The sequence below is a fragment of the Brevibacillus sp. BD137 genome (genome assembly GCF_041644655.1).
In the GTDB taxonomy this organism is placed as follows: domain Bacteria; phylum Bacillota; class Bacilli; order Brevibacillales; family Brevibacillaceae; genus Brevibacillus; species Brevibacillus brevis_D.
In genome coordinates, this window is the sequence record NZ_JAOTNO010000006.1 from 173,015 (window position 1) to 230,685 (window position 57,671).

The 57,671-nt window shown below is 47.9% G+C and carries 51 protein-coding genes (2 of these 51 running past the window's edge); 19 read left to right on the forward strand and 32 right to left on the reverse strand.

The annotated features are described in order from the left end of the window. The 3 genes from ODZ53_RS15695 to gmd form a co-directional block, all read right to left on the reverse strand. Positions 1–1,594, reverse strand: the 5' portion of a protein-coding gene (locus ODZ53_RS15695) for a peptide ABC transporter substrate-binding protein (protein ID WP_064200885.1). 77 nt of this gene lie to the left of the window's left edge; the window shows 1,594 of its 1,671 coding nt (coding positions 1–1,594); the start codon lies at positions 1,592–1,594; the stop codon falls past the left edge of the window. A gap of 79 nt (positions 1,595–1,673) precedes the next feature. Continuing rightward, positions 1,674–2,699 (reverse strand): asparaginase, encoded by a 1,026-nt coding sequence (locus tag ODZ53_RS15700; RefSeq protein ID WP_372678169.1) that lies wholly within the window; start codon positions 2,697–2,699, stop codon positions 1,674–1,676. Between the two features lie 279 nt (positions 2,700–2,978). Further along, positions 2,979–3,947 carry a GDP-mannose 4,6-dehydratase gene (gene gmd / locus ODZ53_RS15705; RefSeq protein ID WP_372678171.1) on the reverse strand — a complete coding sequence of 323 codons (969 nt, stop codon included), beginning with the start codon at positions 3,945–3,947 and terminating at the stop codon, positions 2,979–2,981. Between the two features lie 191 nt (positions 3,948–4,138). Here gmd and ODZ53_RS15710 point away from each other — a divergent pair, with 191 nt between their 5' ends. After that, the gene (locus ODZ53_RS15710; protein ID WP_372678173.1) at positions 4,139–4,933 is read left to right on the forward strand and encodes a glycosyltransferase family 2 protein; all 795 of its coding nucleotides are present in this window, start codon (positions 4,139–4,141) and stop codon (positions 4,931–4,933) included. Here the strand turns inward: ODZ53_RS15710 and glf are convergent, their stop codons facing one another. Continuing rightward, positions 4,934–6,055 carry a UDP-galactopyranose mutase gene (gene glf / locus ODZ53_RS15715; RefSeq protein WP_372678175.1) on the reverse strand — a complete coding sequence of 374 codons (1,122 nt, stop codon included), beginning with the start codon at positions 6,053–6,055 and terminating at the stop codon, positions 4,934–4,936. 106 nt (positions 6,056–6,161) lie between these two features. Here glf and ODZ53_RS15720 point away from each other — a divergent pair, with 106 nt between their 5' ends. After that, on the forward strand, positions 6,162–7,898 hold the full coding sequence (locus ODZ53_RS15720) for a phospho-sugar mutase (protein ID WP_372678177.1): 1,737 nt from the start codon (positions 6,162–6,164) through the stop codon (positions 7,896–7,898). A gap of 6 nt (positions 7,899–7,904) precedes the next feature. Here the strand turns inward: ODZ53_RS15720 and ODZ53_RS15725 are convergent, their stop codons facing one another. After that, on the reverse strand, positions 7,905–8,612 hold the full coding sequence (locus tag ODZ53_RS15725) for a hypothetical protein (RefSeq protein WP_372678179.1): 708 nt from the start codon (positions 8,610–8,612) through the stop codon (positions 7,905–7,907). A 200-nt stretch (positions 8,613–8,812) separates the two neighbouring features. On the opposite strand from ODZ53_RS15725, the gene ODZ53_RS15730 reads away from it, so the two are divergent. The 6 genes from ODZ53_RS15730 (at position 8,813) to ODZ53_RS15755 (ending at position 15,604) form a co-directional block, all read left to right on the forward strand. Beyond that, on the forward strand, positions 8,813–9,670 hold the full coding sequence (locus ODZ53_RS15730) for a hypothetical protein (RefSeq protein ID WP_372678181.1): 858 nt from the start codon (positions 8,813–8,815) through the stop codon (positions 9,668–9,670). 125 nt (positions 9,671–9,795) lie between these two features. Further along, positions 9,796–10,767, forward strand: a complete 972-nt coding sequence (locus tag ODZ53_RS15735; protein WP_199929074.1) for a GDP-mannose 4,6-dehydratase — start codon at positions 9,796–9,798, stop codon at positions 10,765–10,767. A gap of 44 nt (positions 10,768–10,811) precedes the next feature. Next, on the forward strand, positions 10,812–12,047 hold the full coding sequence (locus tag ODZ53_RS15740; protein ID WP_372678183.1) for a glycosyltransferase family 2 protein: 1,236 nt from the start codon (positions 10,812–10,814) through the stop codon (positions 12,045–12,047). Between the two features lie 30 nt (positions 12,048–12,077). Then, positions 12,078–13,034 carry a GDP-L-fucose synthase family protein gene (locus tag ODZ53_RS15745; RefSeq protein ID WP_199929076.1) on the forward strand — a complete coding sequence of 319 codons (957 nt, stop codon included), beginning with the start codon at positions 12,078–12,080 and terminating at the stop codon, positions 13,032–13,034. Continuing rightward, positions 13,031–14,137 carry a glycosyltransferase family 4 protein gene (locus ODZ53_RS15750; RefSeq protein ID WP_372678185.1) on the forward strand — a complete coding sequence of 369 codons (1,107 nt, stop codon included), beginning with the start codon at positions 13,031–13,033 and terminating at the stop codon, positions 14,135–14,137. Before ODZ53_RS15745 ends, ODZ53_RS15750 begins: the two co-directional genes overlap by 4 nt. A 27-nt stretch (positions 14,138–14,164) precedes the next feature. Further along, a complete protein-coding gene (locus tag ODZ53_RS15755) occupies positions 14,165–15,604 on the forward strand; it encodes an FkbM family methyltransferase (RefSeq protein WP_372678187.1) in 1,440 nt (479 codons plus the stop codon). Positions 15,605–15,655: 51 nt separating this feature from the next. Here the strand turns inward: ODZ53_RS15755 and ODZ53_RS15760 are convergent, their stop codons facing one another. The 6 genes from ODZ53_RS15760 to ODZ53_RS15785 all read right to left on the reverse strand — a co-directional run bounded on the left by ODZ53_RS15760 (position 15,656) and on the right by ODZ53_RS15785 (position 21,437). Further along, on the reverse strand, positions 15,656–16,543 hold the full coding sequence (locus ODZ53_RS15760) for an NAD-dependent epimerase/dehydratase family protein (protein WP_372678189.1): 888 nt from the start codon (positions 16,541–16,543) through the stop codon (positions 15,656–15,658). A 36-nt stretch (positions 16,544–16,579) separates the two neighbouring features. Further along, complete coding sequence (locus ODZ53_RS15765; protein ID WP_199929080.1) at positions 16,580–17,173, reverse strand: FkbM family methyltransferase; 594 nt, start codon at positions 17,171–17,173, stop codon at positions 16,580–16,582. Positions 17,174–17,186: 13 nt separating this feature from the next. Continuing rightward, complete coding sequence (gene rfbF / locus ODZ53_RS15770) at positions 17,187–17,966, reverse strand: glucose-1-phosphate cytidylyltransferase (protein ID WP_012685467.1); 780 nt, start codon at positions 17,964–17,966, stop codon at positions 17,187–17,189. 24 nt (positions 17,967–17,990) lie between these two features. Further along, positions 17,991–19,082 carry a CDP-glucose 4,6-dehydratase gene (gene rfbG / locus ODZ53_RS15775; protein WP_372678381.1) on the reverse strand — a complete coding sequence of 364 codons (1,092 nt, stop codon included), beginning with the start codon at positions 19,080–19,082 and terminating at the stop codon, positions 17,991–17,993. Continuing rightward, positions 19,075–20,478, reverse strand: coding sequence for a sugar phosphate nucleotidyltransferase (locus ODZ53_RS15780; protein WP_372678192.1), 1,404 nt, complete (start codon positions 20,476–20,478; stop codon positions 19,075–19,077). Before ODZ53_RS15780 ends, rfbG begins: the two co-directional genes overlap by 8 nt. Before the next feature lie 113 nt (positions 20,479–20,591). Continuing rightward, positions 20,592–21,437: a hypothetical protein gene (locus ODZ53_RS15785; RefSeq protein ID WP_372678194.1), complete on the reverse strand. Its 846-nt coding sequence runs from the start codon at positions 21,435–21,437 to the stop codon at positions 20,592–20,594. Positions 21,438–21,644: 207 nt separating this feature from the next. Between ODZ53_RS15785 and ODZ53_RS15790 the strand changes: the two genes are divergently transcribed. Continuing rightward, a complete protein-coding gene (locus ODZ53_RS15790) occupies positions 21,645–22,493 on the forward strand; it encodes a DUF1698 domain-containing protein (RefSeq protein WP_372678196.1) in 849 nt (282 codons plus the stop codon). A 123-nt stretch (positions 22,494–22,616) separates the two neighbouring features. Beyond that, positions 22,617–23,804, forward strand: coding sequence for a glycosyltransferase family 2 protein (locus tag ODZ53_RS15795; protein ID WP_372678198.1), 1,188 nt, complete (start codon positions 22,617–22,619; stop codon positions 23,802–23,804). Positions 23,805–23,808: 4 nt separating this feature from the next. Here the strand turns inward: ODZ53_RS15795 and ODZ53_RS15800 are convergent, their stop codons facing one another. After that, complete coding sequence (locus ODZ53_RS15800) at positions 23,809–24,156, reverse strand: DUF1360 domain-containing protein (RefSeq protein ID WP_172140705.1); 348 nt, start codon at positions 24,154–24,156, stop codon at positions 23,809–23,811. Positions 24,157–24,251: 95 nt separating this feature from the next. On the opposite strand from ODZ53_RS15800, the gene ODZ53_RS15805 reads away from it, so the two are divergent. After that, entirely contained in the window at positions 24,252–25,358 is a 1,107-nt protein-coding gene (locus tag ODZ53_RS15805) for a peptidoglycan-binding protein (protein ID WP_372678201.1), read from the forward strand. A 55-nt stretch (positions 25,359–25,413) separates the two neighbouring features. Here ODZ53_RS15805 and ODZ53_RS15810 read toward each other — a convergent pair whose 3' ends face one another. Further along, on the reverse strand, positions 25,414–26,775 hold the full coding sequence (locus tag ODZ53_RS15810) for a hypothetical protein (protein WP_372678203.1): 1,362 nt from the start codon (positions 26,773–26,775) through the stop codon (positions 25,414–25,416). Between the two features lie 136 nt (positions 26,776–26,911). Between ODZ53_RS15810 and ODZ53_RS15815 the strand changes: the two genes are divergently transcribed. From ODZ53_RS15815 to ODZ53_RS15835, 5 genes are all read left to right on the forward strand, one after another. Further along, the gene (locus tag ODZ53_RS15815) at positions 26,912–27,796 is read left to right on the forward strand and encodes a glycosyltransferase family 2 protein (protein ID WP_012685457.1); all 885 of its coding nucleotides are present in this window, start codon (positions 26,912–26,914) and stop codon (positions 27,794–27,796) included. Positions 27,797–27,904: 108 nt separating this feature from the next. Continuing rightward, the gene (locus tag ODZ53_RS15820) at positions 27,905–29,107 is read left to right on the forward strand and encodes a BMQ_0737 family morphogenetic spore coat protein (protein ID WP_087348741.1); all 1,203 of its coding nucleotides are present in this window, start codon (positions 27,905–27,907) and stop codon (positions 29,105–29,107) included. Positions 29,108–29,258: 151 nt separating this feature from the next. Continuing rightward, a complete protein-coding gene (locus ODZ53_RS15825) occupies positions 29,259–33,644 on the forward strand; it encodes a hypothetical protein (RefSeq protein ID WP_372678205.1) in 4,386 nt (1,461 codons plus the stop codon). A gap of 83 nt (positions 33,645–33,727) precedes the next feature. After that, positions 33,728–33,910, forward strand: coding sequence for a hypothetical protein (locus ODZ53_RS15830; protein ID WP_217364556.1), 183 nt, complete (start codon positions 33,728–33,730; stop codon positions 33,908–33,910). Positions 33,911–33,932: 22 nt separating this feature from the next. Continuing rightward, positions 33,933–34,322 (forward strand): M67 family metallopeptidase, encoded by a 390-nt coding sequence (locus tag ODZ53_RS15835; RefSeq protein ID WP_372678208.1) that lies wholly within the window; start codon positions 33,933–33,935, stop codon positions 34,320–34,322. Between the two features lie 36 nt (positions 34,323–34,358). Here ODZ53_RS15835 and ODZ53_RS15840 read toward each other — a convergent pair whose 3' ends face one another. The 6 genes from ODZ53_RS15840 to ODZ53_RS15865 all read right to left on the reverse strand — a co-directional run bounded on the left by ODZ53_RS15840 (position 34,359) and on the right by ODZ53_RS15865 (position 40,458). After that, a complete protein-coding gene (locus ODZ53_RS15840) occupies positions 34,359–34,547 on the reverse strand; it encodes a hypothetical protein (RefSeq protein WP_372678210.1) in 189 nt (62 codons plus the stop codon). A gap of 16 nt (positions 34,548–34,563) precedes the next feature. Next, positions 34,564–34,860: a ferredoxin family protein gene (locus ODZ53_RS15845; RefSeq protein ID WP_012685452.1), complete on the reverse strand. Its 297-nt coding sequence runs from the start codon at positions 34,858–34,860 to the stop codon at positions 34,564–34,566. Continuing rightward, positions 34,860–36,155, reverse strand: coding sequence for an FAD-dependent oxidoreductase (locus tag ODZ53_RS15850; RefSeq protein WP_012685451.1), 1,296 nt, complete (start codon positions 36,153–36,155; stop codon positions 34,860–34,862). Before ODZ53_RS15850 ends, ODZ53_RS15845 begins: the two co-directional genes overlap by 1 nt. After that, positions 36,148–37,170, reverse strand: a complete 1,023-nt coding sequence (locus ODZ53_RS15855; protein WP_372678212.1) for an electron transfer flavoprotein subunit alpha/FixB family protein — start codon at positions 37,168–37,170, stop codon at positions 36,148–36,150. Before ODZ53_RS15855 ends, ODZ53_RS15850 begins: the two co-directional genes overlap by 8 nt. Continuing rightward, positions 37,167–37,997, reverse strand: a complete 831-nt coding sequence (locus ODZ53_RS15860; protein WP_012685449.1) for an electron transfer flavoprotein subunit beta/FixA family protein — start codon at positions 37,995–37,997, stop codon at positions 37,167–37,169. The genes ODZ53_RS15855 and ODZ53_RS15860 overlap by 4 nt, the downstream gene beginning before the upstream one ends. Positions 37,998–38,196: 199 nt before the next feature. Next, on the reverse strand, positions 38,197–40,458 hold the full coding sequence (locus tag ODZ53_RS15865; protein WP_372678215.1) for an immune inhibitor A domain-containing protein: 2,262 nt from the start codon (positions 40,456–40,458) through the stop codon (positions 38,197–38,199). A gap of 396 nt (positions 40,459–40,854) precedes the next feature. Here ODZ53_RS15865 and ODZ53_RS15870 point away from each other — a divergent pair, with 396 nt between their 5' ends. Then, on the forward strand, positions 40,855–41,613 hold the full coding sequence (locus tag ODZ53_RS15870) for a TrmB family transcriptional regulator (protein WP_016739335.1): 759 nt from the start codon (positions 40,855–40,857) through the stop codon (positions 41,611–41,613). A gap of 123 nt (positions 41,614–41,736) precedes the next feature. Then, positions 41,737–42,924 (forward strand): MFS transporter, encoded by a 1,188-nt coding sequence (locus ODZ53_RS15875; protein WP_012685445.1) that lies wholly within the window; start codon positions 41,737–41,739, stop codon positions 42,922–42,924. Positions 42,925–43,000: 76 nt separating this feature from the next. Here ODZ53_RS15875 and ODZ53_RS15880 read toward each other — a convergent pair whose 3' ends face one another. Then, entirely contained in the window at positions 43,001–44,335 is a 1,335-nt protein-coding gene (locus tag ODZ53_RS15880) for a sensor histidine kinase (RefSeq protein ID WP_372678218.1), read from the reverse strand. 241 nt (positions 44,336–44,576) lie between these two features. On the opposite strand from ODZ53_RS15880, the gene ODZ53_RS15885 reads away from it, so the two are divergent. Next, positions 44,577–45,761, forward strand: coding sequence for an amidohydrolase (locus ODZ53_RS15885; RefSeq protein WP_012685443.1), 1,185 nt, complete (start codon positions 44,577–44,579; stop codon positions 45,759–45,761). A 58-nt stretch (positions 45,762–45,819) separates the two neighbouring features. On the opposite strand, the gene ODZ53_RS15890 is transcribed toward ODZ53_RS15885, so the two are convergent. The 12 genes from ODZ53_RS15890 to ODZ53_RS15945 form a co-directional block, all read right to left on the reverse strand. Next, a complete protein-coding gene (locus tag ODZ53_RS15890) occupies positions 45,820–46,983 on the reverse strand; it encodes an FAD-dependent monooxygenase (protein WP_372678220.1) in 1,164 nt (387 codons plus the stop codon). A gap of 15 nt (positions 46,984–46,998) precedes the next feature. After that, complete coding sequence (gene cysK, locus ODZ53_RS15895; protein ID WP_142495600.1) at positions 46,999–47,913, reverse strand: cysteine synthase A; 915 nt, start codon at positions 47,911–47,913, stop codon at positions 46,999–47,001. Positions 47,914–48,049: 136 nt separating this feature from the next. After that, positions 48,050–49,102 carry a hypothetical protein gene (locus tag ODZ53_RS15900; RefSeq protein ID WP_372678223.1) on the reverse strand — a complete coding sequence of 351 codons (1,053 nt, stop codon included), beginning with the start codon at positions 49,100–49,102 and terminating at the stop codon, positions 48,050–48,052. 124 nt (positions 49,103–49,226) lie between these two features. Further along, entirely contained in the window at positions 49,227–50,051 is an 825-nt protein-coding gene (locus ODZ53_RS15905) for a hypothetical protein (protein WP_372678225.1), read from the reverse strand. 163 nt (positions 50,052–50,214) lie between these two features. Further along, positions 50,215–51,201, reverse strand: a complete 987-nt coding sequence (locus ODZ53_RS15910) for an ROK family protein (RefSeq protein WP_372678227.1) — start codon at positions 51,199–51,201, stop codon at positions 50,215–50,217. Positions 51,202–51,228: 27 nt separating this feature from the next. Continuing rightward, a complete protein-coding gene (locus ODZ53_RS15915) occupies positions 51,229–52,053 on the reverse strand; it encodes a sugar phosphate isomerase/epimerase family protein (RefSeq protein WP_372678229.1) in 825 nt (274 codons plus the stop codon). A gap of 5 nt (positions 52,054–52,058) precedes the next feature. Then, positions 52,059–53,033, reverse strand: coding sequence for a Gfo/Idh/MocA family protein (locus tag ODZ53_RS15920; RefSeq protein ID WP_372678231.1), 975 nt, complete (start codon positions 53,031–53,033; stop codon positions 52,059–52,061). 15 nt (positions 53,034–53,048) lie between these two features. Then, positions 53,049–54,023 carry a Gfo/Idh/MocA family protein gene (locus ODZ53_RS15925; protein ID WP_372678233.1) on the reverse strand — a complete coding sequence of 325 codons (975 nt, stop codon included), beginning with the start codon at positions 54,021–54,023 and terminating at the stop codon, positions 53,049–53,051. Between the two features lie 13 nt (positions 54,024–54,036). Further along, positions 54,037–55,026, reverse strand: a complete 990-nt coding sequence (locus tag ODZ53_RS15930; RefSeq protein WP_173607165.1) for a Gfo/Idh/MocA family protein — start codon at positions 55,024–55,026, stop codon at positions 54,037–54,039. A 28-nt stretch (positions 55,027–55,054) separates the two neighbouring features. Continuing rightward, positions 55,055–55,897 (reverse strand): carbohydrate ABC transporter permease, encoded by an 843-nt coding sequence (locus ODZ53_RS15935; protein ID WP_016739348.1) that lies wholly within the window; start codon positions 55,895–55,897, stop codon positions 55,055–55,057. A gap of 30 nt (positions 55,898–55,927) precedes the next feature. Next, complete coding sequence (locus ODZ53_RS15940; protein WP_372678236.1) at positions 55,928–56,887, reverse strand: carbohydrate ABC transporter permease; 960 nt, start codon at positions 56,885–56,887, stop codon at positions 55,928–55,930. Between the two features lie 70 nt (positions 56,888–56,957). Next, a protein-coding gene (locus tag ODZ53_RS15945; RefSeq protein WP_372678238.1) for an ABC transporter substrate-binding protein crosses the window boundary here: on the reverse strand, positions 56,958–57,671 show its 3' portion. The gene runs 567 nt beyond the window's last position; only the last 714 of its 1,281 coding nucleotides appear in the window; its start codon lies beyond the right edge, outside the window; it ends in the stop codon at positions 56,958–56,960.

The window sequence follows — 57,671 nt, forward strand, 5'->3', positions numbered from 1 at the left end:
GCTCCATAAATACTTTTGTCCCGAAATAGATAGGTACGAGTGGCATATCATCCATGAAAATTTTCTCCGCGTCATGCATGAGCTTGAAGCGCTCGGGTTCGTCGGCGGTGTTGCGAATCTTCTCGACCAGTGCGTCATACTCTTTGTTGCTGTAATTGATACGATTCCCAGGATGGTCAGTCACGAACAGCTCTAGGTAATTGACCGGGTCTCCGTAGTCGGCAGGGATCGTCGAGCGGGAGAATTGAAGGGTGCGGGCACGCTGTTCTGCCAAGAATACTTTCCACTCTTTGTTTTCCAGCTTCACATCTACCCCAAGATTTTTCTTATACATTTCCTGCAAAACTTGCGCGATGGCCTTATGTGCATCACTGGTGTTATAGGTCATGGTGACAGGCGGCAGGGTTGTCCAGCCTTCTTCTTCCATCCCTTTTTTCAGCAATGCTTTTGCCTGCTCTGCATCGTTATCCTTGAAGAAATCTCCGCCCTTTGTGCGGAAATCCGCTCCGTCTGGCTCCGGGAAGCCCAATGGCACGTGGGCCATGGCAGGTGTTTGCTTCCCTTGCACGACATTGTCGATTAAGGTTTTGCGATCGATGGCCAGTGCAAATGCCTTCCGAATGTTGGCGTTCGTGAACGGAGGAATTGTGGTGTTCATTCGGTAGTAGTAGATGGACGCTTCCGTCTCCACTTTTGCTTCTCCGGAATCGATCAACTGTTTCTTCATATCATTGGGAACGGTCTGGATCATGTCGAGCTGACCTGTTTTGTACATTTGGAATTGTGTATTTTCATCGTTGACCATGACAAACTCGATTCCCGCATATTTGATCGAATCACGGTCCCAGTAGCCATCGTTTTTCACCAGCTTCACTGTCTGGTCATGAACCCAATCTTCCATTTTGAACGGTCCATTCGTCACGATGCTTGCAGCGCCTTCTGCCCATTTCGGATTGCTCTCCACGACTTTTTTATTCACTGGGAAGAAGGTCGGCTGCGTCAGGATGTGGAGGAAATAACCTGTTGGCGCCTTCAGCTTTACCTCAAACGTCTTCTCGTCTACGGCCTTTACTTGTACGCCATCTGCATTTCCTGTTCCTTTGTTGAACGCTTCTGCTCCATCGATGTAATAGGCGAGGAAAGCAGAAGGGAATGCATTGTTTGGATCGACAATGCGCTTAAACGCAAACTCGAAGTCCTGCGCTGTCACTGGTTCACCATTCGACCATTTGCTATCGCGCAGGGTAAAGGTATACGTTTTTCCATCCTCACTCACCGCCCATTTCTCGGCCATGGCTGCTTGCGGCTTGTGATCCTTGTCCAGTCGAACCAAGCCTTCCATTGTGGCGTTCAACACCTCGTTGGAAGTACTGTCAAAGCCCTTTGGAGGATCGAGGGAAGGTGGTTCGGTCTTCAAATTGAGCTTGAGTTTTGCTGCGACATTTGCTTGTCCACCTGAATCTGTGGACGCTTGACCTGCTGTCCCTCCCCCTCCTGGCTGTGTCGGCGTTGCCGACTGACTACAACCCGTAATGGCAAGAACAGTGACAAGTGCAGCAGTACTAAGCAGCTTCCATCCTTTTCGCATGTTCATTGCATGTGACCCCCTTTTCTTTTTAAACAACATGTAGCCTTTGATGCTTTATGAATAAACGGCACGCTGGGAATGCCATTTATACACGCAATGAAAAATCTGTCTTGGCGAGACGAAAGGAAGTCTCGATCCGTCCAACAACGTTCCCACTCATGTTTGTAATGGGCGGATTGGTATATTCCGCGAGCGCTTCCAATGGACCGTCCATGCCGATTCCCAATTGACGAAGCACTTCATTGACGACCGGGTTGATCGCTCGTGGTCCTCCATCCTCGATCTTGATGGCTATGCCCCATCCTGTTTCTCTATCGCCCAAGCAATACACGGACTCTGCGCCTGCCTTCCCTACGATACGACCGCTAAATGCTGACATGAGGTCTGTGCAATATCGATTCTCGCCCCCGACCATTTCGGGATGAGCGGTCATGGCACCCGTAATTCGCTGAACAGCTTTTCGTCGCTCCGGATTCTCAATCACCTCTGGTCTCGCCAGCTTAGCGAAGGCCCACGCGTAATGAGCGAGCGGCAATTGATGGACGGGAACCCCACATCCATCTGTCCCGAGGTTGATTTTTTCTTTGGGGTAGCCTGTTATGTCCTCGATTACTTCGAGAATTCGCTGTTGCACCGGATGGGTAGGCAAATGATAGGTAGTCACGTCCTCCCCCATATGTGTCGCAGTGGCAATCATGCCGGAATGCTTACCGGAGCAATTCGAGAATACGGGTGTGAGCGGCTTGCCCTCCCGGATTAGCTGTTTGTAGCTCTCCTCATGACGTGGCACATGTGTCCCGCATTGTAATGCCGCTTCTGGCTGACCTGCTCGCGCAAGCATCGAGAGCGCCCGTGTGCGATGGCGTGGCTCTCCACTGTGAGAAGCGCAACAGAGCGAGAGATCAGCTGGCTCAAAACCATACCGATCTGCCGTCCCCGTCTCGATAACCGGAATCGTCTGCAACGGTTTCATACTGGAGCGTGCATATGTGAGGCGATGGGGGTCCCCGTACGAATAGAGCAATCTCCCCTGCGAATCAACAACTGCGATATGTCCAAGATGTGAGCTCTCTACCTGTTCTCCCCGGTATACGTTGGCAACGACGTTCATAGCAAGTCTCCTTTGAGTGTGAATAGTAGAATGATTGTACTTTTCTACAGTAAGCAATTAGCGTGCCAACGCAAGGATGTGACAGTTAATATTGAATTTTCTGCTATTTTATTCGTGAGTAGCGGGACAAAAATAGCAATCCGCACGATGAATGAGTTACCCCATAACCATTAATAGGTTGTCCTTTTCGATAATCAGGCTACCTTCATGATCAAATAAAAGAAAAACACCCCTTTTTCTCCCGCAATCGGAAATAGGGTGTCCTAAATAGGCTTTCTCTTATGGTTTGGCAACCCGCTTCATATCCGCTTCGACCATCATGTGAATGAGCTCTTCCAGCTTCGTTCTCGGTGTCCAGTCGAGCTCTCTTTTCGCTTTTTCCGGATTGCCCAACAAAATGTCCACTTCTGCTGGCCGATACAATTCCGGGTCGATCACGACATAATCCAGGTAGTTCAACCCAACATAATCGAAGGCGATTTTGCACATTTCTTCCACCGTCGATGTTTTTCCTGTCGCGATGACATAATCATCCGGCTTATCCTGCTGGAGCATCAGCCACATCGCTTCTACGAAATCTCCAGCAAAGCCCCAATCCCGCTTCGCCTGAATATTCCCCAGCCGCAGCTCCTTTTGCTTGTTGGCGGCAATTCTTGCAACAGCATGTGTCACTTTCCTCGTAACGAATTCCAGTCCACGCAAAGGCGATTCATGATTGAATAAAATGCCGTTGGTGCTAAACATCTGAAAGCTTTCCCGATAGTTTTTGGTCATCCAGTAGCCAAACAGCTTGGAGACTGCATATGGGCTTCTTGGGTAAAAAGGCGTTTGCTCCGATTGCTGTGGCTCCTGGATTAATCCGTACAGCTCGCTTGACGAAGCCTGATACATTTTGATAGCAGGGTCCGTTTCCCGAATCGCCTCCAGAACATGCAGGACACCAATTCCCGTTACTTGCGCGGTCAAAATAGGTTGTTCCCACGACGAACCGACAAAGCTCTGTGCACCTAAATGATACACTTCCGCTGGTTTACATGCCTTCAGCGCACGCGTCAACGACGACACATCCAATAGATCGCCGTCCTTGTACTCTACCTGATCTGCGATGTTCAAATACTCCAGCCGCCACCTGTCCACTGTGCTCCGACGTGGAACCAGTCCCACCACATGGTATCCCTTCTCCAGCAGAAATTTTGCCAGGTAAGCCCCATCCTGACCTGTAATTCCTGTAAGGAAAGCTGTTTTCATCCGTTTCTACTCCCCTTCTTCAGGCTGTGCCGTAATGTTGATTCCGGTAAGTTCCCTTGAGCATCTCTTAAGCTTATGCCGGATCATGTTCATACGTTCAGTTGTCAGGGTGAGGGTCAAGAATAGAAGTCCGTAATAAACTAATGAAAGCAAGCCGTTGTCATAGATCAATAAGGAGGTAGGCAGGTAACATGTCGCTCATTACCGTCGTGATTCCAACCTATAATCGGGCGAAGTATCTCCCCACAGCCATCGAAAGTGTGTTGAACCAAACACACAAGGAATGGAAGCTCCTCATTGTAGATGACGCCTCTACTGATCATACACAAGCCATCGTCGAAAAGTACCTCGGTGATCCCCGCATTCACTATGTGCTACTCCCTGAAAATTCAGGGATTGGAAAAACAATGGCTGCTGCTCTGGAACGAATTGATACGCCCTACTTTGTCTCACTTGACTCGGATGACTGGTTCGACGGAAAAACCTTAGAAATTTTGTTGGATGAGATGGAACGCCAGCCGGAAACCACGAACGTCGTGTTCTCCAACACCGTTTTTTGGAGGGAAGTGGGTGACACGCGTGAACTATCCGAAATCATGCGGCCTCGGATCTATGAAAATAAGTATGATTACCTGGAAGCTCCAATGGTTTGGCCTCGTTTTTATCGGACACAAGCGGTTCGTGATGTCGGCGGATTTGAATATGACGATCCCATGCAGGGAAGGTTTTCTCATGACAAGTACATGTTATTAAAATTGATCGGAACAGGTGATATTCACTGGGTCGATGCGAACCTCTATCATTATTTGATTCACGAGAGCAACAATTCCCACACAAAAAACTGGCCGCAATGGACAAAAGCAAGAAAGTACATTCTAACGAAAATCTTGAAGCTGTGGGGAGACGAGTACGAGCCTGTTTTTGTGTACACACCCCAGGGCTGGATCTATGTGAGCAAGCTCATTCCAAAAGAGAAGCCTTCCTAACTATTCTGCGACAATCTGCTTAAACAAGGTCAATGCCCGCGCCACCGCTTGATCCATGTTGTAGTATTGATAGTCCGCGAGTCTGCCCGCAAAAAGCACCTGATCGCGTATTTGCTCCGCTTCTTGTTTATAGAGGCGGTACCGTTGACTGTTTTCCTTGCGGGGAATTGGATAATACGGCTCGTTTTCGCCAGGTGAATACGACTGTGGATATACGAAGGATATAGTTGTGTGAGGAACGACTTGACCTGTGAGGTGCTTTTGTTCGAGGATTCTGGTGAAATCATACTCATTGGGATAATTGACAGTCCCCACTTCTTGATACCATGCCTTTTGATGCGTTTCAAAATGAAAGCGCAGGCTTCGATAAGGCAATCGCCCATGCTTATAGCCAAAAAAGGAATCGATCGGGCCGGTGTAGATCATTCGTTTATACCTAATTTCATCCGCGATTTCTTGATAGTCCGTATTGAGGAGCACCTTTATATTCGGATGGTCGAGCATGCGATGAAACATAGCTGTAAAGCCATGCAACGGAATTCCCTGATACGTGTCCTGAAAAAAGCGATTGTCCCTGCTGACATACACAGGAACCCTTGCGGAAACAGACGGATCCAGCTCCTCCGGCTTCAAATCCCATTGCTTGATCGTATACCGATGAAATACTTTTTGATAAATGAACTCAGCCAAAAAGCCAAGCTCTGCATGAGCACTTTCCCGAAGCTTCAGAATCGGAATCTTCGCCCCGAATCCATATTGACGGATCAGCAAGCTCTCCAGTTTCTGAGCATATTGCGGAGAAAACAATGCGGACAATGCATTTAGATTGAAAGGCAACGGTATTTTTATGCCATCGACATAGGCACGCACCTCATGGAAGTACGGCCGCCACTGGGTAAAACGCGATAAATAGTCCCAGACCAGCTTGGAATTCGTATGAAAGGTGTGCGAACCGTATTTGTGAATCAGTACCCCCTGCTCGTCATAGCAATCATAGGCATTTCCTCCGATATGATTGCGCCCCTCTACTACCAACACTTTCTGATCGAGCTCATTGGCAATCCGCTCTGCGAGTGTAGCACCCGTGAATCCAGCTCCGACAATCAGCCAATCCACCTTCATGTTAGACTCACATCCTCCCGTCCTAATCACATCCACTCACTCACTTACCATTCCGTTAATACCCTAGTAAATGATGTCGTACTCTACACGTGGGAGTGAACTCTACATGAATGCAAACTGGCACACACACTACACACGCTGGAACGAGTGTGAATCCCTCGATCCAGAGCTTCGTCAGCAGTTAACCGCCATGCACGCTGATGAAAAGCAGCTTGCGGATTGCTTCTCTGCACCGATTGCATTTGGAACCGGAGGGATGCGCGGGGTCATGGAGCCGGGAATAAACCGCATCAACCTTTACACGATTCGCAAAGCAAGCGCAGGGCTGGCTCTTTATTTACTCGAAACATACCCGAATCTGGCCGTCAAAAAAGTCGTCATTGCCTATGATTCACGGAAACACTCACTGTTGTTTGCCAAAGAAACCGCCAAAGTTCTCGGACAGTACGGGATTACTACATGTATATTCAAACAGCTGACTCCTACCCCTCTGCTTTCCTTTGCCGTGCGCCACTATCGTGCGTGTGCTGGCATTGTCATTACAGCAAGCCATAATCCGCCCGAATACAACGGGTACAAAATTTATGGCGCAGACGGGGGACAAATTACACTCGCGACAGCCGAACGGCTGATGGACCATATCGTTGTAGCCGGAAATGAACTCGAAATCACTCCAGCAGATGAGCAAGAGCTGTACAAAAATGGGCTGCTCCACTACATTGACGATTCTCTCTTGCATGCGTATTTGGAAAAAGTAAAGCAGTTGCGCGTCCATCCAGACTTATCTCCTGCCATCCGGGAGCAAGTGAAGATTGTCTTTACCCCCCTGCACGGCACGACCCATGACTCGATCACGCGCGGATTGAAATTATTTGGGTATACACAAGTGCATGTCGTTGAAGAGCAAGCTATCCCCGATCCTAACTTTTCGACGGTAGACTCGCCTAATCCCGAAGAACCTGAAGCCTTTCAATTAGCGATTTCATACGCCAAACAGATGGATGCCGACATGATCATGGGGACGGACCCTGATGGAGATCGCCTTGGCGTGCTGGTCAAAAATCAGGCAGGAGACTACAACGTCCTGACAGGAAATCAGTTGGGAACCATGCTTCTTCATTACCTGCTGGAAACCAAACAAAAAAAGGGGGAGCTCCCCCCAAACGGCCTTGTCTTGAAAACAATCGTCACGTCCGAAATGGGTAGAGCCATCGCGGTAGACTTCGGTGTATCAACAGAAGACACCCTGACAGGCTTCAAATATATTGGCGAAAAAATCGAAGCCTATAAAAAAAGTGGAGCGTACGTCTTCCAGTTTGGATACGAAGAAAGCTACGGATACTTAATCGGTGATTTTGTCCGGGATAAGGATGCCGTACAAACTGCTTTGCTACTTGCTGACATGTGCGCGTATTACAAATCACAACACAAAAGCCTCGCTGACACACTGAATGACTTATTCGACCGTTACGGTCATTATGCAGAAGAGCTGATTTCTTTCACATGCAAAGGTGGAGAAGGCATGCAAAAAATATCGGCAACGATGTCTTCCCTGCGCAATCAGCCACCTTCCCAAATCGCCTCCCACCCCATCCTAGCCATCGAAGATTATGCCAGCGGAATCCGCACCGATTGTCAAACAGGTACAACCACACCGCTCACCTTGCCAGCCTCGGATACGATCAAATACTTTTTCCATGATCATGCGTGGTTTTGTGTCAGACCCTCAGGTACGGAGCCCAAAATCAAAATTTATTTCGGAGTGAAAGGAACGAGTAGTCAAGATAGCCAAGAAAGGCTCTTCTCCTTGAAGCAAGCTGTCTTGCAGCTGTTCGATTTTTAGTCAGGACTAGATTTCCAAATAGGGACCGGACTGAGGAGGATGTCCGCCCGCGACTGACCCGTAACGAGGAGGATGATAAGCCTGTTCTGGTGTTAATTCAGGGAAACCGGATTGAAGAAGTAAGTCGCGTCTTACAAAAAAAGCGTTGACGCCCTTTGAATCTGTCCCCACCAAGGCATATCCCAAGCTGGTTCCCAAAATGGCCAGGGAAGTCAAACTGGCACCATAGTAGGTATTCCCACCCCATTTAAAATCCGGTTGATACACGATCACCATTTTTTGTGGAGGCGGAAAAGCCGCATTGTACTCAATAACGACAAGTCTCGGGGTGTAGGCAGAAAGAGCTTGCCATACCCAGTAGTCATTGCCGTCAATGTCGATAGAGAGCAGATCAAATTCTTTTTGGACACCATTTTTTTCGAATAAACCAGCAATATTTTCTCTCGTGATTAACTCATTCTTGATGATGATCTGGGGATAGGCAGCATAATCCGCAGACATTTTATTGCAGCTGTTCAGGTCGGCTTCCATCGCCAATCCGCTCCATCCATGCTGCGTGACGAGATTTTTTATCAAGCATTCCGAGCCATCGCCAACCCCGAATTCTACACAATAGCGATTCGTAGTTCCGATTCGCGAAAATATTTCTTCAATGATGCCGTCCTCTCCATTTTGAGAGTACACTTGCCTTTCATATCGGTTTAACAGATCCATTCTCTCCATGCCTCCATTCACAACGTCCCTCTTTTCGTATCTTATTTATCTTTTTGCGGATACGATTGGTCATTCAATGAACAGGCCGCAAAACAGGCTATTTGCATGGTTTCAAGGCCCTCCTCGGGACAATATATTAGGATAAAGTTTATCAATAGGAGCCTAGCAGGCATTTTGCAAGACAGAGGAGATGTATAATTGTGAGTTTGCCCATCGTGTTTATTCACAGAACGGCTGAAGAGCATGTAGGATTATGCATGCAACAGGCGAAATACAGCAACCCTTCTTCTCGTGTCATTCTTATCGGGAGCCCAGAAAACAAGTATCTTTCTACAGGAAATACAGAGCACTTCCTGTTGAGTCATTTCTACCAAAGCGCCCAAGCTTTCTCTCATGTTTACAAGCACTCCACTTCCAACACCTACGAATACAATCTGTTTTGCTTCCAACGCTGGTTTATTTTGCGCGATTTTATGAGGAATCAAGGGATAGAACGTTGCTGTTACCTGGACTCGGACGTCATGCTATTCACCGATATCAGCAAGCGATACAACGAGGAGTTCGATGACTTTACATTTGAGTATACCTGGACGACTGTATGCGATCTGGAAAAACTCAATCAATTTTGCGATTACGCGACCAAATTTTTTCGCGACCCGCTTCACTACGAGACTCTGCTTCAATTTGCAAAAGAACTCGGAGATGTCCCCATTTCCGACATGGTGTTGTTTATCCTGTTTCACAATTACGCGCTTCGCCGTAAAGCTACGTATGGTATAGTCGCCAACGGCTTTTTCGATCATAATCTCAACTGTCCTTTTGCTCCATCCTGCCCGCAGGCTGACAGTCAAGATGGGAAAAAGCAGATTTATCAAAAGGCTGGTGCTCTTTTTTGCAAAATAACGGGCACGACTGACTACCTTCCTGCTCATTCCTTGCATTTTCAAGGACACGCAAAAGCATATATCCCCTTCTTTGGCTCACAGGCTATCCCGAACACAGATGATTTCATGTTTTTCGACTATGCGACCTGCAAATGGGTGCATGCCGAGCCCTGATCCCCATAAAATTCCCTCTGGAAACGAGCTGTATGCCGTGCCATTTTTCACGTTTTTCCATATTCATAATATGTTAAGCTGTTCATCCTTCGCTACGAGCATCATGGACAGGGGGGATTCGACTCATGAAGGCATTGATTACCGGAGTAACGGGATTTGCCGGCAGTCACTTGGCTGAGTATCTACTGTCGCGGGGAGATGTAGATGTTTACGGTACATTCCGGTCCCTTACCAAAAAGGAGCAGCTGGGGCACCTGATAGACCGCGTGCATATGGAAAACTGTGAATTAAAAGATCCCCAATCTGTAAATGAACTCATCCAGAGAATAAAGCCTGATCTCATTTTTCACCTGGCTGCCCAAAGCTTCGTCCCCACCTCGTTGTCATCTCCTGCGGATACGATGGTGAACAATATTGTCCCACAGTTACATTTGTTCGAGGCGGTACGCAACCATGCTGTTGCTTGCAAAATTCAAATCGCATGCTCCAGTGAGGAGTATGGTTTGGTTTATCCGGAGGAAATCCCCATTAAGGAGACCAACCCACTCCGTCCTCTTAATCCATACGCGGTCAGTAAAATCGCCCAGGATTATCTCGGATATCAATACCACCACAGTTACGGTCTGGCGATCATCCGTACACGTACGTTTCATCATACAGGTCCGCGAAGAGGCGAAAGCTATGTGACCTCCAATTTTGCCAAACAAATTGCCCAGATTGAGCTTGGTCTGCAAGAGCCAAAAGTGCATGTCGGCAATCTTGAGGCCATTCGAGACTTCACGGATGTGCGGGATATTGTCAAGGCGTATTGGCTGGCGATTACCCGAGGTGAACCAGGCGATGTCTACAATATATCCGCGGGTACTCGCTACACCATAGAGGACATGTTGAAGACACTACTGTCCTTGACTGATGTGCAGGTAGAAATACATGTAGACACCAATCGGTTGCGCCCCTCTGATGTGGACATTGTATTGGGAGACTCTTCGCTGTTCCGAGAAAAGACAGGATGGGAGCCCGAGATCTCCTTCCAGCAAACGATGGAAGATTTATTGAATTACTGGCGCTCTGTACTACGCCAACAGATCAGCCCTTAAAAACGCCGAGTGGATGAGTAGAAAAAATCAGGAGGGAACTTCTTATGTCCATGCAATCCCTTCCTCTCGTCAGTGTCATCACCCCTTCGTACAATCAGGCAAAATTTATCAAACGAACAATCGAAAGTGTACTGACACAGGACTATCCCCATATTGAGCATATTGTAGTCGATGGCGCCTCAACTGACGGTACACAGAATATTTTGCAGCAATACAGCCACCTGGCAGACCGCTTCCGCTACGTTTCCGAACCAGATCGCGGCCAATCCCATGCTATCAATAAAGGATTACAAATGGCACGTGGTGAGATTATCGGATGGCTCAATTCAGATGATACGTATTTTCCCGGTGCCATTCGAAAGGCTGTAGCTGCCTTACAGCAGCATCCCGAATGGGGCGTGGTATACGGTAAAGGGCTCCACATTGATGAGGATGACAAAGTAAAATATCCGTACATTTGGGTGGAGTTTGACAGAAAAAAATTGTTTCATTTCAACATCATCTGCCAACCCGCTGCTTTCCTGCGAAAGCATGCCTTTGAAGCAGTTGGTGGTGTAAATGAAGAACACGACTGGTGCATGGATTACGATTTGTGGAACCGGATTTCCCTGCATTATCCGATTGGAACGATACCGGAATTCTTGGCTAACTCACGCTTATATGACGCATGCAAAACGTTTGTCTATGAATTGGAGCCAGGGTTTTCCGAAATTTTGAAAACAAGCGTGAAGCATCATGGCACCATCTCAAATGAATGGCTCTATCACTATACGCAGAATCATTACAAGCAAGGAGCCTTTTGGTTTCTCAATAAACTAAAAGCGTATCATGCTTTCGGGCCCTCTCCCCAAATCATCGCATCCAACCGTTACTCGGACTCATGGGCTCCCCAAAACCTGCGGATGACCATCGAAGCCAGCCATGGACCGATGAACGCTTTGCTTATCAAAGGAAGCAACCACGATATCGCCCCCCTTCTTCATTTCCATGTCATGAGGAATGGAAAATTCGTATACAAATTCCAAGTTACCCAAGGGCGTTTTCAAGTCGTAATTCCCATAACCTCAGAGGGACAGCAATGCGAAGTGAGTATTTTTTGCAGCCAGCAGATTCTTCAGAACCACCCCAACAATCCTGAAGTCAAACGCTCTGTCAGCTACCACCTGGAAGAAGTCCTCCCGCTTTCCTATGAGGAGTACCAATTTTATCAGGAATTTACCAAAGGCAAGGCCCAGATCGAAAATTGGGTAAATCGCAGAGTCCCTTCGCCTCGAATTTGAATGCGGACGAGAAAGGCAGGTTGACAAGAATTGAATCTGGCGAAAAAACGGATTGTGGTTACGGGTGGATCAGGATTTCTAGGAAGCCACGTCGTTCATCAATTACGCAAGCTGGACTGTACGGACATCTTCATCCCTAGAAGCCATGAATACGATCTTCGCAAAGAACATGATGTGAACAAGATGTTGCAGGATTTCCGTCCTGATATCATTCTTCACTTGGCTGCCGTCGTTGGCGGAATCGGCGCGAATCAAAAAAATCCCGGGAAATACTTTTACGATAATTTGATCATGGGGACTCAGCTCATGGAGCACTCCCGTTTATTCGGTGTCGAAAAATTTGTAGCTATCGGAACCATTTGCTCCTACCCGAAATATGCTTCCGTACCGTTCCAGGAAGAAGATATATGGAATGGTTACCCTGAAGAAACCAATGCTCCGTATGGCTTAGCCAAGAAAATGATGCTGGTACAATCACAAGCCTATCGCGAGCAATACGGGTTCAATTCCATTTATTTGCTCCCTGTCAATTTGTACGGCCCGGGCGACAACTTCGATTTGGAAACCTCACACGTCATCCCTGCCATCATTCGAAAATGCGTAGATGCTATTCGCAATGACGAGAAGAAGATCGTCCTCTGGGGAACAGGCAGCGTCACGCGCGAGTTCATTTATGTCGAGGATGCGGCACAGGCGATTATTGCGGCAACCATGAACTATGATCAATCCGAACCGGTCAATATCGGTTCTGGTCAAGAAATCTCCATCAAAAGCTTAGCAGAAACGATCAAGCAGCTAAGCGGCTTCCAAGGAGAGATCGAATGGGATAAAACCAAGCCAGACGGACAGCCGCGCCGCCTTTTAGATGTGACCAAAGCAAAAGAGCATTTCGGCTTCGTGGCACAAACGTCCTTACTCGCTGGCTTGGAGAAAACGATCGCTTGGTACATGGCACATCCTCACGTGCAAGGGAGGATCCCTACATGAGAGTCGGAATAAACCTGATGTCAGTGATTCCTGGCAAAATCGGCGGGATGGAGCAGTATGTCAGGAACTTGCTGGCCTACTCGATGAATGCTGGGGATGGCCATCAGTGGTTTCTTTTTTTATCCTCACACAATTTCCATACCTTTGAGGTGCAAAAAAATGTGCGCAAATTCATGGTCCCTGACCACGGTAATGCACACGCGATGCTTCATTTCTGGATAAACTCCCTGCAGTTGAATTTGTGGTTTTGCCCGCTGCTTGTATTGAATCCAGCCGATGTCACAATCCCTTCTGTGATCAACATTCCTGATATCCAGCACGAGTATTACCCGGAGTTTTTCGATGCACATTCCTTGCGTTGGCGACTAGACAACTACAAATCGTCTGCAGAGCGTTGTAGTGCCGTGCTGACGCTGTCGGAGTTTTCCAAACAAACAATCCTCCAAAAATTCGGGCTTGCTCCGCATAAAGTACATGCGATCCACCTGGATGCCTCCCGGGAATTTTCCTTGCCGCATAATGAGGCACTCAACCAACAGGTCATACAAAAGTATAAGTTGCCCAGCGAATACGGCTTTTTCCCCGCGAATACATGGCATCACAAAAATCACCTGAATGTATTCAAAGCACTTGTCACTTTGCGGGATAAACACCAAATCCGAATTCCCATGGTTTTCACCGGTTTTGCTCAAGAGGCTCATCAAAACGTCATGAATTACATCACAAATAATCAGCTTTGGGACCAAGTCAAATGGCTTCATTACGTACCGCAGGAAGAGATGCCTTACTTGTACCGGAATGCCCAGTTCCTTTGCTTCCCTTCCCTCTTCGAAGGCTTTGGCATTCCGCTGGTAGAAGCCATGAAGTCCAACATTCCAATCGTTTGCTCCAATGCAGGGAGTATTCCTGAGGTGGTGGGTGACGCTGCTCTCACCTTCGACCCGAATATTTCCGATGATATCGCGGTGAAGCTCGCCCATCTTTATTTGACACCTGAGGCACGAGCAGACCTGGTTGCCAAAGGCATCCATCAAGCTAAGCATTTTTCGTGGGAGAAATGCGCGCGCGAAACTTTGGCTGTCTTTTCTTCTGTCGCACGCTAATGTCATTTGAAAGGAGGTCATCCTTGTATGTCACGCATGCAGCAAATTCGGGATACGTGGAGGAAGGAGCGCCGAATCCCGTTTCCGTTAACCGAACAAGAAACTTGGGATTTTTGGCTGTTGGAAGCACCGACAAACGATTTGAAAAAGTCGAAGATCAAGCATATCGCAAAAACGATGGGCATCCGCACCTTGATCGAGACAGGTACGTTTAAGGGCGACATGTTGCAAGCAATGAAACACCATTTCGACTTGCTTGTTTCCATCGAGCTGGATGAAGCATTGTTTATCGCGGCAAAAGAGAGATTCTCAGGCGACAGCCACATCCATATCCTCCACGGTGACAGTGGAAAAGTATTGAGCAACCTGATGCACTCTGTTACATCACCTTGCTTGTTTTGGCTGGACGGTCATTACATCCCGCGCTCAACGGAGGCAGCCAAGGGGGACCTGGACACCCCTATCTTGCATGAGCTGGCTGCCATTTTGCAGCATTCTGTTCATAATCACGTCATTTTGATTGATGATGCTCGTTGCTTTATTGGTCCCAATCCATTATTGAAAGATTATCCCACTATCCAAGAACTACGAGAATTCGTTCATTCTCTTCGTCCCGACCTCTTATTCGTCGTCGGAAATGACATCATCATGATCTACAATCCACTTGAAGGAGCAACAAATTCGATGAAGAAAGTTGACTTTCACCTGCCGTTTGACAATCAAACCTTTACCGTCTATGGGGACGACTCTGATCAAAGCGTCCTGTACTTTATGGAGTATTACAAAGGGTACTATGAAGACTACGTTATCCATCCTCTGAAAAAAATCGTACAACCTGACCATGTTTGCCTAGACATCGGAGCGAACATCGGTGCGATCTCGCTCGCCCTGAGCTATCTCACGCCTCAAGGCAAGGTGTACGCATTCGAACCCTCCGACGCCAATTATCCTTATCTCCTGCGAAACCTGTCCGAGAATCACATTACCAATGTCGAGCCACTCCAGCTGGGAATAGCGGACCGGAACGGGAACATTCATTTTCATGACGACCCGCGTGGGGGCGGATGGTCTTATATCCCGCATGAGCCTGAGGCAGTGGAGAAATCCACCCAATTCATATCATGTGTCAGGCTGGATGACTGGGTAGAGCAAAATATGATCTCGCGCATCGACCTGATTAAAATTGACGTGGAAGGCTCTGAGGTCATCGTCTTGGAAAGTGCCATGCGAACGCTTAAGCAGTGGGACCCGGATGTGATCATTGAATTCAACCCTGAGAGCATCACGGAAAACTTCGGCAGACATCCACTCGTGCTCTACACACTGTTGGAGAAATTGTTTACCCATCTGTATATGTTTAAACGGGACAATACAGTGGTAAAGGTGAAGAACTACAACCACTTACTAGACGAAATGAAACCTTTTCACGCTGATCTGTTTTGCACAAACAAGACGTTCCTCGATTAAGCGCACATGAAAAAACATGGCTGTAGGCTCGCCATGTTTTTTGTTGCGTTGCTATTTGAAAGTGGCCATTACCTTTCTCAATCCATCCTCCAGCTTCACTCGATGATTCCACCCTAGTGCTTGCAGCGGTCGAGTATCTGCATGTGAATACATGATTTCCCTATCTGTATACGCAATCGATCCGAACTTCAAAACCGTGCTTGATTGCGTCATCTGATGAACCATTTCTACAAACTCTCGTATCGAAGTAGCCGTACCTGTCCCTACCTGGTATTCCGTAAAGCCCGCGGGTAAACGAGCAGCATGCGCCAACAACACGCGAAAGGCAGCAACAACATCCTCCACATAAATAAAGTCTCTTGCTTGATTCCCTTCTGTAAGCCTTAGTTCAGGTTGATTTTCGAGACAGCTTTTGATGACAGAGGTCACAAATTTATTCGTATTGTCATAAGGACCATACACATGCTCCAGCCTGACGTTGATGAATTGTAGGGAAGAGGTATCTGCTAGGCATTTTCCCCATTCTCGAAAATGACGCTTCGTCAAATTGTATGGTTTCAGATGTTTGGATAATCGGGTGGGCGCACTGGAAAACGTATCTGTATTTAGAAAAACAGGGGTACCAAAGCGCATAGCCATATCCAGCAGCTTCAGTGGAAAGGTCACATTGGCATCTACCATCGTGGTAATGCTCTCGGTGTTTCGTCCATAACAGGTTGCCGTATGGATGATTGCGTCGATTCTCCCCTGCTCGAAAAAAGGAGCTTCCCATTGACCGTGATCCGCATCATACGTAATCAAATCAGGCAATATGTCCTGGATACGCGAGCAATCAGAAGTACTCCTTTTCAAGATGATGACAGTATGTCCGTCCAATCGCAGCGCTTTTACGAGCTGGCTTCCGAGAAAGCCTGTCGCGCCGGTCACTAGTATCTTCATTCGGGATCGCTCCCCTTCACCTGCTCTACAATCTTCTTATATCCAGTTCAAGTCGATGTTGTGAATTTGTTTTTCTTGCATGACACCCCGAAAGTGATCGGCTTTCGTTTTCAAGCCTTCAATCAGCCATTCATGATTTTCCACGACGATTTTTTCGATTTGCAGGTGTAAATTTTGCTCTACGATTTTTTCCAACAGTTCAAATTCTGCCCCCTCGATATCTATTTTGATTAATTTGATCGGCCGATTGAGCATCTGGATGAACTGTGTCAAATCAATGACTTCTACTTCTACATACTTATGGGGATTCGTAACAGGATGATTGTTCAAAAGGGAAGAGGCGTAAGCAGACCCTGCCGGATCCGTATGGTAATGTTCGTGCAAATGCAAACGTAGCTTATCGTTTTTATGCCAAACGGCTTTGTTGATACATATAACATTGGGATAGGCTCCTACCCTTTTTTTCAATTCCTCAAATACGTATGGATTCGGCTCAAACGCAAAGACGAGAGCGCCTTTATCCGCCATTTTTTGAGAAATGACCCCATAATTTGCCCCACAATCGATCGTTATGTCCCCGTATCCGATCGGAGAAAAAACTTCTTCACTGTTCTCGTTTAATCCGCCCACTCCTGCTTCCTCCTTATGTTCGGCTGGTTGCCCATGCTGCCTTTCCGGATTTCCACAGTTCTTCCAAGTAGTTTTTATCCCGGAGCGTATCCATTGGCTGCCAAAAACCGGTATGCTTGAAGGCCATTAGTTGATTCGCCTTGGCCAAGCCCTCCAACGGCTCTTTTTCCAATACCGTCTCATCACCCGCCATATAATCAAATACGCCCGGCTCCATGACAAAAAAACCAGCATTGATCCATCCGCCGTCCCCTTTTGGCTTCTCCTGGAATCCTGTTACGGTGTTCCCATTGGCAATATCCAATGCTCCGAATCTGCCTGGCGGTTGAGTCGTGGTGATCGTTGCGAGTTTTTTATGCGTGCGATGAAATTTTACCAGCTGTTCAATATTAATGTCGGATAGGCCATCTCCATACGTCAGCATGAATGTATCTTCTCCCACATACTTCTGTATCCGCTTCACCCTTCCACCTGTCCCTGTGTCTTTCCCCGTATCAATCAATGTGACTCGCCACGGAGCAGCATTGTGATTGTGAAAAGTGACCTGATTGTCGTTACGAAAATCAAACGTCACATCAGAATGGTGAAGGAAGTAGTGCGCAAAGTACTCCTTGATCATGTAGCCTTTGTACCCCAGACAGATGATGAAATCATGGAAACCGTACTTGGAATAAATGGACATGATATGACAAATGATGGGCCAATCACCGATCTCAATGAGCGGCTTCGGACGAAGATGCGTTTCTTCTCCAATGCGCGTGCCATACCCTCCTGCTAGGATGACGACTTTCATTAGCTGCCCTCCTTCCTCTGTTATTCACTTGGCCTCATTGGTATACGCCGCGATTTGGGCCAAACAAATTTCTCTTACGTCTTGTTTTTTCTGATAAGCCTTCTGCCAAGAAATGATACTGTCCAAGGTCTGTTCGAGCGACCAGTTGGGCTTCCAGCCTATTACGCCTTTGGCTTTGGAACAGTCCAGCTTTAAATATTTGGCTTCGTGCCATTGTGGCTCGGTTCGCTCTGCTTCAAAACGAGCACCAGCCCCCCAAAGCTCACACAATTGCCGGACGATCCACTCTACCGATCTGGCATCTTCCTCATTCGGACCAAAATTCCAGCTCTCGGAGTAATCCTTGCCATTCGCCCACATTTTTTCAGCGAGCATCAAGTACCCCTTCAAGGGCTCCAGGACGTGCTGCCACGGTCGAATTGCTTTTGGATTTCGGATGACGATGGTCTCTCCCTTTATCAAGGCACTTAGGCAATCCGGTATCAAACGATCCATCGCCCAATCACCACCGCCGATCACATTGCCTGCTCGCGCTGTAGCAACGGCGACGCCATGCTGATGATACTGGTCGGGGTGGAAAAAAGCATTGCGATAGGAAGCAGTCACTTGCTCCGAACATGCTTTACTGTTGGAATACGGATCATAGCCGCCCAGCACATCCTGCTCACGGTATCCCCACACCCACTCCCGATTTTCATAAACCTTATCCGTCGTAACATTGATAATTGCTTTGATTTTCAATCCGTCTTGCACAGCCACTCTCGCCGCCTCGAGTACATTCACCGTGCCCATAACATTGATTTCGAAGGTTTCCGCTGGATATTGATACGATAAACGCACCAGCGGCTGAGCGGCCATGTGAATGATGATATCCGGGTTTGCTTGGTTGATTGCTTTTTGAACACTTTCCTTCGATCTGACATCATCAATGATTGAATCAACCAATGAGCTGATTTGGGCGCACTCAAAAATACTCGGATTTGTCGGCGGCGACAGCGCATACCCTGTAACCTTCGCCCCCAAGTCATGCAGCCATAAGCACAGCCATGCGCCTTTGAAGCCTGTATGACCTGTGATCAACACTTTTTTGTCTCGCCAGAACGCAGGATCAATCATTGTGATCACCGTGCTTCCTAATCTGCTCCAGAATCGCTGACCACGTCATCCCCAGTCGAACGATATCTTCTTCTACCAGCTGACTGCCCATCTGTACCTCGATGAATGCTAGCTCGGTCGTAGCTTTGATTGCATGCTTGGCTCCTACCGGGATTTGCAATACGTCACCTGGTCCAACCTGGCTCAGCTGATCATCCAAAATGAACTCTCCGCTGCCCTCTACGATGATCCATACTTCGCTACGGTGGTGATGGTACTGATAGCTCAAATTTTTCCCAGCGTATACATGGATTTGTTTCGTTAATACTTCCACGTCGTCTTCATTCTTCTGAAAATGCATAACCTGATACCATCCCCAGCGCCGCTCTTCATACATTGGGCGCTTTGTCCAATCCAAAGACAAATTTTTGACCATATGACTTTGTTCCTTGGAAGAAACGAGGATGCCATCCGGACTCGCCGCCACGATCATATCCGATAGACCGATGGACACGATAGGGATGTCCAATTCGTTGATAACGTGCGTATTGGTGCAGCTCTCATCCAGCAAAACCTTACCCATTGTATTCCTGCTCATTTCTTCCGTGAGCGTATTCCACGTCCCTAGGTCCTTCCAGGCTCCCTCATACGGGAGAACGACTACTTTCTCTGCCTTTTCTACAATCTCATAGTCAAAGCTGATGGCAGGCATTTGGCTATATTGCTCAAGCATGCGGTTGTATTCAGTAGGCAATCCTTTTTGCTCCAATTCGCGAATCAGATAGCCCAATCGAAAAGCAAAAATCCCACAATTCCACAGGGCCTTCTTTTCTACTAAATCCTGCGCTTGCTCAAGGGACGGCTTTTCTTTGAAGCTTTTTACTTTTTGATAGGCATGAGGCCTTTTACCCTGATCCGATTGTGATTCTAGCTGTGGAACAATGTAGCCGTACTTCGTAGATGGATACGTAGGTTTCACTCCGATTAATGCGAGATTCGCGCCAGATTTGAGGATGACGTTCTCCAGTTCCTTGATTCTGTCCATGAAGCAGTCCTCAACAAATGGATCTACTGGCATGATGGCAATGACTTCATCCGGGTCCATTGTCAAAGCAGAGTACAAATAGGTTACCGCTAAAGCAATGGCAGGGAAGGTATCCCTTTTTTCCGGCTCCACGATCAAAGGAACATCTTCACCTAGTTGGCTTTGAAGCAAATCAACATGTGAGCGGCCTGTTGAAATATAAACAGGCTCCGACCAATTGCGGGAGGCCAGCTGCCGCCACACTCGTTGAACCATCGCCTCTGGTTGGGCATGTGCATTGCCTATCAACTTCAAGAACTGTTTGGACCTGACATCATTGGAGAGCGGCCACAGCCTTTTCCCTGAACCACCCGATAGTAATATCAGTTTCACTCAGGCCACCTCGATCCGTTTATCGTGTTGTATGCACCATCTTATGCGTCTGTCGCAGTCGATGCTCTATCGTCCAATGAAAATGGTCAACTAACACGAGGAATGATAGAAGCCTATAGAAACTGAATCCAACGGTTAGAAATATAATCGAAAATGTAAGAACCGGCTTGCGGGAGATAGGGAGTCGTGAAAAACTTCATATGGTGCTTCGTATATCCTTGAAAATGAAGAGAAAACACTGGAAGATATCGCCCCGTTGCCTTATCCTTGCAGCACAGGACACCATTTATCGAGTAGATTTTCTTATAGCCGTACAAATTTTCCATTGATGTCGCCTGCTGAATATTCCCGTCAATTATGCCATCCTGAAACAAGCCATTCGTGATTTGGTAACCCTTGAACCGCTCAAGAAAGAGCAAGGCCAGCACCATATCCGTTATGAGAGGTTGATTGAATCGTACGTGTTCCTTTCTCCGCATGGTGTATTGAACGACTTGCGCGAATGCAATCGGATTGGCAAAATGAGACTTCATGAACTCACAATATAGTTCCAACTTCTGCCTATCTACGAAATTTGTCCATACGAATTCCATCGTAAAGTTTTCAAAGCGCGGATGGTTCACGTCGGTAAACAGCATGACATCCGTATCGATATAGCAGCATTTCGGAATCTGATGCCTTTCCATAAACGCCAACAAAATAAACCATCTTTGAAAACAAAACAGATTGTACTCGTAGGGCATAAAATGAATATGTTTATAGACTCTCGTCATTTCACTTGCAGCAGGCATGTAATCGTCTATCATCTCATGAATGATGCCGTTCACGGCATACCTTCTGTTTCCCCCGTTCCCTATCAGATAGACAGGCGAATGGGGATTACTTCTTTTCGCTTGCTGCAAGCTGTATGTGAGATAATCATCGTCCCCCCGATGGATGATCACGATGGGCAAGGCCATACTCTTTCCGCCTCCTTTTTCTCCCCATACTTTATGTATGTGACAGACAACGAGAAACGGGCATATGCCTTTTTTCCAAAAACCTCCTTGTTGCCAAGCAACTTTAGACGTGAATAGGACGAAATTAATGCATTTATATCATTTCCCCCAGCACGGTCCGAACATATCGTATAGGGCAAGCACTCTGCAGTAGAGGGGGACTAGTCGATGGGAAGATTTTGGACAGATCAGGAAATCCTCGATGAGATCAACAAACGACGATGGTACCATAAAATCGCGCTGCGACCCGGTATTGTCACTCCCGGGATTACGCTTCTGGAAAATATATGGAATATGACGAGACAATCCAGAGAATACATCCCATATTCGGGGAAACGCGTTCTTGATCTGGCTAGCTTTGACGGTATGTGGGCTTTTGAAGCGGAGCAGCGAGGGGCAAGTCTTGTCGTGGCTACGGATTGTATGCAGCCGCTCTATTTGAATTTTGAGTTTTGCAAGAACATCCTGCAAAGCAAAGTTTTGCCGCTGTACAATACCAGCCCTTACAAACTATGGGAAGGGTTGCAAGTTTTGCTGATGGACGATTTTATAGAACCACTGCCATTTCCTCAACAAATACGGCACAATCAATTTGATGTCGTCCAGCATCTTGGACTGCTCTATCATCTGCGCGATCCGATGTGGACATTGTCGCAATGCCGAAGCGTGATTAAACCAGGTGGGCACCTCTTGTTGGAAACTGCCTGTATTTTGGATACGAATCAGTCCATCATGGTCTACAACGGAGCTCCTGGACAAATGAATCGGATTTATAAGGACGATACGACTTGGTGGTTGCCATCCGTACTTTGCATTGAGGAGATGCTAAAGAGCACGTTGTTTGAAGTTATTCCTGAATCGGTTAGGACCATTCCCTCTGGCAAAATAAACAATTACGATGCGGGTCGCATCAGCCTCGTGGCAAGAGCCATTCCTGGTAGCGCGATCGACCAGAACTGTCACGCGGAGTTACTCCGTATATTCCGCAATCCGGGGATCATTCCGGACTACCTGTAATATCCGGGGAATTTGAAATCGGGTGCACAAGATTGACGATGCTTGTGTACCCGATTTTCCATTCTTTCATAGTCTGATGGTAGTGCATGCATTTTTTATGATGGAAAGATGGGAGTGAATCTCGTGTCCCACTCACAGCAACCATTAGTGAGTATCATTACCCCCTCTTTTAACCAAGGCCGGTTTATTCGTGAGACGATAAATAGCATATTGACCCAGGACTATGCAAACCTTGAGCATATCGTGGTAGATGGAGGCTCGACTGACGATACGCTCTCCATCTTGCAAGAATATGCACAAAAAGATCCGCGCTTCCGTTATATTTCCGAACCGGATCGCGGACAGTCTCATGCGCTTAACAAAGGTCTGGCAATGGCAAGAGGGGAAATCATTGGCTGGCTGAATTCAGACGATACCTATGTACCCGGCGCCATCATGATGGCTGTTCACGCTTTTGCGAGCAACCCGAGCTGGGGAATGCTTCACGGCAATTGCCAAGTGATGAACGAGTACGGTCAAGTATCTAGCACCTACCCGTCCGAACAGGCTGATTCCAAGAAGCTGTATCAGAGCTGCGTGATTTGCCAGCCATCCGCTTTCATTAGGACCCACGTTTTCAGGCATATGGGGGGCGTGGATGAAAAATTGCAATTTTGCATGGATTACGACCTGTGGATGCGCATCGCCAAATTTTACCCCATCGGTTATGTGCCTCACTACTTAGGAAACGCTCGAATCCACACGACCTGCAAATCAGCTACACAATGGCATTCTGTCGGCGTACCTGAAGTATTACGATCATTAGCAAAAAATTATTCGTCCATCCCCAGCCATTGGATATCGTACGTCCCACACTACAAAGGCATGGGTGTACTCGACCTGTTGCGGATCTATAAGTCCGCTCCATCCAATACAACCAGAATTACGAGCATGAATAGGGGGATGGACTTGTGGGCGCCTCCTGTCCTGCGTGCGATTGTCGAATCAGATCCATCTGCACCGGCTCAAATGTTGTTAGTGAAGGGCAAAGTCCCTGGCTCCCCTGCAAAATTGCCAAAGCCCATTGTTTTGACTGCGCTCGTGAATGGCGTAAACGTAAAAAGCTACACCGTTGATAAACCCACCTTTGCCCTCGAAATCCCACTCGATCCGAATGCCACGACACACCGTGTGGACATCGCTTCTTCTAGTGTCGGTGTACCGAACACCCCGCAAGTCCAGCAAAGAATCGTGGGGGGATACATGGCCGAAGAGATTATTCCTCTTTCGTATGACGAAGTGATCGTGTACAGAATTTTTTCAAGGAGTTAACCATTCAACTCGTATATAGCTTCGTTTCAATGACAGCCGCCGCTCCGGCTATGGCAAGCAGGAGCAGCAACGGATAGGCGGCTGGCACATACATATACACCCCCACGATCAAGGCCCCCACCCAAATTCCCACGCACCAATGGCAGCTCAACAATCTGCCTATCCATTGGCGCACCCTTCCGCCTTTAAATTGAAAGTCCCGAACCATTTGCCCCGACTCGTCGGGTACATAGAACACCTGGTAAAATGGGTTTCGCAAAAAAGACGTGATCTCATCAAAAACAATCAAATGCGTGAGACGAAAGCTTGCCAGCACGAGAATGATTAGGTCGATCCAAGAGAGGTCAAACATTCCACCTCCACCTCTTTCCAATATTTTGTGCTTTTCTCATTTGTTCCACATTTAGTACCATTGTGATGCGACAAAACAGAGAAAGGCGTGATGAGATGAATCGCAACATAAAGAAAATGGCAACCATCCTTTCCCTGTCCGTCCTCGTTACCATGATCGGACAACCTGCATTTGCGAAAACAAGCTTTACCTCTTTGAAAAAAGGGATGAAGAACTCGCGCGTGCTTGAAGTGGAAAAGATGCTCGATGCACTCCATTACGACTACAAGCTGGTAGTGGACAAGACATACAATAGCTACACAGTTTATAACGTCAAAGCTTTTCAGAAAAAATACAAGCTGCCGCAAACCGGAATTGTAAACAAAACCACCTACGATAAACTGACGAGCATGTACCAAGCTCGCAAGCAAGTGCAGCCAACACAACCAGCACAGCCAAGCACACCGTCCAAGCCTGGCAATCCTGCTGAGTCCAATGATTACGCTACGCTAAAATTGGGTGCTAGCGGTGAACGCGTGAAGGAATTGCAAACGATGCTCGCTGGCCTCGGTTACAAAGTAACCGCATCGGGACAATTCGATGAATCTACACGTTTTGCCGTCATGCTGTTCCAGTCGCGCAATAAACAAACCTTGACTGGTGAAGCCGATGCCAAAACTTATACAGCCATTCAAACGCAATACAAGAACAATCCCGTGCAGCCCAAACCAGATACGAAGCCAACCACTCCAACAAATCCAACGACTCCCGTAACACCTAGCAAGCCTGAGCAGCCGCAAAACCCTGGTGCTGACGCGCAAGTTCCTCTACCAGCTGGTTTGACGGCTGAGGAAAAGGAAATGGTTCAGCTCGTGAATCAAGAGCGCACCAGTCGCGGACTCGCACCCTATCAAGTGGACATGCAGTTGGAGAACGTTGCACGTGTAAAAGCTCAAGAGATGGTAAACAAAGGCTACTTTAGCCACACCTCTCCCACTTACGGCTCACCGTTTCAAATGATGGACACTTTTGGTATTCGCTATTTGGCTGCTGCTGAAAATATTGCCCAAAACTATTCTGTAAGCAGCGCTCATCAAATGTTCATGAATTCCTCTGGGCACAAAGCTAATATCATGAGTCCAACATACGACTACGTTGCCATTGCTGTGGTAAATGGCGGTCCGTACGGGAAAACGTTCGTACAAATGTTCTTGAAAAAATAAAGGCACGGAACGGAAAAGCCATCATTTCTACTGAAATGGTGGCTTTTCTTCTCGATTAGAAAGACACGGCGATCCGGTTATTGGCGGAAAAGTGTACGGTCTGATCGTTGCACAGCACGACACCCTCGACAACGATTCCTTTCCCCGCTTCTTGTTTCAAAAATGAAATCTGGAAATTCTGGAAGGATTCCGTCGATTCCGGTGCAATGGTTACAGGCTGGATCGGCGCTATCCAATATTCCCCTCTCTCCATCGCTTGGGCAAACCAATCGTCTTCCAAGTATCTCCATCCTTTTAAGCCCGATGTACCTTGCACGGCCATCGTCTCCACGAGCGTCGGCGGCAATACCTGGCCTCCCATTTTGATCGAATCGACAGGTGAGACACGCAGGCAAACGATTGGATTTTTCAGTTCAACGTTCCCCGTATTTTTCACCTGAAGCGTCCCAATCAACAGGTACGGCTTCTCAACTGATTCAGAGTGAATCAACGTGTAATCAAAATACACTTCTGCAGCTGTACGCGTTTCAACCTGTTCTGGCACTTCTTCGACCGGGTGAATGGTCACTACTTGATCCAGGAGTTCTTCTTCTGCCAAGATCATCAGCTCTTCTCGTTCACTGTCTGATTCACTGTTTCCTTCTATATTTGATTCACTGTCCTCAGCACTCGACCCGTTACTTTCCTGAATCGTGCTTTGTTCCTCTGCCCATGGCTTTTCATCTGCTCCCTGCTGAATTTCCTTGTCAGAGGTAGAGAGCATGGTGGAATAAAACAGCTTTAAAATAGTGGGTGGTAAAAACGCCATTGGTTGAATGTGCAATCCATTTTGGAAGTACTCCAAAACCCCTGACGCTAAGTGTAGCGCAATTTTTTCGGCATAGAGTTTACGCTTGCTCACTTCCGTAAAGAGCGGCAACTGCAACTGGATATGAACGATCGATGGTTGCTTTTGGTTTTTGGTTACTTTGTAGTGACACGGGATTCCTGAATGCTGCAATTCTGCGCGCAAACACTTGACCAGATCTTGCCGCTTTTCATCCTCCGACTGAAAGAAAATCAGTCTTGGCTTTTCCAGAACTCTCATTTCTTTCAAGCTGAAACGTATAGCGACATCCGTATTTTTCGCCAGAGACGGATTGTTTTGGCTTATGACAACTTCCATCCCGCTATCAGAAAGAAATTTTTGTACGTTCCCCAATACCTCCCACTCATAGGCAGTTCCTCCTCCTGTAGATATGCCTGTAAAGAGAACGCAAACTTTTCCTTTCAACCCCGAATCCAGGTCAACTCTTTTATTCGTCGAATCCCACTTCAATTGAAAGCCATTTTGCTTGCAAAATAAACGAAACGCTGGCAGAGCCGCGTACGGCATGGTTCCGCCACGTTGACCACTGTAATATACCTCAACATCCATTCCCATCTCTCCTCACGAAACTTTCCGTCAGTCCGCGATATTGTATGAATGCCCAGTGTCCAAAGTGAACATTTTTGGCGATGACTGTTCCGAAGAAACGCTTTGCGCATACGATGCTACAGAAAGGAGTGGTCATATGCCCACCTCACAAATGCCCCTAATCTCCATTATCATTCCTGTCAAAAATGAGGGGGACAATGTGCGTTCTACCATCACTTCCCTTTTGAATACAAGAACCACGTTTCCGTATGAAGTGATCGTAGTCGATGATGCCTCAACTGATAACGGTTGTCACTTTTTACAAGGCCAAGGGCAAAATGAAAAAATAAAATTAATCACGACAGAAGGCATTGGTGCTGCTGCAGCACGAAACTTGGGCGTGAATCATGCCCGTGGCAACTACTTTATTTTTTGCGATGCCCATCTGTCTTTTGAAAACTTTTGGATCGATCGCATGATGGAGCTCATTCTGACAAAGAAAGCAGATGGCGTTGCTCCCGGAATCGCTTCCATGACAGAGCCACATAAAATCGGATATGGGCAAAATCTGAATCAGAAGCTCGAAATCACCTGGTATCCAAAGCCAACGGGCCCTTCACCGGTTGCGATATTGCCAGGGGGTTGCTTTCTGGTCACCCGTGAAGCTTTTATGAAGGTCGGGGGTTTTGACCGTGGTTTTCGCATTTGGGGATTTGAAGATATCGAATTTTCCATTAAGATGTGGCTCTTTGGATATACGTGTATGGTCCAGCCATCCGTAAAAATCTTGCATTTGTTTAGGCAAGTTCACCCTTACACAGTTGCACATGAGCACATTTATTACAATATGCTTCGAATGGCGTACAGCCATTTTAACGAGCGGCGGATTGAGGCTGCGAAAAAACTTGTGCTCTACGCAAATGCGAGTGAAATTGCGGATGATGTGCTGACTTGCGGAGCTGCTGCTCAGCGTGTTCGATACACTTCCCAAAGAAAATTCGACGACAATTGGTTCTTCCAAAAATTCCAAATTCCTTTCTGACAAGATAGTGACCTAAAAAATAGGCGCATGCTCAACATGCCAAACTCCCGTTGCCCACATAGTATGTAACTGCAAAGCAAACTCCCTAGGAAAGGAAGGATTCTTACGGTGAAACATCACGTGAAGCCCATTATGGGTCGCCAGCTCCCTACACCGACGCCTACAGCAACTCCTCCTATATCGAACAACCTGCAGGAAGAGTGCATTCGCGTCAATAAGGTGTATGACTGGGTAGTATTAGCGAACAGCTACCGAAACAAGATTGCCCTTCCCGACGATTGTCAAGCTCTGGTAGACGCTGCCATTCGTGCTGGGCAAGATATCACGCTCTCCTGCGTTGAGCCAGTTTCTCCTGGTCCTACTTGCAGAGTCGTCAGTATTCGCCGCGAGAACATTACAGTCAATGGGACCACTGTTCGGGTCGGAGTCGTTCGCTTTGTGTTCGGAGCCACTGTGCTCGTTCGCGTTTTCGCAGACGGAACACCTCTCTGCGAATTCACAACGACAGTGCAATTCGATCAGGAAGTCGTTCTCTGCTTGCCTGAACCGCTTGACGAGGACAATATCTTGTGCCGAATCAGTGCTTTCGAGTGCTCACCGACCGGTACTGTTCTCCTCGGAGGCATGGTTCAACTCGACGTCATTGTCTGCGTCGAAATCCAAGTAGAAGCAGAAGTCAAACTGGAAGTATTGGCGAAATTCTGCTCTCCACGTCCAAACAGCATTCCAATTCCATCGCCAACGCCATCTTTCCGTTGCCCGCCGATTACATTCCCGCCACAATGCCCACCAATCTTCCCAGTACGCAACTGCGATTGCCAGGCGTCCGTCAACGCGTTGGTACCGAATGTTTCCATTTCTATTGGTATCCCACTCGCCGTTGCCGTCGGTACGATCCAGCTCATCGCAGATATCTGCCCAAGCTGCGATCCATCCAGCAGCTCGTTTACCTTTAACTTCTTTGATGCTCTCCTGCCTGATGTCCTTGGCGATCAAAGCTTCAGCTTCTCTCCAACGACTATCAGCTCTCCGACATGCATTACCGTACTGCCTATCCTGCCAATTGTGACAGGTCTGGTCGTAACAGGTACTGGTGTACGGACTTTCACAGCAACAGGCGCACAAGAAACCCTAACCTACTCTCTGACACTCGCCGAAACAGGACTCGGCCTGCCAGACGTTATCATTCTCACACTCACCGACTCTGCAGGTGTTCTCGTCTTCAGCGCCACCATTACAGTCGTTCCGGACGAACAATTACTGGTTGCCGATTGCATCACGTTTGGGGATATTGTCATTACCACTCCATAAGAAAAAAATATTCGTTTCCAATCAGGCGGGAGAAGACCACCACTTCTCCCGTTTTTTCTATAGAGGAACCGTCACTACAATACAGGCACCAATTCCCACCCCGTACATATGTCTATATGGGTAAGCCAGACGGTAAAAGGAGGACAACACTGTGTACAAAAGGAGAATCTCCAATACGAACAAGTCGAAAGAGAGAGAAAATGAGAAGCTCCTCCTGCTAAAAAAACAAGCACACTACTACGAAGAAAAAACAAAACAACTCATGCAAGAAGTGTGGCACCTACAAAAGCTGATCGAGGAAACATCCCAAAAAAACGAAGCATATAGAGAGCAGCTTGAACATCTGAACCAGAACCTCCACGATTTGGACAGCAAAGGGGCCGAATGGAAGCAGCGCTTGAACGATTCACAAGACATGCTTCAAGAAATGAAGGGCAAGCTCGACTACTACGAACATCTCTTGAAACAACGCGAAAATGCCATAACCGACCACCAGGAAACAGAGGCAAAACTAAAGCGTTCAATCGAGAGCTTGCAAACCGAGATCAGAGAACAACGAAAAAAAGGTCCACAGCTTGAAGAAATCACGTCCAAACATCAAGCCCAGGAAGCACACTTGCGCGAGCACATTGAATTGCTCCAGCGGCAAGTACAAAGCTACGAACAAAAAGAGGCACACTGGGAAAAGGCGTTACACGAGCAAGATCAGCAGCAGCTGAGTCAAATCGAGGAGATCCTGCATGAACGCCAGCAGCATTTAGACATGATCGCGCATCTGGAGCAGCAACAACTTACATGGAAACAAGCTTTGGATCATGCAAATGAAGAGTTTGAGAGTGCGCAGATAAGACAGCACGAGCAACTATCCAAAATTGAATCATTGAATCAGCAGTTGGAGGATGCACGGGCACGGGAAGAGCAAACACTCTCTGACCTACAGCAGCTTACAGCAGCAAGCGGAAATTGGGAGCAGCGGGAGCAGGAGCTACAGATGCGAGAACAAGAACTACAGGTGCGCGAGCAAAACCTCCACGCATTTGAGCATGGTCTCCAGGCTCACGAGCAGGAGCTTCACGATCTTGAACAAGAGCTGCGGGGGCAAGGGCAGGAACTGCAATCCCTATCGAGTAGCCTTGAGACGAAAGAGCAGGATCTACACTCTCAGTCGCAACACTTACAAAAACGGGAGCAGAAACTGCTCGGTCTTGAACAAGAATTGCACGGGCAAAACCAAGAACTGCAATCTTTAAAACATAACCTGCAGACCAAAGAACAAGAGCTGCTTGTAACTGAGCAAAAGCTCGAGGCTAAGGAGCTAGAGCTGCATTCTCAGACACAAGAGCTTCAAGCACGGCAGCAGGAACTTCACAATCTTGAACAAGCGTTACAAGCGCAAGGACTAGAAATGCACGCTCAGGCACAAGACCTCAATTCACGAGAGCAGGAACTTCACGTTCTCAAACAAGAGCTTCAGACACAAGACCAAGAACTTCAATCCTTAAAGCATAACCTTGAGACGAAAGAACAACACCTCCAGTCCCAAGAGCTAGTGCTGCATTCTCAAACGCAAGACCTCAGCGTACAGAAACAGGATCTTCTCGAGCTCGAACAAAAGCTTCAGACACAAGGCCAAGAACTTCAATCCTTGGCTCAAAACCTGCAAACGAGAGAACAACAGCTTCAGTCCAAAGAGCTTGAGCTGCATTCCCAAACACAAGACCTCAACTCACGGGAGCAGGAGCTTCTCGATATCGAACAAGTGCTTCAGACACAAGGCCAAGAACTTCAATCCCTAGCTCAAAACCTGCAAACGAAAGAACAACAACTTCAGTCCAAAGAGCTTGAGCTGCATTCCCAAACGCAAGACCTCAACTCACGGGAGCAGGATCTTCTTGATACCGAACAAGTGCTTCAGACACAATGCCAAGAACTTCAATCCCTAGCTCAAAACCTGCAAACGAAAGAACAACAACTTCAGTCCGAAGAGCTTGAGTTGCAATCCCAAGCGCAAGACCTCCACGGACGGGAGCAGGAACTTCTCGATTTCGAACAAGAGCTTCAAACACAAAGCCAAGGGCTTCAATCCCTAGCTCAAAACCTGCAAACGAAGGAACAACAGCTTCAGTCCAAAGAACTTGAGCTGCATTCCCAGACGCAAGACCTCAACTCACGAGAGCAGGAACTTCTCGATATCGAACAAGTGCTTCAGACAAAAGGCCAAGAACTTCAATCCCTAAAACACAACCTTGAGACAAAAGAACAACAGCTCCAGTCCAAAGAGCTTGAGCTGCATTCCCAAACGCAAGACCTCAACTCACGTGAACAAGAGCTTCAATCCCTAGCTCAAAATCTGCAAACGAAAGAACAACAGCTCCAGTCCAAAGAACTTGAGCTGCATTCCCAAACGCAAGGCCTCAACACACGGGAGCAGGAACTTCTCGAGCTCGAACAAGAGCTTCAGACGCAAAACCAAGACCTCCAATCCTTGGTTCAAAACCTGCAAACGAAAGAACAACAGCTCCAGTCCAAAGAGCTTGAGCTGCAATCCCAAGCGCAAGACCTCCACGGACGGGAGCAGGAAGTTCTCGAGCTCGAACAACAGCTCCAGTCCCAAGAGCTAGTGCTGCATTCTCAAACGCAAGACCTCCACGGACGGGAGCAGGAAGTTCTCGAGCTCGAACAACAGCTCCAGTCCCAAGAGCTAGTGCTGCATTCTCAAACGCAAGACCTCCATGCACGAGAACAAAAACTTCTCGAGCTCGAACAAGAACTTCAGACGCAAGAACAACAGCTCCAATCCAAAGAGCTAGAGCTGCATTCCCAGACGCAAGACCTCAACTCACGGGAACAGGATCTTCTCAATTTTGAGCAAGAGCTCCAAGTACAAGGGCAACAGCTGCAAACGCAAGCAGATCACCTACAAACAAAAGAACAAGAACTAACAATCCTCGAACAAGGACTTAAAGTTCGAGGGCAAGAACTTCTCACCCATACACAATACCTTCAAGCTCGAGAGCAAGACCTTTACACCCTTGAGCAAGAGCTACAAACGCGCGGGCAAGAACTTCACTCTCAGAATCATAACCTCCAGACAAAAGAACAAGAGCTGCTCGCTTTCAAACAAGAGCTTCAGGCCCGAAATCAAGAAATTCTCGAGCGGACGCGAGACCTTGAAGCACGTGAAGAAGAACTAAACGATGTTGAACAAGAGCTCCAGGCCCAAGGAAAAAAACTACAAGCTCATGCCCAGGCGTTGCAGGTTCAAGAACAAGAGCTCAAGAGCCATGAACAGGGGCTTCGGGATTGGGAACAAGCCAACCTCTCCCAGGAGCAAGCACTTTTAACGCAGAGCCAAGAACTACAGGTTCAAGAACAAGGACTTCAATCCCGAGAGCAAGCGCTGCAGCTTCGCGGGGAGGAGCTTCTCTCACATGAGCAGGAAATCCACTCCCACGAGCAAGAGTTACTCACGATGAAACAAGAGCTGAACGCCCGAGATCAAGAACTGCACAACCAAGAGCAGGAGTTACACGCTCAAGCGGATACCCTACACACTCGTGAACAGGAGCTGCTTACTCGAGAGCAAGAACTAAACACACTGGAACAGGCACTACTCTCTTTGGAGCAAGAAATCCAAGCTCAAAGGCAAGGGCTGCAAACCCGGGAGCAGGAGCTACAAGTGCAGAATCAAGACATTTACACCCGAGAACAAGAACTCGAAGCGCAAAAACAAGATTTACGCACGAAAGAGCAAGAGCTAGAAGCCACTCGCCATGAGATGTTGCAAAAAGCAATAGATTTCGAGCAAAGTTGGACAATAAAGCACGAAGAGACTTCTCAGCAATTAACGGAAGCTCTGCTTGAGCTGGAAGCAGCCCGGTTAACGAAAAATCAACTCGTCGCTGATTATAAAGAGCTGGCCGAATCGCATTCCCTGCATGAGCAAGAATTGCAGCAAAGCATCCAACAACGCGACGAAGAAATCCAACAAACACAAAACACTGTTAAGAGTCTCCAGTCGGAGTTAAAAGAAGCTCAACAGCAATTAACCGATGCACAGGATCGTATCAAAGCTTTTCAGCAACAAGCCAAAGAAACCGATGAAAAGCTCTCGAACGTCTCTCTTCAAAAAAATAAATGGAACGAAGTACTGGAGAAAACAACCCAAAAATATGACTCTCTGTTAACAGAAAAGGAAAAAACCATTGAGCAGCTTACATCCCAGGAGCAAGTGTTGAAAAAGACGATAACCGGACTTAAAAACATGGTGAAAGAACACCAAAACAACGAAGAAAAATACAAGCAAATCATCAAGGAATTCACGCAAAAAGAAGCTCGATCCAATAAAGCCTACAGTCAACTCCAGCAAAATGCCCAATTTCAGCCAAACACGCAATTTCAACCAAGCGCCCAATTTCACCCAAACACCCAATTCATGCCAAGCTCTGATCCCTCCACTCAACAGTTATCTTCCACACCAGTAAAAATGCAGATGCCCTATCCCAAAAATGCCAACGAATTCAACCCGTTTCGTTGAAAAAGTGAAAATGTGCGAGAGCCGTTACCATGTGAATCTTACCTGAATACAACATATTACAGTCCAGAAAGGGAGGAAAAACCATGACCCCTGAACAAATGCGTGCACTGTATCATCAACGTCAACAGCATCAAGTCCAACCTGCCCAGCGCCCATCGAAAATGCCGCGATCGCCATTGCCAAAATCCGGTCCGGTTCATAGAGTCCAACCGTCCGTCCAGACTAGAACAAGCGGAGGCTGCTGCGGCAGGCGTTGGCAGGGCTAATCTTTCAGAACCCCCCTTTTCCATGACACGTACCGTCTGGGATGAGATCATCCGAGATTCTCTGGAGAAGCGACCAAATGAAACGTGTGGATTGCTCTCCGGTAGAAATGGAAGTGCACAGAAGGTTTGGCGAATGGAAAATACGTTGAAAAGCCCGGTCGCCTTCGCTATGGACCCCAAGCAGATTCAACGCGTTTTCCACGAAATGGCGTTGCGCGGGGAGCATTTGGTCGGGATCTACCACTCCCACCCTACTGCACCTCCCATTCCGTCACCTGAAGATATTGCTTACTGTCGCTACCCGGAGGCCGCGTATCTCATCGTTTCACTCGCTTCTCCACAACCAGTTCTCGGCTGTTTTCGAATTGAGGGGTCTTTTGCTCGGATGTATCCTTATACAGTCCGTAACTAGTGATCAAATTCCTCAAAACAAAAGAACAGCGGGAATCTACTCCTGCTGTTCTTTCTGTTTTAGAAGATCGCTTTGTTCCAATGAACTGGGCAACAGCCATTCCCTTTTCTCCCAGCTGACAAAATCATCTTCCCACATTATCTGGAAGCGGTCCTCCTCAATATGAATGACGACTCCCTTTGCCCCATCCTTTACATATACGACCAGATCGCCTACTTGTATCACCGCTTATCGCCGCCCATTACCCGAGTCTGAAGATGATTCCGTGTCCACCCTTCGGATACACCCACTTGATATTTTCATACGGGCAACCAATACGGCAGCTCCCACATTCGTGACATCCTTCGTAACCGACGTGCATCCGCACTTCTTCCCATTTGTATACTTCCGCAGGACAAAAGATGGTACAGAGCTTATCAGGGCATTGCGTCGCACAAACATCAGCAGAGAGCACATGCAGATGTGACTCCGTATCCGCTTTGAAACGCACGAGATACTGTTTCTCCTCGATTGACTGGCCCTTTGGTATATCCTGCATCACTTCATCACCCTCCACGCATTCATCAAGTCACGCGCCATTTTCCATTTGTCCTTCGCAGAGCCGAGGTCGCTCCAGATTTTCTTCTGCTTGCTCCATTTCGAGCTGCCATCAACCGTGAACATCTGACTCGCCGCTTTGTTCATCATTGGAATATACTGTTCAAAATACTGCGGGAATTTTTCAAAGTGATGCGTGGCGTCCTTGTATTTTTTCAAATCTTGACCGACAAAGCTATTCAACAGATTGATTCGGTATCCGTCGAGCATTTTTTCGGAATAGTCCCCCGCTTCTTTTGCCGCCAGGATCGTTTCCGCCGCCATGACACCAGATGCCATCGCCATATTCGATCCCTCTCGATGGATCGCATTGACGAGCTGGGCAGCATCTCCTACGACTAGGACACCATTGCCGACAATTTTGGGAATGGAACGATAGCCTCCCTCGGGAATCAGGTGCGCCAAGTATTCCTGCTGCTCACACCCTTGGATATACGGCCGAATCATCGGATGATTCTTTACATAGTCCAACAACTCATACGGCTTAATCTTGTTTTTGATCAGACCCGACAGCATCGTCCCTACCCCAATGTTCAAGCTGTCCTTATTCGTATACAACCAAGCCGTCCCCAAAATCCCTTTGGTCGAATCTCCGAAAATTTCAATCGTACAACCGTGATCGCCCTCTAGGTTAAAGCGATCCTCGATTATTTTACGATCCAGCTTCAATACTTCCATGACAGCAAGCGCTACTTCATCTGGACGAAACTCTTTGTGGAACCCTAACGATTTCGCCAGCAAGGAGTTGACGCCGTCTGCCAGAACGACAACATCTGCGTATAGGTCCCCATCCGGTCGATCTGTTTTCACACCGACTACTTTGCCATTTTCAACAATGCACTGCAAAGCCACGGTCTCATTAAGTAAAAGTGCTCCCTGCTGCACGGCTTTGTCTGCAAACCATTGGTCAAATTTCGCCCGCAGCACCGTGAAATTGTTATAAGGTTCCTGGGCCCACTCCATGCCTTTATAACTGAAATTGATGGCTGATTCCCTATCAAGCATCATGAACCGCTGTTCGACGATCGGTCTCTCAACAGGCGCCTCCTTGTAAAATTCGGGGATGATGTCTTCCATCGTTTTGCGATACAAAACACCTCCCATGACGTTTTTGGAACCCGGATATTCCCCGCGCTCCATCAAAAGTACATTTACACCCGCTTTGGCAAGCGTATAAGCACAAGCTGTTCCAGCCGGGCCTGCTCCGACAATGATTACATCAAATTTCTCAGCCATACGTTACCTCCTTGTCCGGCTCCTTTTGGAATGCTTCCATGAGCAATGGCACAATTTCAAAAGCATCACCGACAATACCGTAGTGACAAGCCTGGAAGATGAGTGCATTCGGGTCTTTATTGATGGCAATGATCAATCCTGAGTTACGCATGCCGACCAAATGCTGGATAGCTCCCGATATGCCGATGGCAAAATAGATTTTTGGCGTGACCGTCACTCCCGTCTGTCCGACCTGATGTTCATGACCGATCCAGCCAGCTTCCACCGCATCTCTGCTGGCCCCGACGGTTGCCCCGATTCGTTCTGCGAAGCGATGAATAAGCGCAAAGCCTTCCTTGCTTCCGAGTCCCTTACCGCCAGCGACGATTACATCTGCCTCATCCAACCGCACCTTTTCCTTCGTCTCCCGGACGATTTTCAGTACTTTTGTGCGAATGTCTTCTTCACGCAGCTCCATGGTTTCCTCGATGATCTCTCCTGTACGTGACTGGTCTGGCTCAAGCGCTTTCATGACTTTTGGGCGAACGGTCGCCATTTGCGGTCGATGTTTTTTGCACAAAATCGTCGCCATGATGTTTCCACCAAACGCTGGACGGCTCGCCTCCAGCAATCCTGTCTCCGCGTTCACATCGAGCATGGTCGTATCGGCGGTCAGCCCTGTCTCCAAATCCGTCGCAACAGCGCTAGCCAAATCTTTTCCCGTGGACGTCGCCCCATACAAGATAATTTCCGGCTTGTGCTTTTGGACACATTCGATGACAGCTCGCATGTAGGACTCTGTACGGTACTCATGAAAAATCTTCTGATCGTATACATACACTTGATCCGCACCGAAGGGAAACGCCGTGTGGGCCAACTCCTTGACTCCATCTCCGATTAACAAGCCAGCAAGCGGCACGTCTCGCTTGTCAGCCATTTGTCTTCCCGCTCCCAACAGCTCGAGTGATACTGGGGCGATACGGCCGTCACTCACCTCTAAAAACACCCAGATGCCACGAAAATCATCCAGATTCATATCTGCTCCTCCTTCACCCGAAACAATCGCTGTTTATCATGCAAAACTTCCATCAAGCGTGCGATTTGCTCGCTGACGCTTCCTTCGAGCATTTCGCCACCCTTTGGCTTCTCTGGGGGCCAAACTTTTGCAACGATGGTAGGAGAGCCCTTCAGACCTAACTGCGTCCGATCGATATCCCCCAAGTCATCGACGGACCAAACAACAGGATTATACCTAGCAGCTCGAAGCATGTTGGGCAGCGGAGAATACGGTACCTCATTAATCTCCTTCTCCACAGAAAACAAACAAGGCAAGGTCGACTGGATGACTTCATAACCATCCTCCAGCTTTCGATGCACGATGGCGTAACCTTGTTCTTTGTTTATCTCCACTACTTTTTTCACACACGTAAGCGGCGGAATATCCAACCGTCTGGCGACTCCTGGTCCGACTTGTCCCGTATCACCGTCGATGGTCATCTTTCCGCAAATGACGAGGTCGACTGGCTGGCTTTCTGCAATCTTCTCAATGGCTTTGGTAATCGCATAGCTGGTTGCCAATGTGTCTGCTCCGGCAAATGCACGATCCGTTACCAGATAGCCTGCGTCTGCTCCGATCTCGATGCACTTCCGAATGGCCTTCACCGCTGGCGGCGGTCCCATGGTGACGACGGAGACCACACCCCCATATCGATTTTTCAACCGAACGGCTTCTTCTACCGCATGTGCATCATACGGGTTAAGAATAGCTGGTGCACTGGCGCGATCCATCGTATTCGTCTTCGGATTCATCTTGATGATTTTGGTGTCCGGCACCTGCTTAATGCAAGCGACAATATGCAGCATAATTAATCCCCCCTTGCTGCCGGGCGCGATTCCTATGCCTGTACAAAAGGTTGCCTTTCTTACGCGCAATCAGTTCGGGCAGCTTGTCGTTCATTGTTATAGCCTATTTCGATGCAGCCGAGCTTAGACCAGTAATCATAGAAACGAAAAAGACGCCAAACATCAGCTTGGCGCTGTGTGGCGTCTTTTGGCTTATTCATTAATGTTTGTCAATGGAGAACTCAACCGTAGCATCCGTGAACTTCTTGGAAGCTCTTTTCAGTTTGATTTGCAAACCGATTTGCGGCAGGATTTTACCGACTTCCGGTACTTCTGGCATCGAGTAGTCATCACTGTCGTCAAACTCCTTAACACCTTTCAACGGATCGTATTGCATCGTTCCATAGATGTAATCCAGATCCATACCGGATGTGTTGTTCGGGCTAAACGCAGCATCGTTCACCTGATAGCGGGAGTCTGCGATTGCGCTTTTGTTACCCTCATCATTGTTCCAGTAACGTACTTCCTGATGGGCATCTACTACACCGAGCAAGCCGTAGCCTGGGTGCTGGCTCGTATTGTTATCACGTGTTCTTTCGTAGCGACCATCAAAGTACCAGATCACCATACCTGGATCATACGTGAAGAAGGAGTCATTTCGGCGGAAGTACTTCAGTCCAGCGTCAATTCCTTCGTGAGAGCGCAGCTCAACCAAATAGTACGAATCGTACATTTTGCCTTTTCCATCGAAGTGGATGAAGCCATCCAACTTGAACTTCTTCTCACCCTCTGCATCATCCGCGAAGATAACTTGCCCATCTGCCACTACTTCAAAGTTATCGAGATAGAAGCCGTCCAACACGTAAGCGACGTCCGTCACATAGTTAAACTCGACTTGCACTTTTTTGCCGACAAACTCATTCAGGCTAATTTCTTCTTTGTCCCAGCCTTTTGTTACATCATCGAATTTTTGCACTTCTTTTTTCTCACCTGTATCCGCATCGATTACATTGACGGAGAGGTAATCATAGCCTTCCTCAATGTTTCTCCATGAGTCGAATTTCATCGTGGCGGAGCTGACCCCAGTCAAATCGATCACATCGGAAGTCATTTTGGTGTTCAGTTTGTTTCCTTCATCCGAGAAGTATGCGTAGCCACCATCTTTTGGCTCAACCGGCGGTTTCTTTTCAACTTTCGGCATATTCAGTTTGACGACTTTTCCGTTTTTCTCAATGCTGCTCGCATCAATGAGCTGAACCGTTTTCTTGCGTTTTTCTACATCTTTGTAGTCCAGAACAGTCGGAGCAATCCAGTTGCCGCCAAACATTTGTTGTAGAACCATTTTGGACCAAGGATCAAGGCCTGTAGGTTCTGTTTGGAAGACCTTACCTGTATGGCTACCGGACGACATGAGGGACCAAGCACCTACTGGCGAATCTTTTCCGGCTCTTGTCGTGTCATACAAGTCTGGCAAACCGAGATTGTGTCCGTATTCGTGAGTGAATACACCTGGGGCGCCATCTTCAGGCTGGATCATGTAATCAAATGCCTTGAGGCCTGTTCCAGGAATTTCCACCGGCTTTTTCAAAGTCCAACGGTGAGACCAGATCGCATCTGGATCTTCCCCTGTCTCTTCTCCGATCCCCGCATGAACGAGCATGAGGTTGTCCAGATTGCCATCCGGCTCCATTAGGTCTCCATCACCATCGATATCATACGGATCGCGCTGATCGTACAATTCCTCTTTCCCGGCAATGGATTCCCCAACCGCCGCCAAGGTCTCGATTACCAGATCGCGCGGATTGGAATCGTCACCAGCCTTGGAGTTCCCTCCATAATACTTGTAGCCGTTCTCTGCCATTTGCCATGGCGTTACCACACCATCAACGGTCCACGTTCTTCCCGATTGCAGATAGAAGTATTTCGCCATTGTTGTCATGCCGATTCCTTCAGGAGTTTTGTACCCCTCCTGATCAAACAGCATTTCTTTGTAATGCTTTTCGTTGAAGTCTTCCGTCCAAAGCGAGTCACTCACTTTTGGTAGCTGATTATGCTCCCGGTCAGGGTACTCGACAAGAGCGACAACGATGTTATCTGTATGTAGACGCTTGGAAGCACGCACTTCATCGCCGTCTTCCATCTCAGCTACTTTCTGCACAGCATCAGCCAATGCTGCCTGCTGTCCTCTGCTCGCTTCCTTACCGTAAGAAGACGACTCATCAATGCCGTGCGGTACTTTTTTGTCTTCGAAGTACTCGAGCAATGCCTCGTCAATCTCTTCCTGATCGGCGTCTTCATCAATGATTCCTTGCTCCATTAACCCTTTAATCAGTCGATCCAGGTTAACAGTGGACAAATCTACATGCAGATCATGCTTGTCCTCTTTTGATTTGGCCAAACCCGTTGCAGGTGCAGCCACGAAAGTACTGAGCAGGAGTGAGGAGGAAAATAAAACGGATAAGAGCTTTTTGCTTTTCTTCACTGCGGTTCACCCTCTTTTTCTATCTATTTGTGATGCATCGGAAAATTAAACCCCCAATTCCGACTATTTTTAATTATTACGCGATACGTAATCTTTGCCAAATTTTTTCCTTCGACAAAAAAGCCTTCACGTTCAAAAGAAATTGCTCAATAAGGCTATCGACCTACTTGCAACAAGTGCCGAATTTTCGGCTGATCATTTACACATAGGGTCTCTATTTGATATATGCTTGGTATGTCTACTGCCTAAGGACCTACAAGAATTTTGTCGAATTACGTCGAAAAAACCCGATACTTTTCGATAAAATATTCCTTTCGCCCCTCCTCTTTCTTGCAAAACACCTCGATTATCGGTACGATCGAATAAAAATGCTCGTGTTTTCCATGGAGGATTTTGATGCTGCAAACATTTGGTTTTTCTCTGTATGAGAGTAAAGTTTATGAAGCGTTGGCGTCTAGCGGCGAGCCTCTCGATGCGGCAATGGTCGTGAAGCATTCAGGGGTGCCAAAGGCCAAAATTTACGAGGTGCTCAATCGTCTGGTAGAAAAGGGGATGGTTCTTGACACCATATCGGAAAAGAAGAAGCGGTATACAGCCCTTCCTCTGGACAGCCTGGTAGAAAAGCTGACCCGCCAATTTCAAACGGACGTCAAAAAATTAACCAGCTCCCTTTCTCATAAAACCGTACGTGATGACCGAGTCTGGAGCCTGAAGGTTGACGAATCAATTCGCGCAGAATGTAAACAACTGATCCAACGAGCGACTCGGTCTATTCGTATCTCCGCCTGGTCCGATGATTTTTTAGAGTATGTCCCCCTACTTGAGAGGAAAGAAAAGGAAGGCGTAGAGATCGAAGCCTTGGTGATCGGGCAGATTAACACCACGCTTTCCTGTGTTCATTCCTTTATCCCGGTGCAAGAGCATCAAGGCTTGGAGCGCTATCAGCTAATCGTAGCGGACCAAGATGAAATGATTTTTGCAGGTGAGGAGGACACAGGCTGGCATGCGATCAAGACACGCGGTCAACCGTTCGTCAAATTTTTTGCCGATTCTTTTTACCATGATGTCGCGCTGACAAAAATCACCCAAAAATATGTGGATCAACTGTTTGACGATGAAGAAATCCGCAAGATGATCATCCGTCTCCGATACTGATAATCCCTCGACTTTGGCTTTTGGCCGAAGTCTTTTCTATTTATATGGAGAATTTTCTAGTTGCACAAGAACAAAAAGGTTACTATTATGGTAGTAACCTTTTTGTTGAAAGGAGCTATTGTCTTGAATCCACGTGTCTTCATCTTAGCGATTGCTACCTTTGTCGTAGGTACGGTGGAATTGATTATCGGTGGTACGCTTGATCTGATTGCTCGTGATCTTCAGGTATCGATTAGCGCTGCCGGACAATTAATCACCATTTTCTCGCTTGCCTTTGCCATTGCTGCTCCTCTGCTCCTGCATGTTACAAGGCGCGTCGAGCGTAAAAAGCTATACTTGTATGCATTAGCAGCCTTTTTCCTGAGTAATGTGCTCGCTGCACTTAGTCCGAGCTACGCGGTATTAATGACGGCGCGCGTCTTGAGCGCAGCAAGTAGCTCCATCCTGATTGTGCTGTCGATTACAATTGCAACGAATCTTGTGGAACCTGCTTATCGCGGCCGCGCCATTGGGGTTATTTTCATGGGGATTAGCGGTTCGCTCGTACTCGGTGTCCCTGTCGGACTGGCTCTGGGGAATGCCTTCGGATGGCGTGCCCCCTTTTGGCTAATTGCAGCTCTGAGTATTGTCGCGATGATTTTTATCCTCTTATTTTTGCCAAAAGTTCAAACCGCACCGCCGATCCCGCTGCGTGATCAAATGACTACCCTCCGTAGCGGCAAGCTATTCAGCGCCTTGTTTATCGTTTTGTTAATGCTGACAGGTCACTTGACGCTATATGCATACTTCACCCCTTATCTGCAAACGACGATGAATGTCGATGGAACGACACTGAGCTGGATTTATCTCTTGTTTGGGCTTGCAGCCGTTGCTGGCGGCGGTATTGGCGGTTGGATCGCAGATAAATGGGGAGCAACCAAAAGCATACTGTTCATCATTCCAGTGTTTGGCTTGATCATGTGTGTCTTGCCGTTTTTTACAGGCTCGCTTTATTTGTTCTTGCCGATCATGGTCATCTGGAGTGCGCTTAGCTGGGCTATTTCGCCAGCGCAGCAAAACTATTTGATCTCCTGCTCACCTGCTACTGCGGATATTCAATTGAGCTTGAATACTTCTGCCCAGCATTTAGGTATCGCCCTTGGCTCTCTGGCTGGCGGCCTCGTCGTCGAACGGTCATCCGTCATCTACACGCCTTGGGTTGGAGCCGTGTTCGTCCTGATTTCATTCGGATTTGCCTTTTACTCGGTCTCACGTCCATTTCAAGCACAGGAAAGCCAAGTGGTACAACCTGCGCCAGGACACCATGCATAGAGACTCGCAAAAGCAAAAAGCCGTCAACTGTTTGACGGCTTTTTCTTATCTTCCTAGTATCGTTTTCGTTACGAGCCTATTTCACCGGCAACCAGACGGTAAATCTCGTGATTCCCCGCTCGGACCAAACCTCAATTTTCCCCTTGTACTTGTGAACAACTGCATCTACGATCGTCAGTCCCGTTCCACGCGAGCCACATTTTTTCTCTGTTTTCGTTTTCGTTGTATAGCCATTCTCGAATATACGTGCTCGTTGTTCTGGCGTTATTTCCGGTCCTGTATTTTCAACTTGGAAAATAACATGTTCCTCATCACAGCAAAATGAAATGCTGACTCGCTTTTCCCCATCCGCTAAATCAGCCGCTTCAATCGCATTATCAATAAGATTCGATAAAATTTTTATGAGATCAACGGAAGGAATGCTATCAATTGGATCAGAACATTCTTCAAATTGCATTACGATTTGTTTGGATTTAGCCTGCTCCCATTTGGTGTGAAGCAATACCATTAAGGCAGGATTCGCAAACCTCACGGTGAGGTCCAAAAGCTTGGTTTCTTTCAGCAACGACTGTACGTAATCTCGTGCTTTTGGATAATATCCGCATTCGATCAAACCGTAGAGCACTTGCATGTGATTGACGAAATCATGGCGTATGGAGCGCATCGAACAAATGACTGAGCGCAATTCATCCTGATAGGTTTCTTCCGTCTCGTCAACTGCTGCCTTGATGGCACGTTGGTACCAGCGTTCCATGCAAAGAACCAGGAAGATCAGTACGACGACAAACAAACCTTGAATCGCAAAAACAGGAATGCTGCTACGAACGACATCATCTCCAATGTCCTCGACGATGGCTACGTCCGTATCTACTCCAATGATTCCGATGATTCTTCCTTCTTTATCTCTAAGCGGCGCGCCAGCAGACAAGTAGACCCCGTAATTTGGATCCCTGATAATATCTGAGTAGTACGTTGATGATCCTTCGTAAATCATTTGAATGTGCTTAGAAGATAGAACAATAGGCATACCGATATCAAAAGTTTGCTTCGCATTTGGAGGCCTTGCGACGATCATTGCGCGACCACTCTGCCTGTCTTCACTGATTTGAATCGTGTATAAATACAGCAGACCGAGCTGCTCACGCGCTTGATTCAATTGCTGTTCGATTCGTTTATAGGCGGGGGTCCCTTTTACCGGATTTCGTAAAAACTCCTGATACGCGTCAACATCTAGACTGTCTGCTACTGTAGAGGCAGCTTTCATGCTTTGATTCGCAATGGAGAGTCGGACGGATTGAATCGTATTGAAATAAGAAATCGCGATGCTTACACAAGTCAAGATCAAAACAAGGATGCTAGAAACGAGCATAATGATTAGAACTCTGGGGTTTTTTGGGTGTGTACTCGTCATAATCTCCTCAATCCATCTGTGCAAAAAGTCGTCTTTTGTTTATTTGGTTGTACTAAAAACACGACTTTTTGAACATGTCTCTCTAATATTCTAGAGATTTCTACTGGAAATGTCTACATAATATGAATGTAGCTTCATTATAGTTATCGAAATCATACATTGAATTATGATTCGGAATATTTTTATAATAAGGCGAATACGAAATACCAATCTCTTTCCCTAGGAAAAAGGAGTGGGTTCGATGGAAGAAAAATGGTTTGCCCGGCTACAGGAGATTTATCCAGAGCTTGTTACATTCAGACGTGATTTGCATATGTATCCCGAGCTTTCCTTTCAGGAGGAAAACACAGCGAAGAAAGTAGCAGACAAGCTGGCTTCTTTTGGTATAGAGGTACAAACTGGTGTTGGTGGCATGGGTGTTGTCGGTCTCTTGAGGGGTGGAAAACCAGGAAAAACAGTTGCGTTGCGCGCTGACTTCGATGCCTTACCCATCCACGATGAAAAAGAAGTACCGTATAAGTCCCGCATTCCAGGCGTCATGCACGCGTGCGGTCACGATATACATACCTCCGGACTTTTAGGAGTCGCACAAGTGTTGAGCGAGTTTCGCGATGAGCTCCCAGGAAATGTGGTATTTCTGCATCAGTTCGCGGAAGAGCTGCCACCTGGTGGCGCCAAAGCAATGGTGGAGGCGGGTTGTCTCGAAGGAGTCGATGTTGTGTATGGCGCACACGTTGCCTCCGAGCTTCCCGTAGGCACTGTCGGAATCGGTCATGGCTACATTACAGCAGCAGCAGACAGCTTCGAGATCGTTTTGTACGGAAAAGGCGGACACGGTGCTTATCCTCATACCTCCGTTGATCCAATCGTATTGGGCAGTCAGGTTGTCATGAATTTGCAGCAGATTGCCAGCCGTCAGGTAGATCCGCTGAAACAAGTCGTTCTGTCTGTTTGCTCCTTCGTGGGCGGGGGCGAAGCGTTTAACGTCATCCCTGATCAAGTGAGGCTCAAGGGGACTGTCCGCACGTATGACGAGGAAGTAAGGGTAGCCGTCGAGCAATCTCTGAAACGTATCGTGGAAGCCAGCTGCCAGGCAGTCGGCGCTACTTGCGAAATCATGTACCAACGCGGCTACCCAGCTACTTGGAACGATGAGACAGAAACTCCGCTACTTGCTGAAGAAGCCAAACGTATTTTTGGCGAGGAGCGCGTCTTGAAAATCCCACCTGGCATGGGCGGAGAGGATTTTGCTTACTTTGCCCAAGAGCGCCCCGCTACCTTCTTCATGGTCGGTGGACGCAATCCAGAGATTCAAGCGACATATCCGCATCATCATCCCAAATTCGATGTCGATGAGCGCTCCATGATTCAAACCGGTCAGTTATTCATTGCAGCGTTGCTTGCCTATCAGGCACGTCATCAATAAGCGGAAAAAGTCGAAAGGCAAGGGCCTCATGCTCCTTGCCTTTTTTCTGCCGCCGTATTCACACCTCGTGTCCGACAATCCAGTCCAGTCTTCTGCTCTGGATACGGGCAGGGATCGTTTTCAGCAGGAAATGACGAGCCGCGATGGCGAGCGGATTTTCCCATTGGGTGACTGCCCCCATCAAGCGGGAGCCTTTCACAATCGCATTCGCTCGCTTCTTTCGTATCTCTTCATACATGCGCAAAGCGTGAGCCGAGTCCTTGTCGTCATCTGCCAGGCATCTGGCCAGCACAAGTGCGTCTTCCATTCCCTGACCCGCGCCTTGCCCCAGATTCGGCAGCATCGGATGTGCCGCATCGCCCACTAATGTAACACGCCCCTCACTCCATCTCCTGAGTGGTGTACGGTCGTAAATATCATGCCGCAAGATGGCTGCATCCTCTGTCGCCTCAATCACTGCCCGTACTGGCTCATACCAGCCGTCCAGTCGGCACAACGTCTCCCGCTTCCTTCCCATCGGCCCATCTTGTTCTCCCTCAGGTGCATTGATGGCGGCAAACCAATGAATTCGATTGTTGCCGATATGGGAAAACCCGAATCGAATCCCCCTTCCCCATGCTTCAAAGCCTCCTCCTGATTCCAATGGATAACGAGGGTCTTTGTAAGTAGCAATTCCGCGAATCGCCGTATACCCGGAGTATCTCATCGACTCTTCACCGAACAAGCTCTTCCGTACACGGGAGTGAATCCCGTCCGCTCCGATCAGAATCGTCCCATGTGTACGTGACCCATCTGCAAAAACGGCATGAACCCTTTCTTCTTCTGGAGAAAATGAAACGAACTGCTTGCCTAAAACCAATTCATGCGTCGAGATTTTCACCAAAAGAGCCTGCTGTAGATCAGCCCGATGAATCAAGTAGCTGTCAGCCCCGTACCGTTCCGCTTGTTCCGCGACGGGTAGCTCGACTAATAAATTTCCTTTCCAGTCGCGAATCCGTGCTGAACGGACAGCTGCTCCAAGTTCGCGTACTTCCTGTCCAACTCCCAGCTTATCCAATGCCTTCATGGCATTGGCAGCCAGAACAATTCCAGCGCCGATGCCTTTATGCTCCTTTGCCTGCTCATAAAGCGTCACTTGCCAGCCCTTTTGCTTCAAAGCAAGCGCAGTTGCGAGCCCACTCAAGCCTGCCCCGATGATCACCGCGTGTTTTTCGTTGCTCATCGCTCTTTCTCCTCATTAGAAAAGATTCATACTCAAATACCGCTCCCCCGTGTCAGGCGCAATGCAAACGACTCGTTTCCCCACTCCCAGCCTTTTGGCAATCGTGATGGCAGCAAAGACCGAGGCACCCGATGAAGGGCCGACGAGAATCCCTTCCAGCGCTGCAAGCTGCCTCATGCTTTGCAGGGCGTCTTCGTCTGCGATTTGAATGATTTCATTATAAATGCTTGTATTGAGGATTTGTGGAACAAAACCGGGGCTCGTGCCCACCAGTTTATGTGGACCAGGCTTTCCGCCAGATAGAACCGGGGAGCCTTTTGGTTCGACGACAGCGATATACAGCTCCGGGAGCTTTTCGCGCAACGCTTCGCCTGTTCCGGTAATCGTTCCTCCCGTCCCAGCTGTGGCGACAAAAGCATCCAGTTGACCATTCATTTGCGCAAAAATTTCCTTAGCTGTCGTCATTCGATGAATGTCCGGGTTCGCCTGATTTTCGAATTGCTGGGGAATAAAGCTGCGCGGAATCTCTTTTTGCAGCTCTTGCGCTTTGGCAATCGCCCCCGGCATCCTCAGCTCGCTCGGAGTCAAGACAACCTCTGCCCCATACGCTTTCAATATATTGATCCGTTCCTTCGACATATTGTCAGGCATGACCAAAATCGCACGATAGCCTTTTGCTGCGGCATTCATCGCCAAGCCGATTCCGGTATTGCCGCTCGTTGGCTCTATGATCGTATCCCCCGGTTGGATCAGTCCTGCTTGCTCAGCCGTCAAAATCAGATTGTAGGCAGCGCGGTCCTTCACACTCCCTGACGGATTGAATTTCTCGAGCTTCACAAAAACTTCTGCTGCTCCTTCAGGAACCATGCGCCTCAGTCGAACAATCGGCGTGTTTCCAATCAATTCGGTAATGTTCTGGTAGACGCTCATCGTATTCCTCCTGGAAAATATGCCTTCATGTCATTATCCCTTAGTAATACTATAAGAATAATACAATTTTTCTGCCCTGAAAACGATAAGGGTGCTTAAATGAGAAAAAGCTCTCGAAGGAGAGCCTTGTTTCTGTCTAAAAACCATACTTTGCTTTTGTCTGATTCAGTACATTCACCGCTTGTTGATACAGACCGTTCGCGGTTTCTTTCACTTTTGCTTGTCCGCTTTTGCCTACCGAGCCTTGACGCTGCTTCGCCTGCGCGATTGAATCAGTCGCCGTCTTGATAGCCGCGTGGACTGCTTTTTCCCGTTTCTCGGCATCCGACACACTCGCTTTGATTTCCGCCCAAATCGTTTGGATGTCCTTCATGTCGGTCTCCATGATGGCGATCATTTCCTGCATGTTTTTGTTTTTATCCTGGATCGAGCCATCCATGGTGTTCATCCCATCGACCAACACCTTCATACTGCCCAGCGTTCCTTGCATGACCTCGAATTCCATCTTGCTCAAGCCTGGCTGCGTCGAATAGGTACGAATCTCTTCCAAAAGTCTTTGCAACTCCGCTATTTGATCGTTTGAAAACTGCGCTTCATCCGTAAATTGCAGCTCGTCCAAATACTTTGCCGTTTCAATCAGATCAGCCTCTAGCTTTCCTGTCTTTTCTACTTTTTTGGCGAAGTCCACACGCGCTTTTTCTTTGGCTTGTTGTTCTGCTGCTGCTTTCTTTTTTACTTCTGCTTCCTCATTGATGCGCTTGGTTAATGTCGTCAATTTGCTTTCGTACGCGCTTTTGTTTGTGGCAATAAGACTCGTCTGTCCTTTATTTTCTTCCATCAGCAACCCGTCAAATTGGAGCTCGTCACCCTTCACTGTGCCGATGATATCCTGACCCGTTGCCGGATTTTTGAGGGTCAGCTGCTTCCCATCTATCGTCCCCTCTAGCAAGATCGACTCGGTTTTCAGAACCGGGATGCTGTCTTCCGTTTCGACGATGGAATCTGTTATTTCTACGTTTACTTTCTCGTTATTTACCGTGACACTCGTGTAAAACATACGTGTATCGTCTTCGTACAAATACCCTTCTGCCAGTGTCACAGGAGCAAAGAAACGATAGCCTGCGTAACCCAGCAATGCGACGATGACCAGAGCCATGACGATCATGATGCTTTTGTTTTTTCCCTTCATGCTGCGACCCCTTTACCCACAAATTCTATTACGTTTGACCTGTTTTTCCTGCCAAAACGTGCCATAGTAATATGATACATGAATCGCGCTGGAAAACCCTATGAGTCTAAAGGCCAAAACAAGCTTAAATATAGGTATTACCAAAATCGTGGCTAAAATCGAGCGTTTGGTTTTCTTCAATCGTAACTTTTGAAAGTACATGTTTATACAACAAAAACGTAGCGGCTTCGAAACTTTCCCAATCCCTAACGTACGGATTTAACGTATAGGCAGTAAGGTCATCTACAGGTTCCTGCAAATTTCGAATGGTTTGTTTTGACACTACTAAGATATGATACTCCCCAGCAGGCACGTTGCCGATCTCGTAATTTCCATACCCATTTGCTTTTGCAGCATACAATCTCGAGCCTTTTGGAGCAATGGTCTCATACAAAAACGTACTCTCTTCCAGATCCGTAATCGTATTTTTATCAAAGTCAGTAGGAATGAGGTAAATCCTTGCATTCACATCCGGCTTCGTCCCAACAAAATCGTTATACTGCCACGTAATCGTACCCTTGAGTGCTCCCTTTTGAGTAGGAAGTGCTGTTCGTGCTACCTGTTCTCCTACATCTACATTACTTTGTTGTCCTTGCGTTTCTACAGGGTAAGCCGCTGGCATCGCCACGTCTGTTGCACCATTTTCCTCCGACGAAACAGGCACAGCATTTGACTGCTGATTTGCGCCCGCTTCCTGACCTGTAGACACCGGATTTACAGGTGCAGTCTGATTCGTTTCCTTTTTCGCTACGGGTCTCGGTCCTAACAGATCATCAAGGTTTTTCCCAGATAAATAGAAAATAGCACCGCTAGCAATTCCGAGGATGATGGCAATTACCAATAAAAAAGTAAGGAGTTCTTTGAAAAATCCGGGCTTCTTCGCTGCTTTTGCTGTTTTGGCCTCTGCCATGGTACCCCTCCGTCTGTCTCTCTGTCATGCTATATGAAGACTTTTCCAATCAATATTTTACCAATAGATAGAATCTAGGTCTAGGCTCCTATGACTTGCACTGTACAGGGAACAGGAAAAAGCCGATGTCTACCAAACATCGGCCTCTCGCACTTTCATTCCGTTATACCTCAACCATTTCACGCTCGGACGGATAATACATGCCTGCTGCACCGAGCACACCTGCTTCCGCTCCAATGGTCGTCAACTGGATGCTCGCTTGGTTTGCCATCCGAGAGATTGAACGCTCGCGAATGACGTTCTTCGCTTCTGCAAGCAGTAGCTGTCCGTTCTTCATCACACCGCCACCAATGACAATCACTTGTGGATTGAACAGGTGGATCAGATTGGTCAGTCCGACCCCGAGATAATAACCTGCTTCCTTCATCAAGGTCATGCTGAGCAAATCTCCGCGAACCGCTGCCTCTCCGACCTCTCTAGCCGTTATCCTGCTCAGGTCATTCCCATTTTCAACGAGTAACGAGCTTGTAGCACCCTGTTGAAGCTGTTCCCTAGCCCTGCTTGCCAAAGCCAGCCCAGACGTGTAATTTTCCAAACATCCTCTATTCCCGCACACGCACAACGGTCCTTCTGGATCAAGCGAAATATGCCCGAACTCCCCGGCACTATCGCCAACACCTGTAATCAGCCGTCCTCCACTGATAATCCCAGCACCAACACCCGTACTGACCGTTACATAAATCAAGTCTTTCGTGCCTCGTGCACTTCCAAACGCCCATTCTGCTACCGCTGCTGCATTGGCATCATTGATCAATTGCACGGCTACGCCAAACCGCTCCTGAAGGATCGCACCGATCGGCACATCGCTCCAGTTTAGATTGCTCGCAAAAATGACCATTTGCCGCTGCGTATCAATAATTCCCGCAGTTGCAATCCCGATCCCGCGAATGCGAGAGAGATGGATTCCGCTATCGTCTAGGACCGTCTGCACCAAATCACCGATGCGTCCGATGACTGCCTGCGCTGCCTCTTCTGTTTGGGTCGCTGCGTTCGCCTGCCTGAGGATGTTGCCATGCTCGTCGACGATCGCGACCATGATCTTCGTGCCTCCCAGATCAATCCCGATGGCATATGGTTTGTCTTGATTCATCTTCCGCTTCACATCCTTGCTGTCCATTCACGATTGAAAAATGGCGTCCAACGAATGGGACGTATGCGCGATCAATTGCTCAGGCAACTGGCTATAAGGCGAGATTTCCGGGATGATGTAGCCGTCGTACCCGATCTCACGCAACGCTTCCATCACGCGGTTCCATGGAATATCGCCAGCGAGCAGCGGCACGAAACCTGTGATGTTGCCTGTCGTTGTCTTAAAATCTTTGACGTGAATAGCTTGGATTCTCTTGCCCAAAATACGAATCCATTGCTCAGGAAAACCGAATTGCAACACGTTGCCTACATCAAAATAAGCGCCTACCCACGGACTATCTACTTCATCGATCAAGCGGGCCATCTCCAGTGGACTAAGCAAAAACTTGTTCCACACGTTTTCGACTCCGATGTATACCTGATGCTGCTCCGCCTTTTTCGCCAAGCGCTGCAATGCTTCACGCGACCGCTCGTAGGCTGTATCATACGACACCTCAGCAGTTACGAGACCTGGAACGACGAGGACGGTTCGCGAGCCAAAAATGCTTGCCGCCTCTATCATTTTCTCGACAACACGAATGCCTTGCTCGCGGGTCGCTTCCTCATTGTGTGTCAACGGATATTTCCATAAAAGGGCAGTAGAGACGCTTGGCAGCTCCAAACCGAGCTCGCGAGCCTCGTCTGCCAGCCCCTTTAATTCCTGCTCTGTCATCCCTAGATGAAAGGGAGCATCTCCCTCGTCCAAATTTAGTTCTACCCCTTGATAGCCATGGGCTTTCGCCTGGCGAAACATTTCTTGCACGCTCGTTTCCTTTGGGAAGCACCAAGCATTGATTCCCTTTTGAAAAGCCATGCGCCTCACTCCCCTTTTCTCAAAATAGTGACAGGCTTTCCTTCTTGTGCCGACTGATTCGCTGCCAATGTTACTTCCAGCGTCTTTCTCGCTGATTCATACGGCGACAGAATCAAGCTGCGATCCCCTGTCACAATCGCTGTAATAAACGCCCGATCTTGCTCCACGTACATATCCACTGTGCTCTCTTTCGTACTCGCTCCCTGCTCATCGATGATCGATAATTGCTTCCCGTCAATCATGACGCGGAAATCTTTGCCCAAGATTTCTACATTCGTACGGTGATCAGGCTGGATGAAGCACGTATCCAGATGTCCTAGCGCCCCTGACTGAAACACCATACTAATGGAAGTCACGTCTGGAATATCAATGTTTGGAATGTCACGCGAGACGAGCAAGGCCATCTGCGCATAGACCTTCTCAATATCTCCAGCCAAATACCGCATCATGTCCAGCGTATGTGTCGCCTGCTCGACAAGCTGTCCACCCGACTTGCCCATTTCCCTCCACCAAGGTGTCGTGACGAACTTGGTCAAATAATGACCGCGGACGAGTGCAATCGACTTGCCTTCCAAGTACGCTTTCGCTTCCTGTACGATATCGAGATAACGCAGGCAATAGCCAGTCGCAGTGATAATCCCTGCCTTTTCAATCGCTGCTTGCTTTTCATTTACTTTCTGTATGTCCAGCCCAATTGGCTTTTCGACAAACAGATGAATCCCTTTCGCAGCCGCCGTTTCCTCAATCTCTTCATGGGCAAAAGGTGGGACGCACACAAACAAAGCATCCAGCTTTTCTACCTCTACTAGCTCCCGCCAAGAGATGTAGCCATGCGCACCAATGCGCTCAGCAGTCTCAGCAGCCGCCACTTGGTTCACGTCGCATACTGCAACGACCTTTACCCTCTCGTCGGTCAACAAGCCTTTTAGATGATGCTGCCCGATTCCACCTACGCCGATCATGCCTACACGTACACTCATGCGTCCTTCACCGTCCTAGCGTAATACGACTGGTTGCTTTTGTTCAGCGGATCGATAAGCGGCGAGTGCAACTTCCACAGCCCGCAAGCCGTCTTCACCCGTAATGGACGGCGCTTTCTTTTCTCGTACGCTGGTGACGAAATCCTTGACCAATTGACTGTCCATGTCATCGCCCCAGTTGACCCACTTCAAGCCTTTTTCATTGGAATATACATCCAGCTTTTGAGAAAAAGCGTCGAGCGAAATTGTGCCCTCTGTCCCGATAATTTCCATCGTCACGTCTCCCCATGTCGGGAAGGACTTGTTGCGAGACCAGCTGCAATCGAGTGTAGCAAATACCCCATTTTCAAATTCCATGGTCAAAATGCCGCAATCATCAATCGGCGTATCGGAAAACTTGCTGTCTATCTCCGCATATACCTCACGCACTTCAGCGTTCATAAACCAGCGCATCAAATCAACAACGTGAACCGTGTGATCGATCACTGCACCTCCGCCGGATTTTTCCGGATCGACGAACCAACCACCAGGATTTTGTCCACGGTTCGTACCCCGGATTGCCATGATCCGCCCGACCTTGCCTTGCTCCACCAATTGCTTTGCTCGAACAACAGCCGGATGGAATCGCACTGGGAATGCCGTCTGCAAAATGACGCCCTGTTCACGGCAAAAGTCGATCATCTCTTGAGCAGCCTCTGCTGTTGTCGCCAGCGGTTTTTCACACAGGATGTGCTTGCCAGCCTTCGCTGCCGCTATCGTATGCTCTTGGTGCTTGGCGTTTTCCGAGGTGACGATGACCGCATCGATATCCGTTGCGAGTAGCTCATGATAATCGGCGAAGTACGGAACGCCAAACTTTTCAGCCGCCGCCTTTCCACGCACTTCATCCTCGTCTGCTACCCCGACTAATTGAACCCCATCTAATTTCGCAACCGCATTTGCGTAACTGTATGCATGCATATGTGCAACACTGATGATTCCGAGTTTCATGTCCAGTCCCCTCCTACACCAAAGTTACGGGTTTGCCCGTTTCGATTGACACAAGCGCGGCACGAGCGATTTCTACCGCTTTCACAGCGTCTTCTGCCGTCACGAGTGGCTCCAGATCATGGTCGATGCACTCGATGAAATGCTTCAGTTCTCTGAAATACGGGTTTTCACGCAACGGGCTCTCCGGAACTGCGACTCCATTCATGCCAGCTTGCTTCGAGCGATTGACCGCAACTAACGGTTTTTCCTTCGAGCTGTCGTAGGAAATGATACCCTCCTTGCCTGCCAGCTCCATTTTCATCGCGAAGCCTTCATGTGCCCACGAGCCTTCCACATGTGCAATCATGCCGTTCTTGAAGCGAAGCGTGACCAGCGCGTAATCCATCCGGGCAAAACCTCGACCAAGCAAGCCTTTCGCGTACACACGCTCCACATCCCCGAAGCACCAACGCAAAAAGTCAAAATCGTGAATGATCATATCTAAAACAAGGCTGCCACTGTTTTTGTAGTCGGCGTACCAGTCATTCCACGCTGTCGGGAAGATACCACCACGGAACGTCCGTGCCACACCAACGTTGCCAATCGCACCGTCATTAACCAGCTGACGGGACTTTTCGTACTCCGGGAAGAAGCGCAGGACGTGTCCGACGAACAGCTTGACGTTTTTCTCCCGGCAATAATCAACGATAAAACGAGCTTCTTCCTTATCACGGGCCAACGGCTTTTCGCAAATGACATGCTTGCCTGCATCCGCAGCCTTTTTCACATAGGTCTTATGAAGGTACGTAGGCAAACACACGTCTACGATATCTACCTGCGCCAGTTTTTCTATGGCCTCTTCATAGCTCCCAAACCATTCTGTTTTTGTCTCGGCTGCCAGCTCTTTTCCTCTCTCGCTACGGATATCGACGATCCCGACCAGCTTGACGTTTTCCATGGCAGCATACGATTTCGCGTGAACAGTCCCCATGGTTCCTGCTCCGATTACCAGAACATGATTCATAATGGTTTCACTCCTTTTGGGAAAAAGTCTATTTGGACCCAGTTAGGGTAATTCCCTCGACAAAATGCTTCTGCAAGAAAATAAAGACGATGATCATTGGCCAAATGGCAAGAACGGAGCCCGCCATCAAAATCGGGTAGTTCGTCAAATTGGTGTGCTCGCCCGTCAAATACGCCAAGCCAGCGGAGAGCGGCATTTTATCAGGCGTGCTGTTGACGATCAACGGCCACATCAGGTCGTTCCAAGACCACAATGCTACGAAAATAGCGAGTGCGATCAAGCCGGGCTTCGCCAACGGCAGCATAATTCTCCAATAAATCTGAAAATGGTTGCAGCCATCGAGCTTCGCCGCTTCTTCCAGTTCTTTTGGCAGCGACATGAAAAACTGACGCAGAAGAAACGTACCGAATGCACTGAACAATCCAGGTACAATCAGTGCTGTCAACGTATTCAGCCAGCCAAGCTCCTTCATGATCATAAATTGCGGGAGCAGAAACACCTGGCCTGGCACCATCAAAACGGTCAAGAACAGGATGAACAAGGCGTTTCGCCCTGGAAATTCAATTCGCGCGAATGCGTACGCCGCAAGCGAGCAAAGGAATACTTGTCCGATTACCTTCGCCACAGTTGTGATCACGGTATTCCAATAAAAGTCCAAGAAGGGCAGCATCTCAAAAATATGGGTGTAATTCTCCCACTGGTACTTGGTCGGCAAAATGACCGGAGGCACCTGTGTTGATTCGCCTAGTGACTTGAGCGAGGTGAGAACCATCCAGACGAATGGCGCAATCATTACGAGAGCACCTGCAATCAACAGCAGATGAATCAGCAACTTCTTGCCCATTTTGTTCCGACTCGTATATACACTCATTCCATATCCCTCCCGTCTGTTCAGCTTTGATTAATCATAGTGAACCCATTTTTTCTGCAACTTCATTTGAATTGCGGTAACAATCAGGATCATCACCAGAAGCACGACAGCAACTGCGGCCGCATAGCCACCGTTTCCTGATTCAAATCCATTCGTAAAGAACAAGTATGCCATCGTCTGCGTTTGTTCAGTCGCTGGATTGCCCATTTTGCTTCCAAGCATCAGGTAAATCAGGTCAAATACTTGAAAAGCCCCAATCAAGGAAGTGATACTGACGAAAAAAATCGAAGGAGTCAACAGAGGCAATGTAATCTTGAAAAACATGCGAACCGGCCCCGCTCCATCAATTTCTGCCGCTTCGTAATAGCTTCTCGGGATGCCTTGCAGTCCGGCCAAAAAAATAACCATGTTGTATCCGATGGAGCTCCAAACGGCAACGATAATCACCGCATACAAAGCAATGGCGGGATCAGATATCCACCTTGGGCCCTCAATGCCTATCGAGCCCAGCAAATAATTGATCAGACCGTAATCAGCGTTGTACAACCATCTCCACACCATCGCCACCGCTGCTGCCATCGTCACAACGGGCAGGAAGTACAGGGTGCGATAAATCGCAATCCCCCTAATTTTCTGATTAAGTAGCACAGCGATAAAAATGGAGATAGCGATACCTACCGGAACTGCGATTACTGTATAAATCAGCGTATTTTTCAGCGCGATCCACAAGTTAGGGTCCTTCAACAACAGCTCGTAATTATGTAAGCCAGCCCACTTGTACTTGCCGAAGCCTCCCCATTTGGTAAAGCTTAAATAAATGGTTTGTACGATCGGCCATAAGTAGAAGACACCCAACCCGATCAGTGTGGGAGCAATCATGAGATACGCCCAGAACCAATCACTTCTCTTCATGCGATTCAACGATTTATTCGTTTTTGGCTGGACGGCGGCGTGCATTTCAGGCTGCAACTGGCTGCTCATCGCATTCATTCCCTCCTTACATCAGCTTTTCAAAAAGGATGGCCTCGTCCATGATGCGAAGCCATCCATCATAGACCTTTTATTCTTGGCTAAGCATTTCGTTCATTTTTTGCGCCAGCTCTTTGGATGCATCCTCTACGCTCATTTGTCCAGCCCAAGCCTTGGTCATGAGCTCTGTTTCCAGCTTGGCCCATTTTGCCGTGTCCTTCGAGATCGGATACGGTTTCGCCACAGCTGCCTGATCAATGAAAATTTTCAAATGAAAGTTCGGCATGGATTGCATCCATGTATCCTGTGTTCCGTTAAATGCCGGAATCGCAGCACCCGATTTTGCCAGGATTTCTGCCCCTTCTTTCGAGCCCAAGAATTTCACGAATTCCCATGCTTCCTTCGGATGCTTGGTATTAGCCGAAATCACGTTGCCCAAGCCGTGAATGACGCTTGTGTTCTCTTTCCCTTTTGGAAGATACGTCACGTCCACCTTGTCCTTCGTATATTCATTCTTATGAAAAGCGGATGCCATCCATGAACCGTTGTACATCATCGCGATCTTGCCTGACTCAAATAGCTGTGTTGCCTCTGTTTCGGACAATTGCGCTGCTGTTGGTGATGCTTTTTCGTTGATCAGGTCTGTCCAAAACTTGAGGCCCTCGATCGTTTCCGGTTTGTCATAGCCGGACGTTTTCTTGTCTTCCGAAATGATATAGCCACCGTTTTGAAGGATTGTGTTATAGAAGCCGTCCTGTCCATAAGGAGGTGCTGCAATTCCCCAAACGCCTTTTTTCTCATCCGT

Excerpts from the sequence above, each read along its gene's own strand:
- ODZ53_RS15700 (WP_372678169.1), bottom strand. The coding sequence starts at position 2,699 with ATGAACGTCGTTGCCAACGTATACCGGGGAGAACAGGTAGAGAGCTCA.
- gmd (WP_372678171.1), bottom strand. The coding sequence starts at position 3,947 with ATGAAAACAGCTTTCCTTACAGGAATTACAGGTCAGGATGGGGCTTAC.
- ODZ53_RS15710 (WP_372678173.1), top strand. The coding sequence starts at position 4,139 with ATGTCGCTCATTACCGTCGTGATTCCAACCTATAATCGGGCGAAGTAT.
- glf (WP_372678175.1), bottom strand. The coding sequence starts at position 6,055 with ATGAAGGTGGATTGGCTGATTGTCGGAGCTGGATTCACGGGTGCTACA.
- ODZ53_RS15720 (WP_372678177.1), top strand. The coding sequence starts at position 6,162 with ATGAATGCAAACTGGCACACACACTACACACGCTGGAACGAGTGTGAA.
- ODZ53_RS15725 (WP_372678179.1), bottom strand. The coding sequence starts at position 8,612 with ATGGATCTGTTAAACCGATATGAAAGGCAAGTGTACTCTCAAAATGGA.
- ODZ53_RS15735 (WP_199929074.1), top strand. The coding sequence starts at position 9,796 with ATGAAGGCATTGATTACCGGAGTAACGGGATTTGCCGGCAGTCACTTG.
- ODZ53_RS15740 (WP_372678183.1), top strand. The coding sequence starts at position 10,812 with ATGTCCATGCAATCCCTTCCTCTCGTCAGTGTCATCACCCCTTCGTAC.
- ODZ53_RS15750 (WP_372678185.1), top strand. The coding sequence starts at position 13,031 with ATGAGAGTCGGAATAAACCTGATGTCAGTGATTCCTGGCAAAATCGGC.
- ODZ53_RS15755 (WP_372678187.1), top strand. The coding sequence starts at position 14,165 with ATGTCACGCATGCAGCAAATTCGGGATACGTGGAGGAAGGAGCGCCGA.
- ODZ53_RS15760 (WP_372678189.1), bottom strand. The coding sequence starts at position 16,543 with ATGAAGATACTAGTGACCGGCGCGACAGGCTTTCTCGGAAGCCAGCTC.
- rfbF (WP_012685467.1), bottom strand. The coding sequence starts at position 17,966 with ATGAAAGTCGTCATCCTAGCAGGAGGGTATGGCACGCGCATTGGAGAA.
- rfbG (WP_372678381.1), bottom strand. The coding sequence starts at position 19,082 with ATGATTGATCCTGCGTTCTGGCGAGACAAAAAAGTGTTGATCACAGGT.
- ODZ53_RS15785 (WP_372678194.1), bottom strand. The coding sequence starts at position 21,437 with ATGGCCTTGCCCATCGTGATCATCCATCGGGGGGACGATGATTATCTC.
- ODZ53_RS15790 (WP_372678196.1), top strand. The coding sequence starts at position 21,645 with ATGGGAAGATTTTGGACAGATCAGGAAATCCTCGATGAGATCAACAAA.
- ODZ53_RS15800 (WP_172140705.1), bottom strand. The coding sequence starts at position 24,156 with ATGTTTGACCTCTCTTGGATCGACCTAATCATTCTCGTGCTGGCAAGC.
- ODZ53_RS15805 (WP_372678201.1), top strand. The coding sequence starts at position 24,252 with ATGAATCGCAACATAAAGAAAATGGCAACCATCCTTTCCCTGTCCGTC.
- ODZ53_RS15810 (WP_372678203.1), bottom strand. The coding sequence starts at position 26,775 with ATGGATGTTGAGGTATATTACAGTGGTCAACGTGGCGGAACCATGCCG.
- ODZ53_RS15815 (WP_012685457.1), top strand. The coding sequence starts at position 26,912 with ATGCCCACCTCACAAATGCCCCTAATCTCCATTATCATTCCTGTCAAA.
- ODZ53_RS15830 (WP_217364556.1), top strand. The coding sequence starts at position 33,728 with ATGACCCCTGAACAAATGCGTGCACTGTATCATCAACGTCAACAGCAT.
- ODZ53_RS15835 (WP_372678208.1), top strand. The coding sequence starts at position 33,933 with ATGACACGTACCGTCTGGGATGAGATCATCCGAGATTCTCTGGAGAAG.
- ODZ53_RS15845 (WP_012685452.1), bottom strand. The coding sequence starts at position 34,860 with ATGCAGGATATACCAAAGGGCCAGTCAATCGAGGAGAAACAGTATCTC.
- ODZ53_RS15850 (WP_012685451.1), bottom strand. The coding sequence starts at position 36,155 with ATGGCTGAGAAATTTGATGTAATCATTGTCGGAGCAGGCCCGGCTGGA.
- ODZ53_RS15855 (WP_372678212.1), bottom strand. The coding sequence starts at position 37,170 with ATGAATCTGGATGATTTTCGTGGCATCTGGGTGTTTTTAGAGGTGAGT.
- ODZ53_RS15860 (WP_012685449.1), bottom strand. The coding sequence starts at position 37,997 with ATGCTGCATATTGTCGCTTGCATTAAGCAGGTGCCGGACACCAAAATC.
- ODZ53_RS15870 (WP_016739335.1), top strand. The coding sequence starts at position 40,855 with ATGCTGCAAACATTTGGTTTTTCTCTGTATGAGAGTAAAGTTTATGAA.
- ODZ53_RS15880 (WP_372678218.1), bottom strand. The coding sequence starts at position 44,335 with ATGACGAGTACACACCCAAAAAACCCCAGAGTTCTAATCATTATGCTC.
- ODZ53_RS15885 (WP_012685443.1), top strand. The coding sequence starts at position 44,577 with ATGGAAGAAAAATGGTTTGCCCGGCTACAGGAGATTTATCCAGAGCTT.
- ODZ53_RS15890 (WP_372678220.1), bottom strand. The coding sequence starts at position 46,983 with ATGAGCAACGAAAAACACGCGGTGATCATCGGGGCAGGCTTGAGTGGG.
- cysK (WP_142495600.1), bottom strand. The coding sequence starts at position 47,913 with ATGAGCGTCTACCAGAACATTACCGAATTGATTGGAAACACGCCGATT.
- ODZ53_RS15900 (WP_372678223.1), bottom strand. The coding sequence starts at position 49,102 with ATGAAGGGAAAAAACAAAAGCATCATGATCGTCATGGCTCTGGTCATC.
- ODZ53_RS15905 (WP_372678225.1), bottom strand. The coding sequence starts at position 50,051 with ATGGCAGAGGCCAAAACAGCAAAAGCAGCGAAGAAGCCCGGATTTTTC.
- ODZ53_RS15910 (WP_372678227.1), bottom strand. The coding sequence starts at position 51,201 with ATGAATCAAGACAAACCATATGCCATCGGGATTGATCTGGGAGGCACG.
- ODZ53_RS15915 (WP_372678229.1), bottom strand. The coding sequence starts at position 52,053 with ATGGCTTTTCAAAAGGGAATCAATGCTTGGTGCTTCCCAAAGGAAACG.
- ODZ53_RS15920 (WP_372678231.1), bottom strand. The coding sequence starts at position 53,033 with ATGAGTGTACGTGTAGGCATGATCGGCGTAGGTGGAATCGGGCAGCAT.
- ODZ53_RS15925 (WP_372678233.1), bottom strand. The coding sequence starts at position 54,023 with ATGAAACTCGGAATCATCAGTGTTGCACATATGCATGCATACAGTTAC.
- ODZ53_RS15930 (WP_173607165.1), bottom strand. The coding sequence starts at position 55,026 with ATGAATCATGTTCTGGTAATCGGAGCAGGAACCATGGGGACTGTTCAC.
- ODZ53_RS15935 (WP_016739348.1), bottom strand. The coding sequence starts at position 55,897 with ATGAGTGTATATACGAGTCGGAACAAAATGGGCAAGAAGTTGCTGATT.
- ODZ53_RS15940 (WP_372678236.1), bottom strand. The coding sequence starts at position 56,887 with ATGAATGCGATGAGCAGCCAGTTGCAGCCTGAAATGCACGCCGCCGTC.